Raw genomic sequence first — 57,671 nt, forward strand, 5'->3', positions numbered from 1 at the left:
CGTTATTATGTTCTGTTTGTCTCTCTTTTTAAATCTTCTACTTTTATTTTATCTGTTATTTCTTTTGGTAGAAAGGCTTTTAGAAAGTCATAGAATATTTCATTGTCTTCAAAGAGTTCTTTGAATATTGAGTCTTTGTTCGACATTGTTCTTCTCCTTTGTTTGTAGGATTGAGGTCATCTATTTAAATTATACCATAATAGTGATGGTTTTAGTTTGGAAAGTAAAATTCACCTTTTGTGAAGTAGAAATAGCTTTATTTAATAGAGTATTTGAGAAGTATTTTGGTTCAATTCCCCTTCCTCGAAGGGGTGGATGCAGCGTTTTATGCTGCAGACGGGGTAGTCACTCTTTAATTTGCTTTTAGCAAATCTGTATTTGTCAACCTAAGAATCACAATTAAATGTTACTGAAATGATAACATATCCTTCTTGATAAATTCTTTATTTTTTCCTGTATTTACTGTATTTATCTTAGCAAAGGCCAGTTCGTTATTAAGCTTGTTTTTCTTCTTTGAACCTTACGAAAAAAGAAATAATAAAAGAAACTGCCATCAGCAAAGCAGGAAAAACTGAAATCATAAAACGTGCAGCTAAATCAGGATGTTCCCCTGGATTATTACCATCAACAAAACCGAATATCAGTGTAACTAACAATAGTACTAAACTTTTTGCTAACCCTGAAAAATGTATAATAAACTGAAAACCACTAAAATAGATCCCTTCACGCCTAAGGTTTGAAGCTTTTGCGTCCGCATCTATCACTTTTGCATATATCAAATCAATATTGGCAGTAACTCCTGCAATCCCAACGCCTATAAGAACACCTGCAATCATAGAAAAAACTAAAGATTTAGCGGAGAAGATTGGTATAACTGCGATTCCTAAAAATAACAAAGAAGTACGCCACGCTGTCAAAGCCCCAAGCTTATCTATTACTTTAACCCACAAATACATAGCTGGAATAGCTGTTATAAATACAGCGCCTGTTAAATAAGCCGCATTAGCCTCGCTTAAACCTAAGGTATATTTGATGAAATAAGGAATACTTAACAGTAGTATCGCAAGCGAAGCTTGATAAAAAAAGTTAGTTAAACTAACTGCCCAAAAATTTTTGTTTGCCATTACGGCCTTTAAAGATTCTTTTAAAGTTGGAGCTTCACTTTCTATATATTCAGGTCTTTCGTGAATACTAAAAACTGCAATTAGATAAAAAAACATACCTATTAGTATCATGAAAGTAGCTGTTATGGAATATCCATATCTTTCAATTAAGATAGGAGCTAATGTTACTCCCACAATTAATCCGACAAATTGAAAAGCTTGTCTTAAAGCATTTGATCTTGTCCTTATTTTACTATCTATAAAAAGTTCCGGAAATAGTGAATGATAATTAACCGAAGCAATAGTAGATAAGGTTTCAGTAAACATAGAAAAAATGGCAAAATAAACAACTAATAAAAAAACCTTTCGAACTGATAAAGGAGGCGAGAATAAAAAAATATACGATATACAATATAGCGGTACAGATATTAACATCCAGGGTTTACGCCTACCTATTTTGGTACGAGTACGATCGGAAAAATATCCAAAAAGAGGGTCGTTTATAGCATCCCAAATAGTAGCAAAAACTGTAATCAACGATATCATTGTTAACGAAATACCTAAAACATCGTTATAAAAAAATACTAAATATGCCCCTATCATCTGTCCTGGAATTGTAATGCCTAACATTCCTAAGGCATATGGGAAAGGATGAGTTTTACGATAAGAAATGCTATTTATTGTACTAATTTTATCCCTCCTATGAATTCTTTCTTTGCTCACTTTAGAAATTTTAAAACTTAAGTTTTATTAATATTTTAGTTTTAAATTTTTTAAAAAATACTTCCCTAACTATAATCCTTACTAACTCCGAATTTCTTTAGCTTTTTCGGTACGAATACCGAAGAATACCTCACACCTTGTCTTTACGTTTTAGTGAATTTACCTCTCTGGGGAGAGGAATTACACTTAATTTAACTTTGGCTTAATTACCTACACCATTCGCGAGAGAACCATTTGTAATTATATCCACATGGCTTCTTCAAAACAATGCAACATTATTGGAAATAAAACTTTAAAATTTTCAGCATATTTGCATCCTATTTTTTCTCCATATACATTCGCTTTTAATCCAAAATATTGTTGAATAATTAAAAAGAATTCTTTTGTAATTTGACTTTTATGAATTTTAATAGCTTCCATTTTTTTCTCCCAAAAATCATCAACAGAAACATACTGATTAGGGTACGCGGTAAAGAAAAAAGCAATTAAAGCTTTAGGATTTAAACTATTAGCTGCTGCCTGTGCCGTAGCTAATCCACAAATTTTATGATCTTGATGAGTTTCATAAGGTAAAAATGGATCTACCGTTAAAATTAAATCAGGCTCAACATTTTCAATATTTTTCTTTAAATCATTTCTTACATCGTTTATATCGTATCTCCCACCATCAGGATAGTTTAACCAAATAATTTGATCAACACCCAATAATTCTGCAGCATTTTCTTGTTCCTTCTTTCTTATCTTGGCTGTTTCTTCACGGCTTTTTCCCTTAATCCCCGCACCTCCTTCTGTAACCATGAGATAAGTAACCCTTGAACCTAATGATTTTAATTTTGCAATAGTTCCCCCTGCCCCTATTTCTCCATCATCTGGATGAGGAAGAATACACAACACATTACGTTTATCTTCTATTTTCGGAATAGGGAGCATTTTCTTTAAACTTTGTAGAATTTTTTCCTCCATATAAAATCATCCCCTTTAAAAGATTATTCACCACTTTAGAAATTTCAAAACTTAGATTTTTATAAAATTTAACTTTTTTGTTTTGTGAAGTCAAGGAGAGGCAAGAGGGCTCCGCCCTGAACCCATTTTAAATTCAAATACGTATTTTTAGAAACACTTCATTTATAAAGTCTCTATCTAATGTGCCTAACCATATTCTACTAATCAATCTATTCTATGTTTTTGGGAACAATGTAACCATAAGCAGTTGCATATGTAATGTAATAGACCTTGTCCGGCGACTACAATCTTCCACTATTTTAATGTTTCCAAAATATGAACTTAACTCTCAAATTTAAACAAATCTTTGATTTCTTTGTTAGATAGTTCTGTTATCCAATTTTCCCCACTTGTTATTATGTTTTCAGTTAATTCTTTCTTTTTTTCAAGAATTTCATTAATTTTTTCTTCAAAGGTGTTTAAAGAAATAAATCTGTGCACTATAACATCTTTTGTTTGGCCTATTCTGAATGTTCTATCTGTAGCCTGGTTTTCAACAGCAGGATTCCACCATAGATCATAATGAATTACATGATTAGCTGCCGTAAGGTTTAAGCCAGTTCCGCCTGCTTTTAAAGAGAGTATCATTATTGGATATCTATGCTTGTTTTGGAAATTGTTAACAAGTTCATCGCGTTTTTTTCTGTTTAATTGACCATGAAAAAACAACGGTTCGATTTTAAGTTCTTTAGAAATAATTTCTGATAATATATCTCCCATTTCCTTATAATGTGTAAATAATACGGCCTTTTCGTTTTTTTCTATAATATTTTGTATTAAATCCATAAGTTTCTCAGTTTTTCCTGAATCAAGCGCTTTGGGAATGCCTTTTTTTGTGTAATTTACTGGGTGATTACATATTTGCTTTAGAGAAGTTAGCAGCTTAAATATTAATCCTTTTCTTTTAATGCCGTTTTCTTGCATGGCTTCTAGTTCTTCTTCAATATTTTCTACAACTTCTTTGTATAGCGCTATTTGTGAAGGCTTTAGATAAATGTATTCGTTGTATGTAAATTTTTCAGGTAAATCTTTTATTATATTTTTATCCGTTTTTATTCTTCTTATTAAAAATGGATTAATCATATTTTGAAGTCTTTCTATTGCTTTTGTATCGCCGTTTTTTTCAATGGGATTTGCAAACAAAGTTACAAAACTTTTTTTCTTTCCCAAGTATTCAGGCATCAAAAAATCATAAATACTCCACAGTTCAGTTAGCCTGTTTTCAATGGGTGTTCCAGTCATAGCAATCCTTCTTAAGGCTTTTAAAGATTTTACTGCCTTTGTTTGTTGTGCATCAGGATTTTTAATATTCTGAGCTTCATCAATAACTACCAAAGAAAAATTTTTTTCTTTTAAGAATTTTATGTCGTTCCTTACAATACTGTATGTTGTTATAATGACTTCGGAACTGTCTGGGAATTCTCTATTCATACCATGATAGATACTCACTTTAAGATTCGGAGCGAACTTTTCACATTCCTTAAACCAATTCCCAACGAGAGTTGTTGGACATATAATTAAAACAGGTTCTTTTAGATTATTCTCTTCTTTCATTTTTAATATAACTGAAATAACTTGTACAGTTTTTCCGAGCCCCATATCATCAGCAATACATACGTTGAACCCTTTATTAATATTCGTATAGAGCCACCTGTACCCCGTTTCTTGATAAGGCCTTAGTTCTGCTTTGAGGTATTTTGGTATTCTTACCGGAGATATTTTTCTTAAATCTTTTAAGAATTCTTCAAGGTTGTTATCTAAGATTAACGGCAAGCCGTTAATTCGGCGGGATAGTATAACTTTTAATGCTTCAAAATTCGACGTAATTTTTATTTTTTCTATCTTTTGCATTATAGATTCAAATTCATCGGGAGCTAAAAAAACATAATTTTCTTTAATTTTAACTATTCCTTTTGTTTTTTCTGCTAAAGTCTTAAACTCTTCGAGAGAAATTTCAGATTCTCCAACTACTATTTTGTAATCGAAATCTAGTAGTTGACCTAAAGAAAGGAAAGAAAGATTGTTAGTAGAAGAGCTAGCTTTTACAGCCAATTTCGGTCTTGAGATTTTTTGGAGGCCTTTTGGGGCTAGTATCTCAACGTTTAAAAGTCTGAGTATTGGCATCGCGTTTATCATTATTTCACTTAGTTGCTGTGGAATAACTGTTATTTTTGAACTTTTTTTCTTTAAAAACTGCCCAAAGAATTCAGCGTATTTGGCAATAGTAGCGATTTCTTTCAATACATCTGATTTTCCTTCTTCGTTACTTTCAAAAAAGGTTTTAATGTCTGTATATGTATCAAAAGGTTCGTCTTTTCTATATATATCAAGAGAGAGGTTGAAAAACATCTCTCCAATTTCTTCCAAGCTTATTACCAATTGATGTTTGCTTTGTCTTAAAAACAAAGGTTCGAGGTAATTTTTAATGCTTTCATATGTTCTTTTTTCTTCAAACTTTTCTGCTGTATAAACTTTGGATTTAAAAAACACTTCAGTTATCTTATTTTCTTTTTCTACCGTATAATATTTTGCTATTATGTATTTTATGTACTGTGAAATAAGGTATTCAACTACTTTATCTTTTTTCATATATTGATCTTTTTCGTTTACTACAATTCCAGTTGGAACGATTGATTTGAGATAATCAAGATATTCTTTTACATAATCGTTAAAATCAAGTGCTAAATAGTCAATAACAAAATTGTTTTCGTCGATTTTTTTAGGAAAAGGTATGTAGGCTTTTAAGTCTATGAGATTATGTGCAAAAGAAATTATTTTTTTTAAAAATAAAGATTGTTCACTATCACCATCATTTTGGATAAGAGAAATGCTTTCAAATAAATCAAAGAAATCTTGACTTGTACTTTCAAAATGATTGTTGACTTTTTTTAATTTGGCTTCTTTTATTTCTTCTCCTTTTAAAATTACTTTGGGAGTTATGGGAGAGTATAAGAAGTTTATATCAGAATCTTTGAAATAAGGGTTGACTTCCTCTGTTATATTTTCAGTATTTTCTAACAATATTCTAGGCAATTTATTGTACATATTTAACAGAAGAGTTTTGAAGTCGTATCCATCGTAGAAATATGCTTCATCTGGTAATAGTTTTATTACCTTTTCAATTTCGTATTGTTCGTAAGATACTTCCGGTTGTTTTTTAGGGATTGATTTTTCTTCGATCTCATTTGTAAAAAGTGGGTCTGTGTTTTTCCCTGTTTCTTCAGCAATTTCCATTAATTCTTTTTTTTGCATACCACGCATTTCAAAAATTAGAAACGGATCTTTATCTATTTCATCGGCTATAATATAATAAACCGCGGCCAAATGTTTACAAGGGTTTGCCCAATCAGGGCAGGAACAATGAGCGTCTATATCGTCCCAACTTTTTGGAAATAATTCAACGCCCTCTTCTTGAGCGATAACAAGAAGTTCGTGAGGAAGGTTACCACTTAATAACATCGCTGATAGGTCAAGCCTTTCGTTCAAAATCTTTTTAATCTTTTCCTTTTCTTCATTTGTGAAAAGAGGTAATGAAATTTTTTCTCTGTAAGGATTTGGTCTTGTTCCCTGTACCCTTGCTGCTATCTTAAAGTTTTTTTGAATCTTTATTTCTAAAACAGAGCCGTTTTTTGCATACCTCCTCCCACGTGGTAGTCTGTTTGTATCCACATCTATCTTCTCAAGAGCTTCTACCCATTTTTGACCCCACCAGCTTTTACCAAAAACATATTTTCTTCCCATATCTTACTCCTTTTTTTTAAATCTTCATTCTAGAAAAAAATTTAATCATACTTCAAAATATTGAGGATTTGTTGGTATAAAAAAGAACTCTTCGGGTGTTTCTTTATTTACTAAAAGTCTTATGGGTTTACCTTCGTATTCGCATTCTACTAAATCATGAGTTGAATCGTATATATAGCTTTCAATGATCTTTGCTTTAAAACCCTTTTCTTTAACTTCTATTTCTTCTGGTCTAAAACATAGTTTGTATTTTTCACCTTTGATTTCAACGTCTAGGGTATTTAACCCCAATCTGGAAGTTAGCTCCATAGATTTTAAGTTAGCTGGATTTTTGTAAACGTCGAACGTCTCGCCAAATTGTAATATTTCTCCATCATTGATTATTGCTAAATAGTCACTGACTGATAAGGCATCCTCAGGATCGCTAAAAACAATTACTGTAGTTTTTCCTAACTCGTGAATGAATTTCTTTAGTAAAGCTCTCATCTCAACGTGAATTTTTCTATCCAGTTGACTCAACGGTTCATCAAGTAATAACAACTTACAATCATGTAATTTTTCTCTACCAAAAGCAATTAATTGTTTGATTCCTTCGGGTAATTCATCAGGTCTTAATTCTAAGTAATTAGGCAGACCATTAAGCTCTTTTGCAGCTTTTATCGCTTCTGAATATACTTCTTTCTTCTTTTTGCCACTGATGTACAACGGAAAGCCTAGGTTTAATTTTGTATCTAAATGTGGAAAAAGCGCATAATTTTGAAAAACAAACCCTACTTTTCTTTCTCTAGGTGAGTACTTTTCGATTCGCTCATTATCAAATGTTATAGTTCCAGAATCCGTTTTGTTTAAACCTGCTAAAGTTCTTAAAAGAACTGTTTTCCCTGATCCTGAAGGGCCTAAAATTGCCAAAACATTTCCAGCGGATAATTCAAAAGAGATATCTTTTAATTTAAATTCTCCAACATGGGAGTTTAAATTTTCAACCTTCAAAGAAACATTGTTAGCTATCGATACCATCTTTTTTCACCCCCTTTTTAAAAAGTTTTTACAATCTTAAGCTTACACAAAAATTATAGCATATTTGTTTTCAATTTGACTTTCAAATTATATTGTATTAAAATATGTACATAATAAGAATGATAGTAATGGGAGGAAAAGATGGAGGATAATAATTTCAAAAGTGGTTTTGTGGCTTTAGCCGGAAAGCCCAATGTTGGGAAATCCACCTTGATAAATGCTTTAATGGGTCAAAAGGTAGTTATAGTTTCAGAAAAGCCCCAAACTACGAGAAATAGAATAAATTGTATTTTAACTGAAGCGAATTATCAAATTGTTTTTGTGGATACCCCAGGGATACACAAACCGTTAAAAAAAATTGGAGAATATATGGTTAATATTGCTGTTAACGCTTTAAAAGGCGTTGATGTAATTCTCTTTATGATAGATGCCACAGAAGGTGTTAGAAATTCAGACTTAAGAGTAGCTGAAATAGTTAACAAATCAAAAATTCCTACTATTTTATTAATTAACAAAATAGACCTTCTAAAAAATAGATCAAAAGTAAAAGAAATGGCAGAAATTATAAAAGGAGAATGTTCAAACATTGTTGAAACTTTGGAAATCTCTGCAGTAACTGGCGAAAATCTTTCAAAACTTAAAGAATGTATAATAAATCTCTTACCCACTGGCCCACAATATTATCCAGAGGATATGATTACTGATAAACCTTCAAGGTTTATAATCGCTGAATTGATAAGAGAAAAAATATTCCTTCTAACAAAAGAAGAAATTCCACATTCAAGTGGTGTGGTTGTTGAAGAATTAAAGGAAAGAGAGAACGGAATGTTGTATGTAAGAGCAGAGATATATGTCGAGAAGAAAAGTCAAAAACCAATTATAATTGGAAAAAATGGTAGTATGATAAAAAATATCGGCCAACAAGCCAGAAAGGATATAGAAGAACTCTTTGAAAAAAAGGTTTTTTTAGACCTGTATGTAAAAGTTCGCGATAAATGGCGCGATGACAAAAATATTCTAAATAATATTATGGAATATAAAATGGAAGAAGTAAAAGACAAATAATATGAGTATATATTTTAGTCTAATCTGAAAGCTTTGTCTGCTTCTATAATCTCATTTGCAACGTCTACTATTTTTTTATTTGAGTTTCTGCTCTTCTTTTGAAGAAATTTCATAGCTTCGCTTTCACTTAACTGTAATCGTTCCATAACTATTCCTTTCGCTCTTTCTATTATTTTTCGAGATTCTAAAGCTTCTTTTGTGGTTTCTAGCTCGCTTTTAAGCTCTTTTATATCTTTGAATCTAGAAAGGGCTATTTCTATTGCTGCTTTTAAATCAGATTCGTCTATTGGTTTAATCAGATATCCTAACACTCCTATATCTTTTGCTTTGCTTATTAATTCTTCATCATCATATCCGCTAACGATAATTGAGGGGACAAACTTTGTTTGAGAAATATATCTTAATGCCTCCAAACCATCCATTACAGGTAAATTTATATCAGCTATTATTAAATCGGGGCTTTTTTCTAAAACAATTTTTACCAGCTCTTTGCCGTTAGTAGCCTCTCCTACGACTTCATAACCTAAATTTTCTAAATTATTTTTCATCCCCATTAAAATAATATATTCATCTTCAGCGATAACAATCTTTAATTTTTTCATCGAATAACCCCCCCAATATTTTTCAAACTTTTTCAATTTTTTCTTCAAAAATATTTTCTTTATCTTTCTTAAAAGGTATCTCTATGAATACTTTTGCTCCCTCATCATTTTCAGTCTTTATTTTTCCACCTAATTGTTTGGTAACTATTGAATATACGATTGACAATCCCAATCCATTATTTGTTGTGAGGTGAAAATTTTCTGGAAATCCTTTACCATTATCTGAGATTACTAATTGTATCTTTTCGTTATTATATTTACAAAAAACTGAAATTTTTCCTTTATTTTTTTCAGAAAAAGCATACTTTAAGCTGTTGGTAACTATTTCATTCACAACAAGTGCGATAGCAGATGCCTTACTATATGAAACAAAGACATTATCTAAATTATATTCAAACTCAGTTTTATCCTTTGTTCCTTTCATAAATTTTATAATCTGAATTATCATTTCTTTTAAGTTAATTATACTTCTTCCTAACTTATCTTTTGATAGTAAATCATGAACAGCGGCTATACTTTTTATTTTAGAAATCAAATCATCAAGCATTTCGTCAATATTTTTTTGAGAATCTTTTTTGAAAGACATTTTATAGAGTGACATTAAACTAATAATTGATTGTAAATTATTTTTTATTCTATGATGACTTTCTTGTAGGAGAACAGAATTTCCCATTAGTCGAGTATCATGAATAGCTAAAGCGGCTTGATGAGCAATAGTTTCTAAATATTTTATCTCCTCTTCGCTATATAGATAAAAATCTTTATAATAAATTTGTATTATACCGCTTAATCTTGATCTAATGTACAAAGGCACACAAATAAAGCTAAAAATATCTTTATTAATTTTGAAAAACTTTTCAAAACCTCTGTCTCTTTTAGTAAAATAGTAAACTTCCGAATCACTTATCAAGTTTAAGATTTCTTCTTCATTTGATACAAAATAAATATTTTTATCTTTTTTGTAAAAAGATTTTCCTATTATTGTATTTGTCTCTTCATCTAATAAAGATATACTACAAGCATCAGCTTTCATTGCTTTAGCAGCATTTTTTGCAAGTAAATTTAAAATGTCATCTAATTCGTATTCTGAAGATAAATATTCAGCTGCTTCGAATACTGACTCTATTAATTGTCTTTCTTCCCTATTTTCAGTATTATCATCGAAGCTTATTCCCATTATCTTATTGATAAGCTTTTTAGGATTATTTTTTACTTCATCTGAACTTAAAATTTCTGTTATTTCTCCATCATTCAATATTGCCATTCTATCCGCAATTTTTAAGGCATCTTCCCACTGCTTGGTTATGTAAATTACGCTTTTTCCTTCTTTTTTATGCTTTCTTATCATCGAATGTAAATTCATCAAAGAATTTAAAGAAATATTTTCAGCCGGTTCGTATAAAATTACTACATCAGGGTTCACTGAAAAAGCCCTAACAAATGCTAAATTTTTTTTTTCTTCTAAAGTAAGATTCTTTACTTTTGTATTTGGATCCAATTTCAGATTGAAACTTTTTAGGATTTTTTTTTGTCTGCTCATTATTATCTTTCCAGTGATAAAAAAATTGAAATTTTCTGTAAAAAGAAATATGCAAAAAAAGATTTTGAGAAACAGTTAAATTTCCAAATAATCTCAATTTTTGATCAACTATTTCAATCTTATTTTTTTTAAAATCAAGTAAGTTAAAATGTAGGATTTGCCCAATATGAATCAATTTACCACTTGCTGGCAAGTTACCAATTAATCCATCTATAATCGCATTCTTACCTGAACCATCCTGTCCAACAATGGTTATTACTTCTTCTTTATGCAATATTACACAGAATTTTTTTAAAACCTCTACTCCTTGATCTTTTACATAAAAGTTTTGAATTTCTAAAATTTTTTCTAACATTGCTTTTACTCCTTTATTTTCAATTTTTCATTTTTTATTATAACATTTTTAATTTATAAGAAAAAACAATTATTTGCTTTCTAATTGTAATTATTTTCCTTAAATTCATTCTAATTAAATATAATTAGATTTGACACTAAGATAAGAAAGTTATAAAATTATACCAACATGAAATTTTACGCCCATGAATGGTGTAGATATATAATTTAAAAATAAAAAGGTCATGAATGCCTTCGTATATTGAAAAATATACGAAGGCATTTTTTGTTTAAAGGAGTTTTTTCATAATCATTTTTTAAATTTTGGAAATAATTTATTGCATAATCAAAAAGATAAAATTAATGAAAGAACTTTTAAGAGAATTCCCACCATCAAAATAATTTTTAAAACATGCTAATTAAATATGTTATTTAATGTATCAATATTTTAAAGAGAGGTGATAATTATGTCTTAAAAAATGTAGAAATGAATCAAATTGATAGGTTTTTTGTTCAAAATTATTTTATGAGGAGGTAATCAAAGTGAAAAAAGGTCTATTAGTTGTAATTCTAACTGCATTGTTTAGTTTAGTAGCTTTTAGTGAAGTAGAACTAAAAACAGTTGCTTTCACTTGTCAAGATTTAGGAAATCCTTTTTTTAAACTAATGGGAGATGCTGTAACTCAAGCAGCAAAAGATATCGGAGGTGAAAACGTTCGGGTGTTAGTTGCTTCTGCTGACAATGATTTAAACAAACAATTTACGCAGATAGATGATTTTATAATTGCAGGAGCTCAAATAATAGTTTTAAACGCAGCAGATAGTGCGGGAATTGCGCCGGCAGTAAGAAGGGCGAAAGAAGCAGGTGTAATTGTTATAGCATCTGATGTAAGTGCTGAAGGTGGGGTGAATTATACATTAACTAGTAATAACTACCAAGCTGGCTATATTGTAGCAGAATACATAGCTGAAAAACTTGAAGGCAAGGGAAATGTTGTTGCCATTATAGGGGATCCTGTTTCAGCTTCTTTAGATAGAAAAAAAGGATTTGATGATGTTATGTCTAAATATCCCGACTTAAATGTTTTATCTGACTCACAAAATGGTAAAGGCAGAAGAGAATTGAGCATGATCCTTATGTCTGATCTATTAACTGCTTTTCCACACATTGATGCAGTATGGGCAGTTAATGATCCTACTGCAATTGGTGCAGAACTTGCTATAAAGCAGTCTGGAAGAGCTAATGAAATCTTTGTGGTTGGAGTTGACGGATCTCCTGAAGTTGTTGCAGCCATGAAAGAAGGAGGAAGTATTATTGAAGCTACAGCTGCTCAGGACCCATGGTATATGGCTTATCACGCTGTTGAAGTTGGATGGCAAATATTAAACGGCAACATACCAGAAGAAAAAATTGAATTAGTCCCCGTTCAACTTGTTACCAAAGAAGATGTTTTGAGTGGAAAATATACTGGTTGGCCTGTTCCTGAACAATACAAATAATTATAGGTGCAATATCCAGGAGTGTGTAAACACAACTCCTGGATATCTAAGTCAAAATAAATAAACGTGTTTTTTGGGTTACATTTAAGTTTAGAATAATTAAAAATATTTTATAAAAAGAGGAAATTCCAAAAAATAAAATTATAGAAAATTATAACCTTATACAAGATAAGAAACTAAAAAAGTCAGAGAAATTGGAGTAATTGATAAGATTTGGAATCAAAAAAATTATTTTTTACATTTCAAATTTTTTTGGAATTTCTAAAAGGTAATAGTAAAATCAGGAGGAAAATAAAAATGGAACAGAATAAAGTCTTAATTGAGATAAGGAAAGTATCCAAACAATTTCCTGGAGTGAGAGCTTTAAAATCTGTTTCTTTCAATATAATGGAAGGAGAGATTCATTGTATTGTTGGAGAAAATGGAGCAGGAAAATCAACACTTATGAAAATTCTTGGTGGGGTTGAAACAATGACTTCAGGGGAAATTTTAGTAGGTAAAAAGTCTGTGAAATTTAACAATGTTGGAGAAGCACTGAAAAGTGGAATAGTACTTATTAGCCAAGAATTAAATATTGCTGCTAATATGAAAGCGTATGAAAATATTTTTATGGGAAATGAATTAAATGAACACGGGATTCTTTCTATTAAAGAAATGAAAGAAGTTTCGAATAACTTGTTGAGAAGTTTGGGTGCCGAATTTCCAGTAGAAGTGTATGCTGAAGAACTAAGTGTCGCTGAGCAACAGCAAATTGAAATTGCAAGAGCTTTGCATTATAATAGCAAAATACTAATAATGGATGAACCAACAGCATCTCTATCGGAAAAGGAAACAGAAAAGCTTTTTAATGTAATGAAAGAATTGAAGAAAAAAAACATTACTATTATTTTTATAAGTCATAGACTTTCAGAAGTTATGAAAATAGCAGATTCTGTAACAGTCTTAAGAGATGGAGAGTATATAGGGACATTGCAAAAAGATAAACTGGAAGAAGAACAGATAGTTAAATGGATGGTTGGAAGAACTTTAAAAGATTATTATTATCATAAATATAATGATAAATTACCAGATAAAGAATATATTACATTTAAAAATTACTCCGATAATAAAAAGGTATTTGACGTTTCTTTTTCTGCTAAAAAGGGAGAAATATTAGGCATTGCAGGATTGGTTGGAGCAGGGCGTACTGAGCTTTTTAACTTAATATTTGGGATTAATAAAAAAACTAGTGGCAAGTTATTTTTAAATGGCAAAGAATTATTTATAAAAAATCCGTATAATGCAATTGAAAATGGTTTGGGGTATATTCCAGAGGACAGAAAAAAACAAGGTTTGTTTTTAGAATTATCTGTTGCATTTAACTTAACGATTAATATCATGGATACTGAATTAATATCAAAATATAATATTATAAGTAAAAAGAAAATGATTGAAGAAGCAAGTAGAATCGTAAACTTAAGAAATATAAAGACTCCAGATAGTAATAGAGAAGTTAAATATTTATCAGGAGGGAATCAACAAAAAGTATTATTATCTCGATGGTTGGCAACAGAGCCAGATGTTATTTTTTTAGATGAACCCACAAAAGGAATAGATGTCGGAGCCAAGAGTGAAATTTATGAGTTAATTGGTGAATTAAGTATTAAAGGAGTAACAATTATATTTATATCAAGTGAGTTGCCAGAAATTATAGGCCTTTCTCAACGAATTCTTATTATGCATAACGGAAAGATAAGTGGAGAGTTAACAGAGAAAAAAGATTTTACACAAGAAAATATACTTAAATATGCTGCAGGACTTAAATAATCTAAACAAATTCCTGAAAGGAGCCAATTATAATGGAAGAAAAAAATTTAAAAAAGAGTGAAAATAATATAGTTAAAGACCGAGTAAAAACTGTTATGAGGGATTTTGGGATTTTACCAATTTTAATAGTGGTAATAATTATTTTTGCTTTAATGTCTCCTAATTTTGCAACTTTCTCTAATACTATGAATATCTTAAGAGCTACTTCAATTAATTTGGTAGTTGCTGTAGGGATGACTTTTGTTATTTTAACGGGGGGAATTGATTTGTCGGTAGGATCAACGGCGGCTTTAGCAGCAGTTGTTGCTCTTAAGGTTTCATTGACTCCTTCTGCAATTTTATCTGTTCCCACGGCTTTATTAATAGGAGCAGGAGCAGGTTTGATAAACGGACTTTTAGTTGCCTATGTGGGTATTCCTCCGTTTATTGCTACTCTTGGAGCCATGACTTATCTTAGAGGGGCTTCTTTCCTTCTAGCAAATGGTGTTTCTATTATAAATAGCAATCTAAATTTTGCTTGGATAGGGAATGGTTATTTAGGTCCAATACCTTGGTTAGCAGTGATCGCACTTCTTGCAGTTTTTATAGGTGCTTGGATATCAAAAAAAACTGTATATGGTATGAGAATATATGCAGTAGGAGGCAATTTAGAAGCTGCTAAATATACAGGAATAAAGACAAAAAGAATTTTAATGTCTGTTTACATTATAAGTGGTTTAGCTAGCGCTCTTGCTGGTATAATGATCGCGAGTAGAATGTATAGTGCAAATGGTTTAATTGGTCAAGGATATGAATTAGATGCTATTGCAGCAGTTATTATAGGAGGAACAAGTTTTACGGGAGGAAAAGGAACTCTTGTAGGGACACTTTTTGGAGCTATACTTATGGGAGTATTGAATAACTGGATGACATTAATGGGAATTTCCTATTATTGGCAACAAGTCGTTAGAGGCTCAGTAATTGTAATAGCTGTTATAGTTGATACTTTAAGAACAAAATATTCCAGAAGTTGAATATATAATTAAACACAAATTGATTTTGAGAGGTAATATTATGAAAATATCTGGAGTTGGATGTTGGATAGTTGATTATATTTATAAAGATATTAACTTTTTAGATTTTTCAACGAAGAAATACGCTAGTAAAGATGGTAAAAATGGTATTATAATTGGCGAAGCTAATCTTGTTAATGAACTGGAGAATTATTTTAATGAATCTATAAATCACATTATAAATGATATATCAAAAGGTCAAAAACCTATCAAAAGATTAGGCGGAGTAGCAATTATTGCAACAATAGGGGCTTCACAATTACTATACGATTTTAAAGATATAGATTTTTATTATTATGCTAATATTCCCGATACTACTATAGGAAAATACGTGTATGACACATTAAAAAATACCCCCCTTTCTTTGGAGCACATTCAAATTAAAAAAGGACAAGATACCTTAACTTATATACTTTGTGAAAAAGAAAAAAATGGAGAATCTTCTCGTACTTTCATCGGTTCTCCTCACATCCATCCTTCAACAGCTTTAAAAGTACAACAGCTTAGCAATGATTTTTTTTTGAGTGATATTAATTATTTTGGTCATATAGCTTGGGAATATATAGTAAATAATGACTTTTCTTATATTTTAAAAAAATGTAAAAAAAATAAAAATATTACAATTGTTAGTACTGCAAGTGATGCGTCAATGAGAAATAAAAAAAGATGGATTTTGGGTGATTCTGATGATGTATACAATTTTATTGATTTTATCATTATGAATAAATCGGAAGCGCTTCATTATAGTGGAGGGAATGATTTATATGATGCTTTAAAATTTTTTAAGTCTTTTCCAATAGAAGGAATACTAATTACTGACGGTACAAACCCAACATATATTTACAGTAGAGGAAATATGTCTTTTCCATTTGAAGGATTTATTCCTATAGCTGAGGATATCATTAACGATAAAGAGAGAGGCATACTTTCAAAAGGAGATACTGTAGGATGTGGAGATAATTTTGTAAGTGGTGTAATTGCTTCAATTGCTTTACAATTGACGAACAATAACAAGCAAATAGATTTAAAAGAAGCCGGTATATTAGGAAATATAAATGGAGCTCTTGCTTCAACAATTCACGGAGGATTTTATGAAGAAAATATACAAGGAGAAAGAAAAAAGATTGTTGAAAATTATTACTACAAATATAAAATTAAAAATGAATAAAAGGAGAAGATTTTATGGCTATTGTTAATTTAAGAGAAGTATTAACAGACGCAAATAAAAGGAATTATGCAGTGGGATGTTTTAATACAATAAATTATGAATCAGTACGAGGAGTTCTTGAAGCAGCAGAAGAAACTAGATCTCCAGTAATAATTGGTATTGCCGAATCTCAACTTGTTGATGTGGACCTTTTTTCCATTATGAATATTATGACTTATGAAGCAAAAAGATTTTCAATCCCCATAGTTATTCATCTTGACCATGGGACTACTTTTGAAACAATAAGAAGAGCTATAGAATTGGGGTGTAGCTCTGTTATGTATGATGGTTCTTCTTTGCCTTTAGAAGAAAATATAAAAAATACCAAAAAAATTGTTGAATACGCAGCGTCCTTAAATGTGTTTGTAGAAGCCGAAGTTGGCGAAATGGGGAGTGAAACTAAAGAGATTTCACTTGAAAGAGCAGAAGAAACAGATTTATTATTGGCATTAGAATTTGTAAAACATGTTACTGTAGACGCTTTGGCAGTATCTTTTGGTACAAGGCACGGTATAACCAGCGAAACCCCAAAGCTGAATATAAAATTATTGGAAGAAATTCATAAAAAATTGAACATTCCTTTAGTAATGCACGGAGGATCAGGGCTAAGACAAGAAGATTATAAATGTGTTATAAAAAATGGGATTAGAAAAATCAATTATTTTAGTTATGGATATTTAGAAGTTGCAAACAAAATACGAAACTTAATAAACAAAAGTCCTTCTATTTTGTATGATAAAATTTCCTATTTTTCAAAAGAAGCATTTAAAGAAGTTTACAAAGAAGTAATGAAAATGTTTGAATGTGCAGGGAAGGCTTGATAATAATGAATACTTTAGGAATAGATTTTGGTACAACTTCATATAGTGCTTGTTTCTTTAGTAACGAAACAAGAAATTTTTTATTTAAAAATAGAAAAAATGATAGTCTTATTATTGATGGACTAAATAATGAATTTAAAATAACAAAAGTAAGATCCGAATTTAAAAGTTTTATTAATGATTTAGGTGAAGTTTTTAATTTAAATGAAGTTGAGGCAATTACTATAACGGGTAATATGCATAGCTTTTTCTTAGTAAAAAATGATACTCCTATTACGAATATAATCACTTGGCAAGATCAAAGATCTTTAGAAAAATATAAAGATAATGAATCATATATTGAATATATAAACAAGAATTATCGAGAACTTTTTTCAAAATTTCAACATTATCTTACTTCAGGATATGCAGTCACTACCTTGTTGCCTTTATCTCAAATCATAGATTTTAAAGGTTGTTCTTTGCATTTCGCACCTGAATTTCTTTTAAAAGAACTATTAGGTGATAAGCCATATAGTGAAATACCAACTGACCATTCTTTGGCTCATAGTAGTGGTTTTTATGATTTGGAGACTAAAGATTGGAATTATAGATTAATTGAAGAGTTAGGTTATAAAGATCTTTTGCTTCCTAGAATTGAAGACGCTGGTAGCTTTATTGGATATGTAGGAAACCATATTCCACAATTATCGGGAGTTCCAATTTATTTGGGAATGGGAGATAATCAAGCATCTGTGCTAGGCTCTATTTTTGAAAAGAAAATTAATGATGAATTTGCAAATATTTTTGATGAGTCAAAAATATTAGTCATGAATATAGGCACAAGTGGACAAATATCTTCTGTTACGTGTAAGACAAATAATGTTTCGGAATTTTTAGAATATAGACCTTTTGTTGATGATTATTTATTATTGGTAGGGGCAAGTTTGTCGGCAGGTAAAACTATCGAGATTATTAAAAATTTCACAAAGGAAATATTAAGAAAAATAACTAAAAAAAGCTATGATGATAATAAAATTTATGAAATTATCAAAAATTCTGTTTTGCCCTATTCAACATTAAAATTTCGTACTACGTTAAATGGAACGCGTTATGACCCTTATTTAAGAGGTTTTATTGACAATATAGGTTTAACTAATTTTACTTACGAAAATTTGATAACTGCTGCAGCATATGGAATAATAGAAGAGTTATATTTTTATTATCAAAAAATGGATTTTGATTGTGAAACTATAATTGGTATTGGAACTGGATTACAGAAAAACCCCTTTTTCCAAAATATTATAAAAAAAGTGTTTAAAAGAGATTTTTTTTTGAGTAAATTAAAAGAAACTACTAGTTTTGGAGCGGCCATATGTGCATTAAATGCTAGATTATATGGAAAGGAGGTTTTAGATCATGATTTTAAATAAAGGTGAAATTATTAAACAATTAAATAAACCTCTTTTAATTAAAGAGAATAGAGTTCGCAGGTTATATAAAGGAGGTGCTTTAATTGATAGATTTAGAAGACATATGGTGGCGAAAGATGATTTTTTACCAGAAGATTGGATAGGTTCAACTACTTTAGCTATAAATAGGGATCCTATTCCTGAGGAAGGAATAGGAAAATTAATAATTAAAGATCCTAAAATTAGTTCCGATATGGAAATATCTTTTAAAAAAATTTTGGAGATTCCTGAATATGCTGAAACATTATTTGGGGATGGAATTGAAAGAGGAAAAACACCCGGCATATTGGTTAAGTTATTAGATTCAATTACCAGGCTTCCTTTACAAACTCATCCTAATAAAAAATTTACCTCTAAATATTTTCACGATAATCATGGAAAGTGTGAAAGTTGGATAGTTTTAGAGGGAAGAAAAATAAATAATGAAGACCCTTATGTTTTGTATGGTTTTAAAGAACACGTCACTAAAGAATTGTTCATAAAAGCATACAATGAGCAAAAAATAAAATTAATGGAATCTTTTATGAATAAAATTTATGTTAAACCTGGAGATATATTTTATATTGAGCCAAATATTATTCATGCAATTGGACCAGGAGTATTTTTATTGGAAATTCAAGAACCTACAGATTATGTATTTCAATTTGATAAAAAAGGAGAATATTGGGAACTTAATGATTATGAAGTACATATGGGTCTTGGTGAAGAAGTGATGCTTAATACAATTGAGTATGAGTTGAAAGGATCTAAATTGGTAAATAAAAACTTTTCACATATAGACATTTATAAGAATTATAATGATATAATTCCTTTATTTAAAAAGGAACAAAATGAATACTTTGGATGTGATTTAATAACATCTGAAAAAAGTATTCAAAGAGTGCATAAGGAAATAAGAATAGGAGTTGTAATAGAAGGATCTTTAAATTTAAATTTAAATGGCTCAATTTTACAAGTACAGAAAGGTGATACCTATATGTTGCCAGCACCTTCTGGAACTGCATTTCACATTTGTAATTATAATAATATAAAAGGCAAAGATTATTTTTCCATTTTAGAAGCTTTTCCAATTTAATATAAATTTTTTTTAATGATTGGTATTAAAGTTAATGATTTAAACATAATATCTCACTTTAAAAGGATACTCTTTAAAAATAGATCATAGGAAAATTTAAAGTGATAAAATCTAAAAAATCATAATGAAATTCTTAAAATCAAAAGGGATATGAGAAAAATTTCGTGTAATCAAGTGGTGGATTAAGTAACTTGGAATTAGGATATAGGGAAAATATGTTTTATCATGAAATATAAAAAAAGTTCAATTACCTATTTTTAAAAGTCTAAATCATTTAACTAAAAAATAAGAAGATAAATAGTATAAATAAATATAATAGTAACATTTTTAAACAGTATAAACTTACTCATTGGTACTTAAGTTCAAAAAAATATTTAAATAAAGGAATCATTTGTACAGCAAAATTCTTTAAAAGGTAGTTTTAGAATTTCTAAAGTGAGTAAAACAATTAAAAGAGGAGGATAAAAAATGGGAATAAAAGATCTTAGAATATCACACATTTTAAATTCAAAAAGTGGTAAATCTGTTATTATTCCGATAGATCATGGATTAGTAATGGGAAATATTGAAGGACTTCAAGATCCCATAGATATATTAGAAAAGCTTATTAAACTAGGAATAGATGGAACTCTGATGAGCCCTGGTATAACTAAAATAACCAATGAATATTTCTGTTCAAAAGATGCCCCAGGGAGGATATTAACTATAGACCTTCCCTTATCATCAACAATCCCTGGTGAAAGTGGAAGAATAATTGGGCATGAAGTAATTTCAGATATAGAATTTGCCATAAGGAATGCTCTAGATTTAGTTAAAGTATTACTACCCTGGGGAGAAAAAGAAAATGTTCAAATGGAAAGTATAAAAGTTGTGTCAAAAGTCGCTACTGAATGTGACAAATGGAATATTCCATTGATGGTAGAGCCAGTTTTTTGGGGTAGTCATACGTCGAAAGATAAAAAAAATGACCCAAAATTAATTGAACATGCTGCTAGAATGGCACTTGAACTAGGGGCTGATATTTTAAAAATTCCATACACAGGGAATGTATCAGAATTTAAACAATTAATTAAGCATTTGAAAGTACCTGTATTTGTACTAGGTGGGCCAAAGATGGATAATATAAAAGATATATTAAATGCTGCTAAAGAATCCATAGAAGCAGGTGCAAAAGGAATAGTATTTGGAAGAAACGTATGGCAAAACCCTAAGATGGAATCTCTTATAAAAGGTCTTAAAGAAATTGTTCACGAAAACGCTTCGGTTGATGAAGCCATTAAGAAGTATGACTTATTTTAAAAGCATTATCAATGATATTGATTTTGCATTCATAAAAGGAGAAGCGTAGAATGGATAGAGTAGGTATTACAATTGGTGGAATTATTGTATATGATTACATAAAAATTATTGATAACTATCCTAAAGTTGGTCAATTAGCAAACATATTATCAATGGGCTATTCAGTTGGAGGAGCTGTACCTAATACTTTAATAGACTTAGCAAAAATAGACAAATCTTTGTCCCTTCAGGCTATAGGAATGATTGGGGATGATGAATCAGGTAAGTATGTTTTAAAATTTTTAAAAGATAACGGTATAAATACAGAAATGGTATATACACAAAATAAAATTGGAACTTCTTTTACTGATGACATGATTATTGAGTCGACAGGTGAAAGAACTTTTTTCCATTATCGTGGAGCCAATTCATTACTTGATTTCTCTCATTTCGATTTCGAAAAAATAAAATCAAAGATATTACATATAGGGTATCCTTTATTATTAGATAGACTTGATTCTTTCGATCCTGAATACGGAACAGTATTGGCAAAAACGTTTGCGATGGCTCAAAAAAAGGGAATAAAAACATCTTTAGATTTAGTAAGTGAAAATTCTGATAGATTTTCCAAAATTATTCCACCTTCTTTAAAATACACTGATTATTGTACTATAAACGAAATCGAAGCTTCTTTAACAACTAATATTCCTATAAGAGACGCTGGCGACAATTTGATGATTAATAATATTAAACCTATATGTATCAAATTAAAAGAAATGGGAGTAAGAAAGTGGGTGATAATTCATTTCCCAGAAGGAGCTTTTGGGATAGATGAGAATAATAATTTTTATGAGCAACCATCGTTTGAACTACCAAAAGGATACATAAAAGGAGCAGTTGGTGCAGGTGATGCCTTTTGTGCGGGGGTTTTATATTCAATCCATCAAGGATGGAATATGACTCAAGCTCTAAAGGTAGGCACAGTAACAGCAACTTGTTGTCTTTCAAAAAGTGGAACAACTGAAGGAATAGAAAATATAGAAAGCATGATGAAATCATTTGATAATTTTCCATTAAGAAAATTATGAGTTATTAATAACACTTATCTAATTTTAGTTCTGTTCCTAGCTAAATAAATTTTAGCTAGGATTTTTTATTAGATTGCTTTTTCAAGGCTTTTATTATGTTTTTTGAAATTTATGACGTATTAGATCATAATTGATTGTCATTGAAAGAGTGAACTGGAAGGACATGATATCATTTCAAAGGCATCTAATTATGATCTAACCAATTGTTTTCACGGACAATAAATATACTAACACCATTTCCCTCCGTGGTCACAGACGAGAAATTGGCTTAAATTCCCCTCTTGAGAGGGGTGTCAGACTGAAAGTCTGACAGGGTGTGGTACATATAATTTGCTAAAAGCAAATTAAAGAGTGACTACCCCGTCTGCAGTATAAAACGCTGCATCCACCCCTTCGTAGAAGGGGAATTGCCTTAAATTCCAATCTTGAGAGGTTTATTGGTTTTTATTCCCCTTTTTGAAAGGGAATTTTGGACTTAAGTCAAGATAGTAGACAGAAAAAAGTAGTGAAATGTCCCTATATCTTTCTCCAAACAGTTGATTTACCATGCCCAAAATTGTCTATTAAACCCTCTTTTTTGAGGTCGTTCATCACTTTTCTAATTGTGGAGTCAGAGGCAACTGGGAATTTGTCTCTTAAGGTATTTATAGTGAAGTCCCCCTCAATATTTTGGATAATTTCTTTCCTTATATCGTAATAAATACCTCCCTTAAAATCCTTAGAAGAAGTGAATTGCATGGTTTCTTCCTCAACTATGTTGGGTATAGATTCTTTTTCGTGAGAAACAACTGCTTGAAAAAATCTAAGGGTCCATTCGTTTGCTATCTTTCTGTTTCCAGCGAAGATAATTTGAAAGTTTGGATGAAACGCGAAAATTTCTGCTACTACTTTTGAAATATACGAAGGGGAATAAACTTTTAATTTATCCGGATTCAAAAAATCAGAGTAGTTGGCTTCGATAACAAGTGCTGAATGCTTATATTTTTCTAATTCACCAAGTTTCAAATGAAAAATAGGCAAATTTTTAATGTCTGAAATTATATTTTCAAAGCTCTTCCTTTCAACCACCGCAATTATTACATCATTAAGTATTAGAGCATAATCACCAGCTTTAAGTTGAGTTTTTTCAACAGTGCAATTTGTAAATTTCCAAGGGTATTTTTCGTTTTTATCTATTAATATGTGGAGATAGTTGTTGCCTTTTGCTGTCAATTTAACACGAGGTTTGTGCTCTTTCATGCCTTGTTCGGTACGCCAAAATATTTGTTCGTATTCGCCAGCTTTGTTTTTGTATTGTTTTTTTAAAAAGAGAAAGTCACATCTTTTATTAACATTTCTATCAAGGACCACAGAAAGTCTTTTACCATAACGGTTAATAGAAATAATGGGTATTCTTTCTACCTCTGAATAAATGTTGGCAGATTCTTCTTTATCTCTGAGGCAAAATATATGTTTACCTGCTCCAGGCCACTTGTCTTGCACAAATAATGCCAACAATATTTTATTATTTTTTCTTATAGACACTCTATATGGGAAATTTTCTTTATCTGTTGATTCAAGGATCCACAATAGAGAGCTCATAATTTTTTCTCCTTTTAAAAAGTAAGCAAGCTCTTAGAACTTTTCTTATCTTTATTTTACTATATTATGTCGTTTTTCACAAAACTTGATTGATTATTTTTTTAAAACGGCCACACCCCCTGTTATTGGAGAATAAATAAAGAAATCTTACTTTTTCACAAAAATGGTTTTGGAATTAAAACAATTATTATCATCTTAAGAAAATTATGAGTTATTATTAAAACTTATCTAATTTTAGTTGTATTGTATTCCTAGCTAAATAAATTTTAGCTAGGATTTTTTATTAGATTATAAATTAGTTCCGAATATTAGATTACTTTTTAAGGCTTTTATTGTGTTTTTTGAAATTTATGAAAGATAGTTTTGTAAATTATGTGGTACCATTTACAATACATCTAATTGTTGAATTTACTGTTTTTATTTTCCATGAATTAATAGAGGTTGTCGGAAATGAAGAAATTACAATAATCAAGAAGGTGGAGCTAATGCAATCAATTTATATTAAAGAACCTCATAGTATTGGAATAATTGAAAGTGACATTCCTCAGCCAAAAGAAGATGAATCGTTGGTAAAAGTTTTGGGATGTGGAGTTTGTGGGACGGATTTAAAGATTTTTAAAGGAGAAACACTTGCAACTTATCCTCTTATACCCGGTCATGAGATTGTAGGAGAGATAGTGAGTTCTCAAACATTAGAAAAAGGAACAAAAATCACAATAGACCCTAATATTCCATGTGGTTCTTGTCAGTATTGTAGAGAGGGAAAAATACATTTGTGTGAAAATTTAAGAGCCGTTGGAGTTAATAGATCCGGTGGATTTTCAGAGTTATTGGTAGTTCCTAATAGACAAATTTATGTTTTAAATAAAGATATAGATGTTAGAAGTGCAATATTTTCAGAGCCTCTTTCTTGTATTATTCATGGATTGGACCTCTCAAATTTCAAATATACTGATGACATTGCGATAGTTGGTGGAGGAGCTATTGGAATAATATTTTCGATGTTATTAAGCAGATTATCAATAGGTAATACATTAATTTTTGAAATTTCTCAAAAAAAGATTGAGTTTATCGAAAATGAACTAAAATTAGAAGTTACACATCCTGATAATTTTTCTAATAAACAAAAATTTGACATTGTATTTGAGTGTTCAGGCAGTATCCCCGGATTAGAGACCGCTTTTTCCTTAGTAAAAAAAGGTGGTAAAATTATAGACTTTGGTGTAACTCCAAAAGGCATGAATGCAAAAGAAACCGAGCCTTTCAAAATCTATAGTCAAGAATTATCTATGATTGGATCCTACGTAAATCCATTTACAATGCAAAGAGCGGTAAAAATAATAAATAGCAAAGAATTTGAATTTCAAAAATTATTAACTGATGAAGGAAATCTTTCGGAGATTCAAGGTTATATCACCTCTTCTAAAAAGCCTTTTTTAAAAGCTGCATTTATAAGATAAATAAAAGACCTCTTCTTTTGATTAATCCCATCTTTATAATTAAGATGGGATTTTTATTTTGCTTGAAAGTTTTAACTATCCTTTCTAAATAATAGGACATGTCTTAAATTTATATGTAACATAATCTTATAGTAAAAATAATTTAAGCAATTTACCCCAATAAGAAGGGGTTCTAAGTTGATTTGACAAAAATATCCGATTAGGTTCGATTAAAGGGAAATATTTAGAATTATATATGTTTAAGAAGACATATCTTTAAATATCTTAGTAATTATTCATTTTGAATTTATATTTTATTCATGTATAATAAGAAATAGAAACGTAAACGATTACTGAAATATTACTTTGCGAAACTTGATAATAAGGGTCAAAAAAAAGGACTAGTTGAGAGTTTTAAGATTTGAAAAAGGAATGATTTTTTAATGAAAGGCGTGCTGATATTATGACAAAAAAAATAACAATTAAAGATATAGCAGAGAGAGCTGGAGTTTCAGTAGCTACGGTGTCAAGAGCATTATCAGGAAAACCTGGTGTTAGCGATCAATTAAGAAAAGAAATTCAAATAAAAGCAGAGGAATTAGGATACTTAAAAAATTCTGCAGCAATTTCTTTGAAAACTTCCAAATCTAAAACAATTGGAGTAATAGTTTCCGATATAAGGAATCCATTTTTTTTGGATTTTCTTACAGGAGTAGACAATGTTTTATTTTCAAGAGGATATAAGTTTTTACTGAGTAATTCAGATGAAAATGTGGAAAAAGAAAAAGTATATCTTAATTGGATGGTTGAACATGGTGTAGAAGGTATTCTAGCTTCGCCAGTTTCGGAAAAAGACGGCAAAAGTAGCGTAAATTTGTATCGAAAATTTTATAAATTGGGTATCCCCATTGTTTTATATGATAGAACTTTTCCTAAAGAAACACAGTTTTCTTCTGTAACAATAGATAATAAAGATAGTATAATACAAGCTTTGATTTATTTAAAGAATAAAGGACATGAAAACATAGGTATTTTTTTATCAAAAAGTGGGATTTATACTATCGAGGAAAGATTAAAAGGGTTTATAGAAGGATGTAAACTTTTGAATTTACCTTTCAAAGAAGAATGGATAGGAAGGGATCTCTATCCTGAAGAAATGACATATAACAAGTTAAAAGAATTATTAGATAAAAAGAATTTACCAACAGCGATAATAGCTACTAATAATAAAATAACTAAATTGTTAGTAAGTGCTTCCAGAAAACTTAATATAAATATTCCTAAAGATCTTTCAATAATGGGATATGATGATTTGCCCGAAAATGAAATTATTTCACCACCTATTACATGTATTAAGCAGCCGGTTTTTGAAATTGGTAGGATTGCTTCAACTATGCTTTTAGGGAAAATAAACGATAATTTTTCTGAACCTACTAAAGTAATTTTAAAAGCTGAAATAATTGAGAGGAAATCTATTCAAGATTTAAATAAAAAAGTTTCTCATTTCATCAAAACTTAGGAGGTGCGTGGTATGAAAAAGAGTTTAACTGTTTTATTGACTTTTATGATTCTTTTGAGTTTTTCTTTGGTAGGTTTTGCACAAACAAGCTTTTTTGATATTTCAAAAGCAAACCCACCTAAGGCTATTGAATCAAGTGACATGACAATTTTTTTCATCGTAAAAGCAAGTGAAAATGAATTCTGGCAGATAGTCTTAGATGGAGCTCAAAAAGCGGCGAAACATTTTGGTGTGGAATTTATACATCAGGAAGCAACTTCTGAGTCAGAAGTTTCAAGACAAGTTTCAATATTAGAAACTGCCATAATTACTAAACCTTCAGCAATTGTATTGGCTCCAACCGTAGCAGATGCCTTAGTTCCAGGGATCGAAAGGGCTATGGAAAGTGGGATACCTGTTATTATTATTGACTCTATGGCAAATACGGATAATTATGTTTCTTATCTTGGATCAGACAACTATGTGATTGGCCAGAAATCAGCGGATGAACTTGCAAAGGCCTTAGAAAAGAAAAACGGATCTGCGTCAGGTAAAGTTGCTGCGATTACTTATATGAGTGGAGTTGGCTCATTAGAAGCTCGAATGTCTGGATTTTTGGACAGAGTCAAAGAAGCTTATCCTGATATAGAAGTAGTAGCGGTTAGAGATGCGATGGGTCAAGTAGGTAATACAATAAATATCACAATAGATTTATTGACAGCTCATCCAGATTTGGACGGTTTATATGCTAATAATCAAATGACTGGAGATGACTTAGTTAGAGCTTTGGATATGCTGGGAAGAAAAGATTTAGCAGCTGTAGCTGTTGATTCAAGTGCACAAGAAATTTGGGGCTTAGAAAATGATTATTTAGATGCTGTTTTAGTTCAACAACCTTGGGTGATGGGTTATGCAGGTGTCGCTTATGCTGTGATGGCAAGAAATGGAGTTCCTTTGGCTAAAAATGTTGATACAGGTATTTTGGTAATAACCAAAGAAAGTTTAGCTAGTGGAGAAGCAGATGCTGCGATTAATCCTTTTGAATATTATAAAAATTGGTAAAAGTTCTTAAAAACATCAAAAGGGGAGTTTTAACTCCCCTTTTTGAAAATAAGGGCGAGGTGATTTTTTTGAGTGAAAAAAACTCAAATGAAAGCGTAATAATGAGAAATATAACAAAAACTTTTCCTGGTGTTGTTGCTTTACAAAACGTTAGTTTTGAAGTAAAACAAGGAGAAGTTAGAGGATTAGTTGGAGAAAATGGTGCGGGAAAATCTACTTTGATAAAAATTTTAACGGGGGCATATAGACCTGACGAAGGAGAGATAATTGTTTTCGGAAAAAAGTATTCAAAAATGGATCCTACGCTTTCCGAAAAGCTGGGGATAGCAGCTGTTTATCAAGACTTAATGCTTTCAAATCATTTATCAGTTCAAGAAAATATTTTTTTGGGAAACGAAATAAAAAATTTGGGATTTATAAATAAAAGTGAAATGTATAGAAAGGCTGAAGAATTACTTGATAATTTAGGGTATAAAGGAATTATTAGTCCAAGAAGCAAGTTATCTGAAATCAGTCCCGCCCAAAAAGGAATGGTAGCTATTGCAAAAGCTTTAATGAAAAATGCAAAAATAATGATACTTGATGAACCCACAGCTATTTTGGCAGAAAGAGAAGTAAAAGAATTATTCAGAGTAGTGAAACAGTTGAAACAAAATAATATTACAATCATTTATATTTCTCATCGTTTAGAAGAAGTTTTTGAACTATGTGATACAGCTACAGTATTAAAGGATGGGAAAGTTGTTGGTAGTAAAAATATTAAGGAAACCACAGAAGATGAATTAGTTAACATGATGGTTGGTAGAGAATTAAAAAAACAACATTATATTAATAGAAAGATAGGCGAAGAGATTTTAAAAGTGCAAAATTTAAAAAATGATAAGTTAAAAGGATGCTCTTTTTCTTTAAGAAAAGGAGAAATAGTTGGGTTATACGGTTTGGTAGGATCTGGAAGGACTGAATTAGCAAGAGCTTTATTTGGTGCTGATCCAATTGAAGAGGGAGATATATATATAAAAGGACAAAAAATTGCTAAATTATCTCCTAATAAAGCAATAAAGAAAAGGATTGGCTTGCTTCCAGAGGATAGAAGAGAACAAGGTTTAGCAGTAAAACTAACGGTAAAAGATAATATTAATCTTCCTATATATTCGAGAATAAGTAAACTTGGGATTATTAATTCTAAAAAAGAGAAAGAAAACACGTTCCGTTTTGTGAAGTCTTTGTCAATCAAAACTCCTACGATCTATCAAAAAGTTGAGAATTTAAGCGGAGGGAACCAACAAAAGGTTGTACTTTCTAAATGGTTAGCAAGTGAATCTCAAGTTTTTATTTTAGATGAGCCTACTAATGGGATAGACGTAGGTGCTAAGGAGGAAATATATCAATTAATAAATGAATTAGCTTCAAATGGAAATGCGATATTGCTTATTTCATCTTATATACCTGAATTAATTTCAATATGCGATAGAATACTTATCATGAGAGAAGGAACGATTGCGGGCGAAGTAATAAGAGAAGAATTTTCCGAGGAAGGTATACTTTCAATAGCTATTAAAACAAAAAATAGTAAGGTGGGTGTAGGATCATGAAAGGTCAGAAAGAATTAATAAATTCTTCAAAGAAAAAAATATCTTTTATATGGAACACTCAAACAGTTATCTTGTTAGTTTTAATCGCTATGTGGGTTTTTTTAGCCATTGCAACTGAGAATTTTTTCACATTACCAAATATTCAAAATATTTTAAGGCAAGTCACTATTCAAGGGGTTAATGCAGTAGGAGTTACGTTGGTTATTATTACCGCTGGAATAGATCTTTCTATTGGTTCAGTAGTAGCTCTTGTTAACATACTATTCGCAACACTTTTGGTTGGAGGATCATCTATTTGGATATCAATTTTACTTGTATTGGCATTAGCTACAGGCTTAGGGTTTGTAAATGGGTTTTTTGTTCATCAGTTTAGAGTTCCACCATTTATTGCCACATTAGCAATGATGAGTATCGCAAGAGGAGCAGCTTTGCTTATTTCTGGAGGAAGAAATGTGTTTGGCCTTCCAAGGAGTATAGCGAATTTTTCTTCTGGTACTTTTTTGGGGATACCAAATCTTTTTTGGTTTTTGATTTTAGTTATTGTTTTTATGGAAATATTATTAAGAAGGACCACATTTGGTAGATACGTTTATGCCGTCGGAAGTAACCCCGAAGCTGCAAGGTTATCTGGAGTGAATATAAGGTGGGTTATTATAGGTGTTTATATGATAGCAGGTTTTTTGTGGGGACTTTCTGGAATACTTGAAACTTCAAGAATTTGGATGGGTGTTCCAAGTACGGGAACAGGTTATGAATTAGATGCTATAGCTGCAGCAGTATTAGGAGGAGCAAGTTTAATGGGTGCTCAAGGAAGTGCTATAGGAGCATTTTTAGGTGCGATGGTGATGACTACAATATACAATGGATCGGTTCTTTTAAATATAAATCCCTTTTGGCAAAGAATAATAGTTGGTATTATTTTAATTATAACTGTTTCTATTGATCAGGTGAGAACAAGAAAAAAATAAAATCTTTTATGAGGTGAAAAAATGCTTAAAGGTATCCCTCCTGTAATTTCTCCACAATTAATGAAAGCTCTTTTAGAAATGGGGCATGGTGATGAAATTTTATTAGCTGACGGTAATTATCCCTGTCATTCCAGTGGAATTCAAGTTGTTAGATTAGATGGTCATGGAATTCCAGAAATATTAGATGCTGTTTTAATGTTTTTACCTTTAGATACTTTTGTTGAAAGCAACGTAATTTTTATGGACAATGGATTAAATGAGAAACCAAAAATATGGGAAAAATATGAATATGTTTTAAAAAAATCTGAAGAGGACTACAGAATAGAAAGAATGGAAAGGTTTAAATTTTATGAAAGAGCTAAAAACGTTTTTTGTGTTATAGCTTCAAGTGAAACCGAGCTATATGCTAATATTATTCTTAAAAAGGGAGTTGTGATCTATTGATATACATTGATTCCTTGGAAGAGAAAGCAGTATTATTATTAAAAAATTCACCTATTAGTGGATTAACAACTAATCCTACAATAATAAAGCGAGATAGAAATGCCTGGGGGTTTACTGATACAATAATATATCTACAAAATAATCCAGGTAATCATTTTATTCAAGGAAGTGTGAAGAACAATAATTGGTTTAAAAGATTAGAGGAACTTTTAGAAAAAAAAGAAATAGACTCGAAAAAATTTACAATTAAATTACCCTGGGATCCTTTATTAGCAACATTTTATATAAAACCATTAAAGATCTTAGGGTTTAAAGTTTGTGCCACAGCAGTTTACAACTTACAGCAAGCATATACGGCACTTTGTGCAGGGGTTGACTATATTGCATTTTATTATGACAGGATGAAAAAAAGCAATATAGACATTGAAAAAAAGTTATTAGATATTGTAAATATGTGTAGTAAACATAAACCAGAACTTCGTTTGTTAGGTGCTAGTATAAAAGATATTCAAACTGCAAATGAATTAGTGAAATTAGGTGTCCATGATCTTACTTTACCTTTGAATATAGCAGAAGAATATTTGAAAGTATATTTTCCTCAAAATGATTTAGAAATATTTGAAGATGATTTTAAGTTATAGAGATTAATGGCTTCAGAAATCTTATAATATTTACTATAAAATTCTATTGGAGGTAGTAACATGCAGAAAAGAAAAGTCGGATTAATCACATTTTCAGATGGGAGAGATTTTGTTCATGAAGAAACTTTGGAGATGAACAAAAAATTCGAGGATAGGTTAGCAAAAGCATTAGAAAATACTGGAGAAATTGAAGTTGTTAGAGCTTCAGACATAGTCAATAAACCTTCAAAAGCTAAAAAAGCTGGAAAAGAAATGATGAAAGCAGAAGTTGAGATGACGATTTTTAATTATTCTATATGGTGTTGGCCACATTTAAGTGTGATAGCCTCTCTTTATGCACCGGGACCTTATTTGACTTATGGACAGATAAACCCAAAATATCCAGGAATGGTGGGGTTGTTAGCAGCAGCCGGAGCTTTAGAACAAATTGGAATTTTCCCTGAAAGAGTGTGGGGAGAACCTGAAGATTCCAAAGTAATAGAGAAATTATTGAAATTCGTTCGTGCAGCAAGTGCAGCTCATAGGTTAAAAGGTGAAAGATATGGTATGTTTGGGGGAAGGCCTATGGGTATGTATACAGCATCTGCAAATGGAGATCAATGGATGAAAGAATTTGGTATAGATGTTGAACAAATAGATCAATATGCACTTGTTTTAAAAGCCGAGAAAGTACCTGACGAAAAGAAAAAGAAAGCCAGAGAATGGCTTGAAAAGTTGTCAAATGTACAATATGATGGTAAAAGGCTAACTCCTGCGATTTTAGAAAAACAGATAGGTTTGTATTATGCTGCATTAGAAATAATTAAAGAAGAAGAACTTGACTTTGTCGGCTTCAAAGGTCAACCAGAAATGACAAACAATTACGCAACGATGGATATAGCAGAAGCCTTTCTAAACGATCCTTACGATTTTGATGGACCTAAAGAACCAATAGTTGCTGCTACGGAAACGGATATGGACGGGGCATTAACTATGGAGATATTCAAATATATAGCTCAGACTCCAGTATTATTCGCGGATGTTAGACATTACTTTAAGGAAGAAAATTTACTTGATTTAGCAAATTCTGGACAGCACGCAACATATTTTGCTGGAAAGTCTATTAAAGCTGAAGAAAATTTAAAAAACGTAATTATACATCCGGAAGACTTTTATTTTCCTGCTGGTGGTGGGGCAGTCAAACATTTTGCTGCACCAGGAAGGGTAACTCTTGCTAGATTGGCAAGGCAAGATGGAAATTATGTAATGACGATAGTCCCAGCGGAATTTGTAGAATTGAGTGATGAAGAAAAGAAAAGACTCAGTGAGCAAGTTCAAATTGAATGGCCGCATGCTTATGTAAAGTTAGACACAGATATGGAAACATTTTTAGAATATTATCCATGTAACCATACACATGGAGTTTATGGAGATTATGTTGATGAATTAGTACATTTTTGCAAGATTAAGGGTATTGATTATCAGATTTTGGATTGATAAAGGGAATATCTTTCATAGGAGCGATCGATATGTATTTAATAGGGGTAGATATAGGAACTCAGAGCACTAAAGCAGTAATAACTGATGAAAAAGGGAATGTATTAGCGGAGTCTTCAAAAGAGTATTCTGTTTTAACTCCACATCCTAACTGGGCAGAGCAATGGCCAGATGTATGGTTTAACGCTGTATTAAGCACTTTGAAAGAAGTTGTTGATAAATCAAAAATATATTCAAAAGAAATTGCTGGTATTGCAATAAGTGGACTATATGGTGGCTCTGGTATACCTGTTGACAAGAATTTTAAACCATTAAGACCATGCTTGATTTGGATGGATAGAAGGGCTACAAATGAAACAGATTGGGTTAAAAAGAATGTCTCTAAAGAAACCATTTTTAAAATAACAGGAAACTATGTAGACAGTTACTTTGGATTTACTAAAATAATGTGGATAAAAAATAATGAACCGGATATTTGGGAGAAAACGTATAAATTTGTAACACCAAAAGATTATGTAATATACAAACTAACAAGTGTAAATGCTATAGATTACTCTTCTGCAGGAAATATTGGAGGTATTTTTGATATTAATAAGAAATGCTGGTCTAAAGAAATGAGTGAGATTTTAGGTATTGACATAGATAAACTTCCAGAAAATATAGTAAGATCATCTGATATTGTAGGAAAGTTACAAAAGGAATACGCAGAAATAACAGGCCTTTATGAAGGGACTCCGATTATAGCTGGAGGTATTGATGCTCCTGTTGCCCAGTTGAGTGCAGGTTCAGTTTTTGAAGGAGAACATGTTGCTATGGTGGGGACCTCAACCTGTTGGGGAAACATACATGATGGTAAATATTTAACACCCGAATTAATAAGTTATCCATATGTTGTAGATGATTTATCAAAAATTTATACATTTGGAGGAGGAGCAACCTCGGGCGCTATTTTAAAATGGTTTAGAGAAGAATTTGGAGAGTACGAGAAGGAATTTGAAAGCAAAAGGGGAGTATCTGCTTACACTCTTTTAGAGTTGGAAGCTAAAAACATTGATGCAGGAAGTGAAGGTCTGATAGTACTCCCGTATTTTATGGGAGAAAGATCTCCGATATGGGATTCCAAAGCTAAGGGAACAATAATAGGACTCAGTTTGTATCATAAAAAAAGTCATATCTACAAAGCATTTATGGAGGCGGTGGCTTATTCTTTGAGACACAATATAGAAGAAGCTGAAAGAACTGGAATGAAGTTGAATGATGAATGTTATCTTGTGGGTGGAGCTGCAAAAAGCGATATATGGGCACAAATTTTTGCTGATGTGACAGGATATAAGATGAGAAGAACAAAACAAGAAGTTGAAGCTCCACTAGGAGATGCTTTTTTGGCAGGTTTAGGAACAGGAGTGTTTAAATATTCTGAAGATATAAAAAAATGGGTGGAATATAAAGAAGATATCAAACCAAAACCAGAAAACAAAAAAAATTTATGATAAATACTTTGAACTTTACAAAAAATTATATCAAGATACGAAAGAAATTATGAAATATCTTTAAAAAGAGTAGAATTATAAAACCCCCTTTTGGGGGTTTTTTATTTAATATCTACATTTTTCCACTGTTACTAACTACCTATCTTTTGATAAAAGAATTGAAAATAATGAAATTTCTATATTCTATCAAAAAATTTAAAAATTCATTATTCCACTTTGAAAATAGAAAAGGTTGGAGAATTTTCTGAAGAAAAAATGTTAAAAATATTTATTTTATTTGTTTTTAAAAGAAAATTAATATATCATAGTAATAAATAAAACAAAAATAATTGATTTGATGAGGTGGTATTATATATGTATTACGTAGGTTTTGATATTGGCTCATCAAGTATCAATGCTGCAGTTATAGACAATGAGGGTAACCTTAAATATGTAAAAGAAGGAATTCCACATTTTGGAATCCCTTTAAAAAGATTGCCGGAAATTTGGAAGTTAATCAACACAAAGATTGAAGGAAAGATAATATCTACAGCTTTCACGGGAATAGGTGCCCAATATTTCAATAAAGTTTTCCCCTCATTGTTGTTTGATTATGAAAGTGTAAGTATCCCAAAAGGGGCTTTTTTTCTTGAGCCGAATGCTTCTTATGTCTTTCACATAGGAGCAAAAGATTCTTATTTTTTCCGTCTGGGTCATTTAGATGAAAAAGTGAACCTTTTAGAGTTATCAGCTAATAGTAAATGTGGTGGGGGTTCAGGGATATTAATTGAAAAACAATTAAAGAGATTGTTTTTAAAGAATGATTCAATCTTTTTCAAAAATCAGAATTATCAAAAGAAAATTCAACTAATGAACGAACTTTATCAACAGGCAGAAGAAGAAGTTAAGAAATTCACCGATATTCAAGGGTTCAACGCAAGATGCGGAGTAGTCATACAATCAGACTTAATTCATGAACAGAATGAAGGTGCTGAAAGGCCATTCTTAGTTGCTAAATTGTATTCAACTGTTGCTAGAAATTATAAAAATGATGTTGTAGGATCACGCGAGTTAGATCCTTCTTTACTCTCTATTGCTACAGGCGGAGTATTCACGAGCGATTATATATTAAAAAATTTCAACAAATTGTCAAGTTTAAAAGTAAAGCGACCAAAATATCATAAAGCAGTTGCAGCAATTGGCATAGCTTTAGAGGCTTTAGAAAAGAAAAATGAGTTTGTAATAGATTTTGATCAATTATCAAAGATTTCTAATTTTTCAAAAAGCAAACGTCCGTTCGAAAAACCTCTTTACACGTTTATTGATAAGGTTCATGCATTTGAAAGTGAAATTCCTAAGCTGGAATCTGATAAAGTAAAAGATGTAACTATCGGTGTTGATGGTGGTTCTACAACAACCAAAGCAGCCATTGTAGATGTTGATACGGGAAAGCTTTTAGATAAAATATACATCAGCACGCATGGTGACCCTGAAGGAGCATTGAAAGAAGTATTCAGACATCTTGCAAAAAAATCTGAGTATTACAACGTCATAGGAGTTTGTACAACTGGGTCTGCCAGAAAGTTGTATGAAAGAATTTTGATAAGTCAAAATAAAAAGAAACGTTTAGAAGAAGAAGGATATGTTGTTTTGGATGGAGCGGTAGATGAAGTTACCTGTCATGCCAAAGGTATTAAATTTCATGATAACGAGATCGACACGATTTTTGAAATCGGTGGTCAGGATATGAAGTTTACTTCTTTCAAACTCATAGATAATAAAGCAACAGATGAAATTAGAGAGGCTAGAATGAATTATTCATGTCAAGCAGGGGCAGGACAAACGTTGGAAAATATGGCGCAGATATTGGATTTGGATGTAAAAACAACTTTACAAGAAGCTGCATTGAAAGCAGAGAAGGTTCCTATAATTGATTCCACATGTGGCGTATTTATGGAGATGGAGGAGAATAGACTAATATCCGAAGGTTTTTCCAAAGAAGAAATTGCCGCGGCAATTATAAGATCAACTGCTGCGAGTTATTTCAATAAATTTGTCGGAGGGCCACAACATGTTCAAAACAAATGTTCTTGTCAAGGTGGGCCGGCGTTGGGGAAAGCCTTTCTAGCAGCAATGGCACAGGTTACTGAAAAAGATATATACGCTTATCCTCACAGGGAACTTTTCGGGGCATGGGGTGCAGGACTTTTCTTAAGCGAAGAGATTCTAAAATTAAGAAAAGAAGGAAAAGAAGTACGATCCGCGTTTAGAGGTTTTGAAGTAGTAGATATGGAATTTGAAAAGAAAGAAATGCTGTGTTCAGAATATTTTGGAAAATTATCATGCAAAACCAGAGATTGCAAATTAAAAATATTTAATATATCAAACGAAGAAGTTATAACAGGCGGATTTTGTCCGAGAGGCAACAGTGAAGGCACAGGAAAAGTAAAAGTCGATTATGTTGATATTTACCACCGTTTATTTGAAAAACATTTTGAAGGAATAAAATATCAGGAATTAGACAACTTGGATAATAATGACAAGATAACTGTAGGCATTCATAGGTCTGGTGTAACGTTAGGAGAAATAGGTATTTGGTCTGGAGCGTTGTTAAATAAACTAGGTTTCCTTCCAGTAATTTCACCCGTTTCAGATGAAGAAATCGCCCAAAGAGGGATAAATATAGCCCCAACTGAGTTTTGTATCGCGATGAAACTTGTTGTTGGACATGCAGATTTACTATCAAAAGACAAAAGAATCAACCATCTCTTCAATCCTTCAGTAATAGAAGAAGTTAGAGATAAAAAACCCATGAGAAAGTTTTGTATATATACAGAAGCAGAAGGGTATCTGCTTCAAGACATATTAAATCTTGATGAAAAACGAGAGATTTTACCTATTCTTTATTGGAAAGATAAAGAAAGATCTGCTAAAGCGATATATGAAGAGCTAAAAAGGATTGGATACGATATTTCTAAAGAGGACGTTTTGAAAGCTATTGAATATGCAGATGAAAAAGTTCAAGAGTTCAAGAGCGATCTTTCTAAACAAGGCAAAAGGTTTTTAGAAAAATTAGAAAAAATTGATGAAGAAGGCTATGTTGGATTAGGAAGAGATTATGTTATTCTTGATCCTCAGGCATCTTCTCAATCTGGATCAATGTTTGCAAAACAAAGAGGTATGAACTACATTCCACAAACATTTTTAGAAGAATATTACAAAGATATACCTATCGATCAACTTTCTTACAACGAATATTGGTATCAAAACTCTCATATTCTTCAAGCGTCTATCTTTGTTGCTCAACATCCCAAATTATTTCCAATAAGACAAATGAATTTCGCATGTGGACCAGATTCTGTGAAATTTTACCATGAAGACGAAATATTCAAGAGGGTAGACAAACCATTTTTACATTTGGTTACTGATGCTCAGACTAACAACGCCCCTTTTGTTACAAGAGCAGAAGCACACGAACGTGTAGTCAAAAAAAGTAACCCAAGAACTGATTTACAATTGAAAGATTTTGTATTATTTCCTGATGGTCATAAGGATAAATTAAAATTGGGTCAAAGAATATGGCTTATCCCTTATATGGGTGAAGCCAGTAACTTAGGAAAAGCTATATTAAAGCATTATGGAATAGAGGCAAGGGTTTTGCCAACTGCAACAGTAAAAGCTACAGAAGCGGCTGACAGGTTCATAACAACTGAAGTTTGTTTTCCTTTACGAGGGGTCGTAGGAGATGCTATGGCAACGTTGGAAGAAATTGCTAAAGAAAAAGGTAAAAAGTGGATAAATGATAATATTGTAATCTTCCTGCCTACAACATCAGGTCCATGTAGATTTGGAAAGTATGGAGAGGTATTGAAGATATTTTTGCATAAAGAAGGAATGGATAATATCCCGATTATTAGTCCATCAGTTGATACAGGGTACCTTCAAATAGATGCACCAGAACAATTTAAAACTTTGTATCAGAAAGCTGATGCTTTAATTAATGTATTTCGGGCAATTAAAATGGCAGATTTAACAGATGATCTAATAAGAAGATTTAGACCTTACTGTGATGATTTTTCAAAATTTGACAAAACAACAGACGAGTTATGGAAAGATTTACAGCAGTTGTTAATTCAAAAAGGTGGGGCTATAAAAAATTTGAAAAAGTGGGTTAAAAGTGCAACTCGAACATTTATAGATTTAGCGCCTCAAGCAAATGAACATTCGTTACCTCTAGTACTCTACATTGGAGAGATATATTCTAGACAACATGATCCTTATACTGATTATGTAATTCAAAGGTTAGAAGAAGAAAGGCTAGAAATAATCAGAGGAACCATTGTAGAATGGTTAGAATATGTAATATACATAAACGAAAGAAGAAACCCGAAATTTTTGTATAAGTTTGTTGATAATTATATGGCTTTCACCGATTGGCGATTTGAGAAGATATTTGGAAGTTATTCGAAAGATCATGAAGTTTTACCCAAACCTCATAAAATAATCAATGACATGCAAAAAAACCGAAAATATCACGGGGATATAATAGGTGAATCTCCTTTGGTTATTGGTATATTTCTCAAATTTTTAAATGGTGAATTAACGAACGAAAAAAGACAAGTATCTGGTATATTTCATGTGGGGCCATTTACATGCATGCAGGAAGGTGTTGCAATGGCGAAGATGGATGCTATAGCTGAAAAAGTATCAAAAGAGGATCCGTCTAAAGTAATTCCAATGATTCATGCCTTTTTCGGTGATTCAGCCAATACTAATCTTGAAGCAGAAATCGCAGCTTTTAGAGAGCAATGTTATTTAAAACATAAAATGATTAGGACATAAAATCAAGGGAAAAGAGGCTTTTTAGCCTCTTTTTTCTTTAAGAAAAGAAAAATTTAATAATTTGAATGAAAAATTGAGTATTAAGCTTATAATCGGCTTTAATCTCTTTTAATTATCTTTAATCGATATTAATCGGATTTGCTAAAAATAATTCAAGAGGTTATAATAAGAATACGTATTCATATAATAACAATCATAATTATAATTAATAATTCTATAAAGCGAATGCACAACAAAAAAGGAAGATTAAAAATGAAAACTATGAAAGAAATTGCTAAATTAGCGGGAGTTTCTCAAGCAACTGTTTCAAGAGTTATTAATAACAATCCAAATGTCAATCCGGAGATTAGAAAGAAAGTTTTAGAATACATTAGAAAATATAATTACCAACCTAATAGAATCGCAAGAAGTTTGGTTAATAATAAAAGTTATTTAATAGGAGTAGTGCTTCCTGAAATTTCTAATCCGTATTTCCCAGAGATTTTAGAATCTCTCGAAGAAGAAGCCAACAGACTTCAATACAATATTGTTTTGGCGATAACTAACGGAAGTTTACAAAAAGAAAAAGAGCAAATACAGATGTTGTTAAGTAGAAGAGTAGACGGTTTGATTATTAATCCTACAGATTTAACAAATATAGATCATATTAAAGAAATTCGAAAAATATTACCTGTAGTAATATGCGCACAAGATCTTGATGGGTTTGACTTTGTTTCAGTTGATCATTATTTGGCGGGAAAGATAGTGGCAAAGTATTTAATAAACAAAGGACACGTAAATATAGGATACGTTGGATATTTAAAAGATAAAAAGTTTAAAGGTTTTTATGAAGAAATAAAAATGAACAGCATTGATTTTACTGATGATAATCATTTAGCAACGCCAGAAGATATGCTAAAGTTAACTGAAAACGACTCAAAAAAGCAAGAAGAAAGGCTATTAAATAAAATACAAAAAAAATCTATCACAGCGATCTATACAATCAATGATATTATGGCAACAAAAATAATGAATCTCTTGCAAAAAAATGATCTTAAAGTTCCAAAAAATGTTTCAATAGTTGGATTTGATAATACCATTTTATGTAACCTAACAAATCCACCCTTAACAAGTGTGGCTCAACCTACAATGGAAATTGGTTCAAAATCTATTGATATCCTTACGAAAAAAATAGAAGATAAAAAACTAGAAGTAGAAAATGAAGATAAATTAGAGCAAATTTTCCTACCACCACGTTTGGTAGTTAGAAAATCAACTTGAAAGGGAGGAGAAAAACATGAGGAAATTTTTAGTAGTTGTTTTTGTGTGTATGTTTTTTGTTAGTGGTTTTTCAGTAAAAATCACTATGGCTATGGGAACTACAGGAAAGGTTATGGAGGTTTTGTATGAACAACTAGAACTTTTTAGTAAGGAGTATCCAAATATTCAGGTGGAAGTTATGCATTTACCGGAGAGTTCAACAACTCAACATGATTTGTTAGCAACTTATTTAGCTTCAGGAAATCCTGATCCGGTTGTTTTTTCTATTGATTGCATTTGGCCTGCTGAATTTGAACCATTTTTAGTAGATTTGTCTAAGGATTATGAATACTTTGAATTTGAGGACTTTTTTGAAGGAAGTTCTAGCTCCGTAAAAGTAGGAGATAAAATTGTTGGAGTACCATGGGTTATTGATGCTGGTATGTTGTACTATAGAAAGGATTTGCTAGATAAATATGGATATGATGTACCAGAAACATGGGATGAATTATACCAAACAGCAAAAGATATTTCATCAAAAGAAGGAATTCACGGCTTTGTATGGCAAGGTGCCAGATACGAAGGATTGGTATGTGATGTTTTTGAATTTGTAAGAAGTTTTGGAGGAGAACTAATTGACGGTGAAACAGTTGTTGTTGATGATCCACAATATTTTAATAAAAATGTTGCAGCAATAACCTTTATGAAAAAATTAATAGATGATGGAATTTCTCCTCGCGGAGTTATAACTCATATGGAAGAGGAAGCAAGGAGAATATTTCAGAATGGAGACGCTGTTTTTATGAGAAATTGGTCTTATGCTTGGATATTAGCGAACGATGAAAATTCACCTGTTCAAGGAAAGATAGGAGTAACAACTATCCCTAAAGGGCCAGAACCAGATGGAAGGTCTTCCTCAACATTAGGTGGGTGGAGTTTGGCTATAAATGGGAATGCAAGTGATGAGCAAATTGATGCTGCGAAGAAACTTATAAGATTTTTAACAAGTAAAGAACAACAAGTATATAAATCTATAAATGATGGAACAACACCAGCTCGGAAATCCGCATATTTAGATCCAAGAACTTTAGAAGCATTTCCTTTCTTTGAAGAAATGTATGAGGTTTACTTAGCAGCTGAACCAAGGCCTGTGTCTCCCCTTTATACTGAGATATCGTATGAAATTCAAGTTGCAGTACATCAAGTATTGGCATCTAATAAAAATCCAGAAGTAACACTAAAAGAATTGAGTAACAATTTGAGAAATTTGATGAGTTACTAGTTTAAACATTCTTAGTTTAAGTAAGAAAAGCAAATATCTAAGGAGGAAAAAGAATTATATGACAGCAGTTAAAGTAGGAATTATAGGAGCAGGAAGTGCGGCGTTTTCATTAAGATTAGTTGGTGACTTATGTAAAACAAAAGGTTTATCAGGAAGTTCTGTTACCTTGATGGATATAGACGAGAATAGGTTAATGGCAGTTCACGCACTTGCTAAAAAGTTTGCGGAAGGACTTGGTGCAGATATTAAATTCGAAACTACTACCAATGTTGATGATGCAATAAGAGATGCAAGTTTTGTAGTGAACACAGCATTAGTTGGTGGTCACAGTTATTTTGAAAAAGTAAGACAAATATCTGAAAAGTATGGTTATTACAGAGGGATAGACTCACAAGAGTTTAACATGGTTTCTGATTACTATACCATTACAAATTACAATCAAATAAAATTTATGCATGATGTTGCAAAAAAAATAGAAAAGCTCTCTCCAAAAGCATGGCTTTTGCAAGCCGCTAACCCTGTTTTTGAATTAACCAATCTAATAACAAGAACCGTTCCAATCAATATGGTTGGTATCTGCCATGGTCATCATGGGGTTGATCATATAATTGAAAAATTGGGATTAGACCCTAATAAAGTTGAATGGGAAGTTGCTGGAGTGAACCATGGAATTTGGTTAACCAAATTTATATACCAAGGCAAGGATGCATCCCCATTGATTGATGAACTGTTAGAAAAAGAAGTTGGCAATTTCAAACCAACTGATCCATTTGATGACCAAATATCGCTTGTAGCAAAAGATATGTATGAATTCTATGGTAAAATGCCTATAGGAGACACAGTAAGGAATGGAAGTTGGAAATATCATTTTGATTTAGAAACGAAGAAAAAATGGTTTGGTGAACCATGGGGTGGAGTAGACTCAGAATTAGGATGGAAATGGTATCAAGATAGACAAGCAGAAATTGCGACGGCGATGCAAAAAGTAGCAGACTATTTCCAAAAAAATCCAAACGCAAAATTATTTTCAAAAGATACACTTGATGAGATAATCTCTCAAACCAAGAATGAAGTAAAAGCCGAACTAACACAGGAAATATACAATCTTTTAGATCCTCAAAGAAAAAGTGGTGAGCAACATATTTTGCTAGCAAATGCTCTATTAAACGGCGAAAAAGTTGATTTAGTATTAAATTTACCAAATAATGGGACAATCTCAGGGATTTCAGATGATGTGGCTGTAGAAATACCAGTTTATGCTGATAAAGATGGAATACATCATTATGAAATAAATCCACCACTTCCAGAAAGGATTAAAAAGATGTACTTAGCCCCCAGAATAAATAGGATGGAAATGGCATTGGAGGCTTATTTAACTGGAGATAGAAAAGTACTAGAAGAATTTTTAATAAGAGACCCAAGAACAAAGTCTTACGATCAAGTTGTAAAAGTTTTGAATGAGATACTTGCCTTACCCGAAAACAAAGAAATGCGTGATCATTACAGTAAAAAATAGATACTATAAAAAATTCAGGGGCTAACTTTAGCCCCTTTTTCAATAAATAAAGTTTTTATTGAAAATTTTTGTTAGGCATGCATTATAGCTATCGCTAATTAATTTATCTATCTCTTCTACTCCAAAAGTTCTCATTATAGCTTTTTTATCAAATTTAGAGCTATCTACAAGCATAAAAATTTCATTGCAATTCTTTCCAACTATTTTTTTAATACTTGCACTTTGAGGAAGATTCTCAAAAGCCCCTTCTTCGTAAGAAAATGCACTACAAGAAAAAAATGCTTTTTCTACTCTCATTTCTTTCATCAGATTTTCTGGAATAACTCCTATTGTAACTCCGTTTTTATTATCCAGGGTTCCCCCTGCCACTACAATGTTGTGAGTGGGATTTTCTGAAAGAGCTAAAGCAGTGTAAAGGTTATTAGTTACAATATTTAAAAATTCCTTATTTTGGGCAATTTTTTGAGCTAGTATATAACAAGTACTGCTTGCATCTAAAAACAAAGTCGTATCTTTATTAATAAATTGAAGAGTAAGTTCAGCCATTTTTTCTTTTTTATTTTGATTGATTTTAACTCTCTCAAAAAACCTAGCTTCGGCAAATTGATTCCTTTTTTTTATACCACCGTAAAATTTCTCAATTAATCCTCTTTTATATAATTCTGAAACATCTCTTCGAAGAGTTACCATAGATACATTTAATTCTTGAGCTAAATCTTCCAGATTTGCAGAATTTTCTTTTTCTAAAATTTCTAAAATTCTATCTTGTCTCATAACTTTTGTCATAGAAATCACTCTCCGTGCTGTTTATAATAATATTGAGTTAAAAGAACATTAAAAAATCAAAATCATGCAAAAAATCTATTTAGAGATAATTATTAGAGATTATTTTCAATTAAACAGAAAATACTTTGATTATCTATGTTTTGTATTTTATCTTAAAATTGATATACTATGTTGAAATTATATCATAATAATATCATATTATGATCATATGTTACAAAAATATAATAAAAAGTTAGGAGGATAAAAATGGAATCAAATCAATTAAAAAAAGAAGTAGCAGAGTTTGCAAAACTAGTATGGGATAGGAAATTAACTGACGGAACAGGGGGAAATATGAGCATCAAAAATGGGGACGAAATATATATAACTCCAACAACTACGATAAAACATTTTTTGACAGAAAAGGATATTATTACCATTGACAAAAATGGCAATAAAATAGAAGGAGAAAAGGAACCCTCTTCAGAAAGAAAAATGCATTTAAAGATATATGAAAAAGTTTCTGATGTTAAAGCTATTATTCACGCTCACCCCCCGTATTCAACTTCATTTGCCATAACGTTTAACGAACTACCTATTTATGCCCTTCCAGAATCAGCTTTAGTTTTGGATCCAATAACTTATATAGAATATCAAATGCCTGGAACCCAAGACTTTGCAGACGCTTTTGAAAAGGGATTAGAAAAAGGTTCAAAAGTCTTTGTTCTTCAGAATCATGGTGTAACTGTTGTTGGAAAAGATATGAGTGATGCTTACATGAAATTAGAAACTTTGGAATTCTTGGCACAAGTTTCTTTTATCTCAAAACTGCATGGAAATCTAAATGAAATACCTGTAGATAAAATAAAAGCGTTTAAAGAGTTTGTTAATAAGAAAAATTAGGAGGAATACTTCGTGAATTTAGAACAAATAAAAGAAAAAGTTAAAAATTTTAAAGTTGAAGTTCCATCATGGGGATTTGCTAGGTCAGGTACAAGGTTTCATTCATTTCATATCCCTGGGGAAGCACGAAATGTATATGAAAAAATAGACGATGCTGCCTTAGTGAATAAAGTAACTGATGCTGTATCTGCTGTAGCTATTCACATTCCTTGGGATAAAGTTGACGATTATAAGGCTTTAAAAGAGTATGCAGAAAATAAAGGCTTAAAAATAGGGGCAGTTAATCCCAACTATTTTGAAGATGAAGATTATTTATATGGTTCTTTAAGTAATTCAAATATAAAAATACGGGAAAAGGCTATAGATCAAACCTTTGAATGTATAGAAATTATGAGACAAGTAAACTCAAAAGTACTCTCTATGTGGATACCAGATGGTTCTAATTACCCTGGACAAATAGATTTTAAGCGTTCTTTTGAATTACTAGAGGACTCTTTAAGGCAAATCACCAAAGAATTAGATGATGATATGACGATGCTTCTTGAATACAAGTTTTTTGAACCTGCATTTTATTCAACTCTTTTATGTGATTGGGGAACTTCCTATATGTTGTCTAAAGAATTAGGAGAAAAAGTCAAAGTCTTAGTAGATTTAGGACATCATCCACAAGGAACAAACATAGAATATATTGTTTCGTTAATGTCTTTCAAAAGGAAATTAGGTGGATTTCATTTCAACTCACGAAAATACGCTGATGATGATTTAACCGTTGGTTCTCTCAATCCATATGAATTATTTTTAATATTTGTTGAGTTAAACAAAAATTTTGATCTCTCTTTAGAAAATAAAGAAATAAGTTTAGTTTTAGATCAAAGTCATAACGTAAAACCAAAAATTCCAGCAGTGATTCAATCTATAAACAATCTACAAATAACATACATAAAATCTTTATTAGTTGATTTTGGGAAATTAAATAAGGCACAAGAAGAACATGATGTAATAAAAGCAGAAGAAATTCTAAAATCAGCTTATGAAACAGATGTAAGAGAAATTCTAAGGGAGGTGAGAAAAGAAAAAGGATTACCTGAAGATCCGATAAAACACATAAAGGAGAGTGATGAGTATTGGAAAATAGTGAAGGAAAGGGGAAAGTAGGAAAATCAAAACTAAAAAAGGAGGTTATTAAATTATGAAAAAAGTTACTTTTATATTTCTTTTTGTCATTTTAGTTTCCATGGGATTAGCTCAATATGATATCGTTTTTATTCCAAAACTTGTGGGAATTCCATATTTTAATGCCATGGAGAAAGGTGGAGAACAGGCTGCAAAAGATTTAGGAGTTAATTTTATCTATAGCGGATCAACAACGGATAGCGTTGCTGAACAAATACAGATGGTTGACAATTTTATAACAAGAGGAGTTGATGCTATAGCTGTAGCTCCTAATGATCCTGCTGCAATATCTCCTGTTTTGAAAAAATCAATGACAAATGGAATTCTAACAATGACAAGTGATACTGATGCGAATCAGGACGCAAGGGACTTGTTTATAAATCAGGCTAGACCAAAAGAAATTGGTTATCAAGTGATGGATACAGTCGCAAAAATTTTAGAAGGTGAGGGAAAATTTGCAATAGTTTCTGGAGGTCCAACAGCTTGGAATTTAAATACATGGATTTCATATTTACAAGAAAGATTAGCCGAATATCCAAATATAGAATTAGTAACTATTAGATACGCTGGTGAAGATGTACAAAGGGCTATGGATGTTGGGTTAAGTATAATGCAAGCTTTTCCTGATGTTGAAGTTTTGGTAGGTATGAATTCAACTTCTGGCCCAGGATTGGCTCAAGCAATAAAGGTTGCTGGAAAGACAGGAGAAGTCTATGCAACTGGTATCACAACTCCAAGTATGTTCAGAGAATATATGAAAGAAGGTATAGTTCCTGAATTTATATTATGGGATCCTGTTGAATTAGGCTATTTAACTGTGTGGGCAGCAAAATATTTATTGGATGGAAATACTTTACCTGAAAATCAACCTATTAACGTACCAGGTATTTCTACTAAACCGATTTATTATCCTGATACAAAAGAATTGGTATTGGGACCTCCATTGGTTTTTACTCCAGAAAATATAGATAATTATGATTTCTAGAAATAATTAATGGGGAGCACAGGCTCCCCATTAATGAAAAAGGGAGGAATAATCTTGGCATTACTAGAAATGAAAAATATCAAAAAAAGTTATGGAGGAGTTAAGGCCTTAAAAGGTATTGAATTTTCTTTAGAAAGAAGGGAATGTCATGCTTTAGTTGGAGAAAATGGAGCTGGGAAATCTACATTAATAAAATGTCTTACAGGAGCTACTAAAATGGATTCTGGAAAAATAATATTAGAAGGAAAGGAAATTGTTTTAAATTCTCCTAGGGATGGATTAGAAAATGGGATAAATGCTGTTTATCAAGAACCAATGATTTATCCCCAACTTAGTGTAGTAGAAAATCTTTTTATTGGTAAAGAGTTAAGAAATGTTGATGGTTCAATAAATTGGAAAATTGAAAAAAGAAGAGCTTTAGAACTTTTAAGAAGAGTGGGAATAAAAGAAAACATATTAGACTATCCTATGGAAGAGTTGTCAACAGCTTTTCAGCAATTAGTATTAATAGCAAAGGCACTTTTGTTTACTGCAAAAATAATAATTTTCGATGAACCTACTGCTATACTTACTGAGCAAGAAACTTCTAGACTTTTTAATATAATTATAGATTTAAAAAACCAGGGTTTAGGAATTATTTATATTAGTCATAGGTTGGAAGAGTTAGAAGTTATCGCAGATAGAATAACTATTATGAGAGACGGGGAAGTAAAAGGGACTTTTTTACAGAGAGAAATAAATAGAGATAAAATTATAGAATTAATGGCTGGCAAACATATTTTGGAAAAGAAGAAAAAAGAAAAATCTATAGGGAGGACCGTTTTAGAAGTAAAAAATTATAGTAAAGAGAAATTATTCAAAAATATAACTTTCGACTTAAAAGAAGGTGAAATATTAGGCTTTTCTGGTTTAGTTGGAGCGGGTAGAAGTGAATTAATGCAGGCAATTTTTGGAATTATCCATCCAGAAGAAGGAGAGCTCTTTTTTCAAAATAAACCTACAGAAATACTTGACCCAGAACATGCAGTTAAGATGGGAATAGCTTATTTACCTGAAGATAGAAGCTCTCAAGGACTTTTCTTGAATTTCAGTATTATAGAAAATATTAGAATAAGCATATTAGATCGTTTCAAAAAAAGTTTTGGTTTTATAGACGAAGAAAGTAGCTTTAATTTAGCCAATAATTACTTAAAATTATTAGAAATAAAAGCTCCCTCTGTTTTTACAAAGGTAAAAAATTTAAGCGGAGGTAATCAACAAAAGGTATTACTTTCTAAGTGGTTAGCTGTAAATCCGAGAATTTTGATTCTTGATGAACCAACTAGAGGTGTAGATGTTGCAGTTAAAGCGGAGATTCACGATTTAATTATTAATTTATCGCTCCAAGGTATGCCAATAATTGTCGTATCTTCAGAATTACCTGAAATTTTGAAATTAAGTGATAGAGTAATCGTAATGCATGAAGGAGAGGTCACCGGTGTATTTGAAAAAGAAGAAATAAACGAAAAAAATTTGATCAAAGCTGGAATTGGTGAAAATACATAGGTGGAGAGGTGAAATAATAATGATAAAAATAAAAAGAATTATAAAAACTCGAGAATTTATTATTTTATGTACTATATTATTACTAACTTTTTTTATCAGCTTATATTCAAAATCTTTTCTTCGACTAGAGAATATAAAAAATATTTTTATGCAAGTTTCTAGTGTTGCAATTAGTGCTATAGGTATGACTTTTATTATTATTACTGGTGGAATTGATGTTTCGGCGGGTTCAATTTTTGGTTTAAGTGCCTTAACAATGGCAAAATTAGCAACTTCTGGGATTAACCCAATTGTATCTTTAATTTTAGGAGCTCTTGTTGGTACTTTATTGGGTTTACTTAATGGTATTTTAATTAGCAAAATACATATTTCTCCTATAATTGTAACTTTAGGAACTATGAGTTTATGGAGAACTATGATTTTTTTTATTTCTGGAGGAAGATGGATTCTAGGAATACCTTCTGAGGCTTTATTTTTTGGAACAGGTACTATAGGGGATTTTCCCTTTCCAATATTTTTAATGATTATATTTGTAATATTTTTCTCATATTTTAGCGTCAAAAGACCTTTCGCCAGGTATATTTATGCTTATGGAAATAACCCGGAATTTCTAAGAATATCTGGTATAAATACTAGCAATGTTCTATTGTTTACATATACTTTGGCAGGCTTTATGTATGCAATCTCAGCATTTATAGTTGTTGGTAGGACGGGTATAGTTCAAGCAAATATAGGAACTGGTTATGAACTGCAGGTAATAGCTGCTGTAGTTTTGGGGGGGACAAGTATAACCGGAGGTAAAGGAACAATAATTGGTAGTTTTTTAGGAGCTACTATGATAGCCGTAATTAGCAATGGTTTAATTATGTTGAATGTACCTGCATTATTAGAAAATTTGATCTTAGGAATATTGATATTAGTTTCTGTTATTGCGGATATTTTAAGTAATAGAGGTGAAACCAAATGAAAAATAATATAGGAGTTATAGTTAGAGATAGAAATTTTATTTTATTGATGATTTTTATGGGAATATTTATTTATTTTACTTTTACCACAAGTGATTTTTTCAGTTATTATAATATTGTTAATTTAACAAAATATGGTGTAGAAATAGGATTACTTGCTTTAGCTGAAACTTTAATAATAATATCAGGAAAAGGTGGAATTGATTTATCAATAGGTTCCATTTTAAGTCTAAGTGCGATGACAATTGGGGTTTTATCCGGAAATATTGGTTTAAATATATGGATAGCTGCAATTATTGGTGTGGGCGTGGCAACATTGGCAGGGTTATTTAATGGAATAGCGGTATCTTTAATAAGAATCCCCCCTTTATTAGTAACTTTATCAACAATGTATATATATGATTCTTTAGCATTACTTATATCTATGGATAAATATGGGAATGCTATGCCCGTTTCTAATTTTCCAGAAAGTTATTTTTTCATTGGACAATATGAAATATTAAATATACCAATTCAAATATTTATTATTTTTATTCCTATAGTAATAATTCTTCATCTTCTTTTGTCAAAAACGATTTATGGAAAACATTTGTATGCAATTGGGTTAAATGATAAAGTTGCAAGATTTTCTGGGCTCCCTAATAATAAAGTGAGAATATTAGCATACACTATAGGGGGGTTTTTAGCCGGTATAGCTGCATTAACAATGACTTCTAGAATAGGAAGTGCTCGTCCAGATTTAGGTGCTAACCTAAATTTAAGAGCGATAACTATTGCTGTACTCGGAGGTACTAGTATAACTGGTGGCCAAGGTACAATAATAGGAACCGTTATTGCAATAGTACTAATAACTTTTTTAAATAACGGATTGCAACTCTCCGGAGTAAATCCGATATGGCAAGATGGAATATTAGGTATAATCCTTATTGCAAGTGCAATTATTAATTTTATTGTTTATAGAACAAATAGTTCAAGAAGTTAACTAGTTAAATTTTATTTATATTACATGAATAATATAAAAAAGTTAAAACATCATTCAGCAACAATTATAATACCCACTTCAGAAATAGCAAAAATAGTTGTTAAGCTGTGGTAAAAAAGATTAAATAAAGGGAAAGAAGAACTAAAATGAAGAAGTCCTAAGAGGGATAAAAGCGGTAGACTCACTCTCCAAATGAACAAAGTCGTAAAGATCAGAAGAATCGTAAACGGCATCAACCAAGAAATTAAACCCAGAAAGATTCAAAAGTTCTTTAGCTTTATTTAGTAAAGGGAAAGCATAATTTTTATCGTGGTGGCTAGCAGGAGAAACAACGCTAAACAGGGGGACATTTAAAAAAGAAAGGGTATGAACCTTGTAACCAAGATTAGAAAGAAAGGAGGTATTTTTTTGTATGAAAAAAATCATTAATAATCCTGACAATGTAGTTAACGATCAAGTTGAAGGGTTTATAAAATGTCATCAAGAAATAATTGAGAAAACTACAAATCCAAGGGTATTAAAATATAACAAATCTCCAGTTTCAGGGAAGGTAGGCATTGTAACAGGGGGAGGTTCTGGTCATTTACCAGCGTTTATTGGGTATATAGGAGAAAATATGGTGGATGCTGTTGCCATAGGAGAGATTTTTTCTTCTCCTACTCCTCAAGCTTTTCTTGACGCGATAATTGCTTCAGAATCCGGCAAAGGAGTAGCATGTTTATTTGGTAATTACGCAGGAGATAAAATGAATGTAAAACTTGCAATTAAAATGGCTAGGGCAAAAGGAATAGAAGTAAGAACTGTCGTAGCAAATGATGATGTTTCTTCTGCTCCAAAAGAGAAAAAAGAAAGGCGAAGAGGTGGAGGTGGAGAAATATTAATGTGGAAAATAGCTGGGGCAAAGTCTTCAGAGGGGGGAATATTGGATGAAGTAATAGATGTGGCACAAAAAACAGTTGATAATATGAGAAGTATTGGTGTAGGGTTATTTCCCTGTACAATTCCTGCATTCGGAAAACCCAATTTTGAGATAGAAGAAGGAAAGATGGAAATAGGAATAGGGCATCATGGGGAAAAAGGATTAGAAATAATGGATTTAAAGCCTTCTAAAGTTATTGCAAATATTATGTTAGATAAAATACTCCCTGATTTACCTTTTATTGAAGGAAATGAGGTAGTAGTTATGCTTTCAGGTTTAGGTGCCACACCTGTTGAAGAGTTATATATTTTATATAGCAATATATATAATGAATTAAAGGACAAAAAAATAGTTGTTTATAAATCTTATGTTGGGAATTTTTACACTTCGCTTGATATGGGAGGAGCTTTCTTAACGTTGCTTAAATTGGATGAAGAATTGAAAAGATTAGTCGATGTGAATGCATATAGTGTGGGGCTAAAACAATTTTAAGCCAGGAGGAAATTATGAAAGAATCATTTAAGAATGAAAGAGGAAAAATAATTGTTGAAAATATGGTAAAAATTATTCAAGATAATAAAAATCATTTGAGTGAAATAGATGCTCAGTTAGGTGATGGAGATCATGGTATAAATATGAATAAAGGGTTTTCTATCTGTTATGATAGAATAAAAGATAAACAATTAGGGTTTTCCGAATCTTTAGAGGTTTTAGGAAATGTTTTACTAAATGAAATAGGTGGTTCGATGGGACCGTTGTATGGAGTGTTTTTTCTTGAAATGGCTGAAGTTATAAAAAGTAAAGAAGTTATTGATAAATTTGATTTTTCAAAAATGTTGCATAAAGCTTTAGAAGGGATTAAAGAGCTAACTGATGCTAAAATTGGAGATAAAACATTGTTAGATACCCTGATTCCATCGATAGAGGCTTTTGATAGAACTATAAATAACAATGGAAGTTTTGTGGAAGCTTTGAATGATTTAATAGAATCAGCAGAAAAGGGTAAGGATTCAACAAGAGATCTGATATCCAAATATGGCAGAGGAAATAGATTGGGAGAAGCTTCAAAAAACATTTTAGATGCAGGAGCTGTGTCTTGTTATCTCATATTGAAATCAATGTCAGGTTCTATAAAAAACTTACTTGAAAGTTCCTCTTATTTATAAGAGATCTTAAAAATAACATAGGACTTTAGAAATGAAACATTTCTAAAAATAAATGTTTAAATTTAAAATGGTTAAACTACCCCGTCTGTTACCACACCCTGGCTGTGACAAAGAGCGTCGCATCTACCCCTCTCAAGAGGGGAATTTCTATTACATTTAGCTTCGTAGAAGGGGAATGGCGCAGCCCAGTTCACATAAAAAATTCAAATCTGAAACATATATAAAATAGTAAATTTTAGAATTTTTAAAAACAGTGCAAGGCATAAAAAAAGAAACTAACAATATCATATCCAAAAAATGAAAGAAATTTATCACGAGATTTATTTAAAAACCCATTAAGAATATAAAGGAACACCTTTTTGGGCTCGGAACTCAAAATTAAATAAAGAAGATTTGATGGAACAAATTGAAAACTTTAAAATAATGGGGATCGGTGGTTTTCATATTCATTCACGAACTGGTATGACTGTTGATTATTTAAATGATGAGTTTAATTAAATTATTTAACCAAAGAGCAAAAGAAGAAGATATGCTGTGTTGGTTGTATGATGAAGATCGCTGAACTTAGGGTTTTGCAGGAGGATATGTTACAAAAGATGAACAATATAAGCAGCGTTTCCTTGTTTTTACACCTTTTGAAAAAGATAAATTAAGGCAAGATAAAAAAAGAAGTTACAAAGGGAAAATTGCCTTTGCGCCTTATAAATAGAGTTAGGCAAAATAAGCAAAGGTAAGCACATTATTGATATAACAGCATATGGTAACAGGATAAACGCTTTTGGGACGGTTTATAATTGTGATGACGCGTATTTTTGGTTTGGACCAGATGCCTGGAGAACCACTGGAAACCAATGGTCATACGAGTACAGGCTTAAACCAATGGGAATTCTTATTTCTCCAAAAATTTATTGGATGAAATAAGTATCCAAATTTGAAAAAGGAGGAGGAAGAATAGATGAGAAGATACAAACTTTTTATTGATGGTGAATTTTTAGAATCATCTTCAGGGGAAATGATTCAGGTTATAAACCCTGCAAATGAGGAAGTGATTTCCGAAGTCCCCCAAGCAACTGTGGATGAAACAAGAAAGGCCATCGACGCTGCACATCGGTCTCAAAAAAGATGGGAAAAATTGCCTGCTGTTGAGAGGGGAAAATATCTAAGAAAGATAGCAGAAGGTATTAGAAAAAATGCAAAATTATTAACCGAGACTCTAATGGAAGAGCAAGGCAAGGTTAGAAGTTTAGCTGAAACCGAAATAAACTTTACAGCAGATTATATTGATTATATGGCGGAGTGGGCAAGAAGAATAGAGGGAGAGATTATCCCTAGTGATAAACCCAACGAAAATATTTATTTATACAGAGCACCGATAGGAGTAGTAGCTGGAATACTACCATGGAATTTTCCTTTCTTTCTTATAGCTAGAAAAATGGCTCCAGCTTTGATAACAGGAAATACCGTTGTCATTAAACCTAGCTCTGATACTCCAAACAATGCTTTTGAATTTGCCAAAATAGTTGCTGAAACTGACTTACCAAAAGGTGTATTCAACTTAATTACAGGAAGAGGATCGGTTGTTGGTGAAGAGTTGGCATCCAATCCCAAAGTTAGAATGGTTAGTTTCACTGGAAGCGTTGAAGCTGGCTCAAGAATAATGCAATTAGCTGCAAAAAATATAACGAAGGTTTCTTTAGAGTTGGGAGGAAAGGCTCCGGCTATAGTCATGGATGATGCTAACATAGACGATGCAGTTAAGTATATAAAACAATCAAGAGTTATAAATACGGGACAAGTATGTAACTGTGCAGAAAGAGTTTATGTACATGAAAAAGTTGCGGATGAATTTGTAGAAAAAATGACCAAAGCAATGCAAGATACCAAATACGGAGAACCCTTGAAATCAAATGACATAGAAATGGGTCCTTTGATAAACAAAAATGCCCTTGAATCTGTTAAAGGTTTTGTTGAAAGAGCGATAAAAGAGGGGGCTAAACTGTTAACTGGTGGAGAAGATGACAAATTTGAAAATGGATATTATTATAAAGCAACGATGTTGGCTAATTGTACTCAAGATATGGAAATTATTCAAAAAGAAATTTTTGGTCCCGTTCTTCCAATTGTTACTTTCAAAGACCTTGATCAAGCAATTGAATATGCAAATGATTGTGAATATGGTTTGACATCTTCTATTTATACTCAGAATCTTGATGTTATGATGAGAGCAGCTAATGAAATAAAGTTTGGTGAAACCTACGTGAATAGGGAGAATTTCGAAGCCATGCAAGGATTTCATGCAGGCTGGAGAAAATCTGGAATAGGTGGAGACGATGGTAAACATGGTGTGGAAGAATTTTTAAATACACATGTACTATACATACAATACGACACTAACAAAAAATAATTTTTTAGGAGAATTATATGAAAGTTATAATTCCATATGGAAAAAGTGAAAAAGAGGTAATTTTAGACGATAGGTTAAACATTAGAGTATTGAGGAAATCTAAAATAGAGGGGTTAAAGAATGTAAAGGATGTTATTAAAAAATCATTGGTTTCCCCTATCGGTACTCCTTCTCTTTACTCAATAGCGAAAGGGAAGAAGAATTGTTGTATAGTAATTTCTGATACTACAAGGCCTGTTCCTAATTATCTTCTTTTGCCCCCTATAATTAATACATTGAAATTAGCTGGAATGAAAGAAGAAAGTATAACCATCTTAATTGCTAACGGTTCCCATAACCCCGTTCCCGAAGATTTATTTGAAGAATTAGTAGGGGAAGAAGTACTTAAGTACAAGGTAAATATAATAAATCATGATGCATACGATGAAAATCATTTAAAAAATATCGGCAAAGTTTCTTTGGATTGCCCTGTAATAATAAATAAAAAATATTTAGAATCTGACTTAAAAATATGTACAGGTTTAATAGAACCTCATTTTATGGCAGGATATTCTGGAGGAAGAAAGTCAATATGTCCAGGAATAGTTGGCATTGAGACTTTAAAAGTTTTTCATGGGGTAAAAGCTATGGGAGATCCCAATTCAAAAAGTTGTCAGTTGGAAAATAATCCTGTCGACAAGATTGCTAAAGAAGTTGCGTTAATGACAGGTTGTGATTTTATTTTGAATGTTTCTTTAAATGAAGAAAAAGAAATAACAGGGGTTTTCTCAGGGGACATTTTCAAGGCACATCAATTAGGGTGTAAACAGGTGGTTAATGGTTCCATTGTAGAGATCGAGGAACCAGTTGATATTGTAATTACATCAAACACAGGGTACCCACTTGACCAAAACTTTTATCAAACCGTAAAAGGCTTAGTAGAAGCATCACAAATATTGAAACCTTCTGGCGTAATTATAATGGTTTCAGAGTGTAAAGCAGGTGTTGGTAAAGAAGAATTCAAAGAATTACTTTTGGAATTGAAAAAAGTAGGAATTAATCAATTTTTGAAGAATCACAGTTCTTCAGGAACGTTCCAAAGTGATCAATGGGAAGTGCAGAAATTAATCGAGGTGTTGAAAAAAACGAATAATATATTGTTATTTTCTTCTCTGGAGGAAGAAGATTATAAATATACTTTTGCAAACAATATTAAAACATTGGAAGAAGGTTTAGAAAGAGCTTTAAAACTGAAAAGAGATAATGCTAAGATAGCTGTAATTCCTGAAGGGCCATATGTTGTTGGAATGATAAAAAATCAAAAAGGAGATACATCAAATGGAAATATGCGTACTAATTAAACAAGTTCCATCTACAGACCAAGTTAAAATAGATGAAAAGACAGGTACAATGATAAGAAGTGATTTGGAATCAGAACTCAATCCTTTAGACATGTATGCGGTAGAAGAAGCTGTAAGGATAAAAGAAAAGAATTCAGGGACAAAAATAACAGCGATATCCATGGGACCTGCTTCTGCAGAATACACTATAAAAGAAGCGATATCTATGGGATGTGATGAAGGTGTGCTGTTAACGGACAGAAAGTTTGCTGGTGCTGACACACTAGCAACAGCATACACGATAACTCAATTTCTAAAAACAAAAAAATTTGACATTATATTTGCAGGAGAAAGGGCAACGGACGGAGAAACAGGGCAGGTAGGACCGTCGGTTGGAGCACAGTTAGAGATACCGATACTAACGTACGTAAATAAAATTACAAAAATAACAAACGAAAATATAACCGTTCAAAGAGCTATAGAAGGTGGAAATGAAGTTATACAGACAACACTTCCAGCGTTGATAACCGTGGTAAAAGAGATAAACGAACCAAGATTACCTAATTTGGAAAACAAATTAAGGGCCAAAAAAAGCAAGATAAAGATATTAACCAACGAAGAATTAAAAATAAAAGAAGACAAAATAGGATTAAAAGGATCACCAACAAGGGTTGTAAAAGTATTTTATCCAAAAATATCAAGACAAGGTGAAAAAATAGTTGTAAAAACTTCACAAGAAGGGGTAGAAAAAATACTAATGTATTTAAGAGAAAAAGGCGTGGTATCATGAAAAAGGAATACAAAGGGGTATGGACGATAGCAGAAGTAAAAGAAGGAAAAATCAACAGTGTATCGTATGAATTACTGGCATGGGGAAAAGACTTAGCAGAAAAACTCAACGTAGAACTATCAAGTGTAGTATTATCAGACAAAGTTGAAGAGATTGAATCACTCATACACTACGGGGCAGACAAAATTTACTATATTGAACACAAAAAATTGGCCCATTTTTATCCCGACATACACACAAACATATTAAAAAATATGGTAGAAGAATTAAAACCTGAAATAATACTAGCATCAGCCACCACC

The 57,671-nt window shown here is 31.4% G+C and carries 45 protein-coding genes and 1 pseudogene (1 of these 46 running past the window's edge); 35 read left to right on the plus strand and 11 right to left on the minus strand.

Translation table 11 applies throughout. From position 1 onward, the window contains the following. Positions 1–5 precede the first annotated feature (5 nt). The 5 genes from PW5551_RS08115 to PW5551_RS08135 all read right to left on the minus strand — a co-directional run bounded on the left by PW5551_RS08115 (position 6) and on the right by PW5551_RS08135 (position 7,586). On the minus strand, positions 6–146 hold the full coding sequence (locus tag PW5551_RS08115; RefSeq protein WP_233488492.1) for an Rpn family recombination-promoting nuclease/putative transposase: 141 nt from the start codon (positions 144–146) through the stop codon (positions 6–8). A 348-nt stretch (positions 147–494) separates the two neighbouring features. Further along, positions 495–1,826, minus strand: a complete 1,332-nt coding sequence (locus tag PW5551_RS08120) for an MFS transporter (protein WP_199562260.1) — start codon at positions 1,824–1,826, stop codon at positions 495–497. 240 nt (positions 1,827–2,066) lie between these two features. Continuing rightward, entirely contained in the window at positions 2,067–2,789 is a 723-nt protein-coding gene (locus PW5551_RS08125) for a PIG-L deacetylase family protein (protein ID WP_113075282.1), read from the minus strand. A gap of 321 nt (positions 2,790–3,110) precedes the next feature. Next, on the minus strand, positions 3,111–6,569 hold the full coding sequence (locus PW5551_RS08130) for a DEAD/DEAH box helicase (protein WP_113075283.1): 3,459 nt from the start codon (positions 6,567–6,569) through the stop codon (positions 3,111–3,113). Between the two features lie 45 nt (positions 6,570–6,614). Next, a complete protein-coding gene (locus PW5551_RS08135; protein WP_113075284.1) occupies positions 6,615–7,586 on the minus strand; it encodes an ABC transporter ATP-binding protein in 972 nt (323 codons plus the stop codon). Positions 7,587–7,727: 141 nt separating this feature from the next. On the opposite strand from PW5551_RS08135, the gene era reads away from it, so the two are divergent. Beyond that, positions 7,728–8,651: a GTPase Era gene (gene era / locus PW5551_RS08140; RefSeq protein ID WP_113075285.1), complete on the plus strand. Its 924-nt coding sequence runs from the start codon at positions 7,728–7,730 to the stop codon at positions 8,649–8,651. Between the two features lie 14 nt (positions 8,652–8,665). Here era and PW5551_RS08145 read toward each other — a convergent pair whose 3' ends face one another. Genes PW5551_RS08145 through PW5551_RS08155 form a run of 3 tightly spaced genes read right to left on the minus strand, consistent with a single transcriptional unit; the run spans position 8,666 to position 11,148 of the window. After that, positions 8,666–9,253, minus strand: coding sequence for an ANTAR domain-containing response regulator (locus PW5551_RS08145; RefSeq protein ID WP_113075286.1), 588 nt, complete (start codon positions 9,251–9,253; stop codon positions 8,666–8,668). A gap of 22 nt (positions 9,254–9,275) precedes the next feature. Next, positions 9,276–10,751, minus strand: coding sequence for an ATP-binding protein (locus PW5551_RS08150; RefSeq protein WP_233488493.1), 1,476 nt, complete (start codon positions 10,749–10,751; stop codon positions 9,276–9,278). Further along, positions 10,687–11,148: an ATP-binding cassette domain-containing protein gene (locus tag PW5551_RS08155; RefSeq protein ID WP_113075288.1), complete on the minus strand. Its 462-nt coding sequence runs from the start codon at positions 11,146–11,148 to the stop codon at positions 10,687–10,689. Before PW5551_RS08155 ends, PW5551_RS08150 begins: the two co-directional genes overlap by 65 nt. 521 nt (positions 11,149–11,669) lie before the next feature. Between PW5551_RS08155 and PW5551_RS08160 the strand changes: the two genes are divergently transcribed. The 9 genes from PW5551_RS08160 (at position 11,670) to PW5551_RS08200 (ending at position 22,404) form a co-directional block, all read left to right on the plus strand. After that, on the plus strand, positions 11,670–12,626 hold the full coding sequence (locus PW5551_RS08160; protein ID WP_199562262.1) for an ABC transporter substrate-binding protein: 957 nt from the start codon (positions 11,670–11,672) through the stop codon (positions 12,624–12,626). 297 nt (positions 12,627–12,923) lie between these two features. Further along, a complete protein-coding gene (locus PW5551_RS08165) occupies positions 12,924–14,432 on the plus strand; it encodes a sugar ABC transporter ATP-binding protein (protein ID WP_199562264.1) in 1,509 nt (502 codons plus the stop codon). A 32-nt stretch (positions 14,433–14,464) separates the two neighbouring features. Next, the gene (locus tag PW5551_RS08170) at positions 14,465–15,445 is read left to right on the plus strand and encodes a ribose ABC transporter permease (RefSeq protein WP_113075289.1); all 981 of its coding nucleotides are present in this window, start codon (positions 14,465–14,467) and stop codon (positions 15,443–15,445) included. A gap of 40 nt (positions 15,446–15,485) precedes the next feature. Then, positions 15,486–16,652: a carbohydrate kinase family protein gene (locus PW5551_RS08175; protein ID WP_113075290.1), complete on the plus strand. Its 1,167-nt coding sequence runs from the start codon at positions 15,486–15,488 to the stop codon at positions 16,650–16,652. Positions 16,653–16,666: 14 nt separating this feature from the next. Further along, positions 16,667–17,512, plus strand: coding sequence for a class II fructose-bisphosphate aldolase (locus PW5551_RS08180; protein ID WP_113075291.1), 846 nt, complete (start codon positions 16,667–16,669; stop codon positions 17,510–17,512). A gap of 5 nt (positions 17,513–17,517) precedes the next feature. Further along, positions 17,518–18,924, plus strand: a complete 1,407-nt coding sequence (locus PW5551_RS08185; protein WP_158526168.1) for a sedoheptulokinase — start codon at positions 17,518–17,520, stop codon at positions 18,922–18,924. Continuing rightward, positions 18,911–20,038, plus strand: coding sequence for a class I mannose-6-phosphate isomerase (locus PW5551_RS08190; protein ID WP_113075293.1), 1,128 nt, complete (start codon positions 18,911–18,913; stop codon positions 20,036–20,038). Before PW5551_RS08185 ends, PW5551_RS08190 begins: the two co-directional genes overlap by 14 nt. A 468-nt stretch (positions 20,039–20,506) precedes the next feature. Continuing rightward, positions 20,507–21,337: a class I fructose-bisphosphate aldolase gene (locus tag PW5551_RS08195; RefSeq protein WP_113075294.1), complete on the plus strand. Its 831-nt coding sequence runs from the start codon at positions 20,507–20,509 to the stop codon at positions 21,335–21,337. A 50-nt stretch (positions 21,338–21,387) separates the two neighbouring features. Beyond that, positions 21,388–22,404, plus strand: coding sequence for a carbohydrate kinase family protein (locus PW5551_RS08200; protein WP_113075295.1), 1,017 nt, complete (start codon positions 21,388–21,390; stop codon positions 22,402–22,404). Positions 22,405–22,920: 516 nt separating this feature from the next. Here the strand turns inward: PW5551_RS08200 and PW5551_RS08205 are convergent. Continuing rightward, positions 22,921–23,985 carry an ERCC4 domain-containing protein gene (locus PW5551_RS08205; protein WP_113075296.1) on the minus strand — a complete coding sequence of 355 codons (1,065 nt, stop codon included), beginning with the start codon at positions 23,983–23,985 and terminating at the stop codon, positions 22,921–22,923. 485 nt (positions 23,986–24,470) lie between these two features. On the opposite strand from PW5551_RS08205, the gene PW5551_RS08210 reads away from it, so the two are divergent. From PW5551_RS08210 to aglA, 13 genes and pseudogenes are all read left to right on the plus strand, one after another. Further along, the gene (locus tag PW5551_RS08210) at positions 24,471–25,445 is read left to right on the plus strand and encodes an alcohol dehydrogenase catalytic domain-containing protein (protein ID WP_158526169.1); all 975 of its coding nucleotides are present in this window, start codon (positions 24,471–24,473) and stop codon (positions 25,443–25,445) included. Between the two features lie 442 nt (positions 25,446–25,887). Continuing rightward, a complete protein-coding gene (locus PW5551_RS08215; RefSeq protein WP_113075298.1) occupies positions 25,888–26,943 on the plus strand; it encodes a LacI family DNA-binding transcriptional regulator in 1,056 nt (351 codons plus the stop codon). Positions 26,944–26,955: 12 nt separating this feature from the next. Then, the gene (locus tag PW5551_RS08220) at positions 26,956–27,984 is read left to right on the plus strand and encodes an ABC transporter substrate-binding protein (protein ID WP_113075299.1); all 1,029 of its coding nucleotides are present in this window, start codon (positions 26,956–26,958) and stop codon (positions 27,982–27,984) included. Between the two features lie 68 nt (positions 27,985–28,052). Further along, complete coding sequence (locus PW5551_RS08225) at positions 28,053–29,576, plus strand: sugar ABC transporter ATP-binding protein (RefSeq protein WP_233488494.1); 1,524 nt, start codon at positions 28,053–28,055, stop codon at positions 29,574–29,576. Continuing rightward, positions 29,573–30,544 carry an ABC transporter permease gene (locus PW5551_RS08230; protein WP_113075300.1) on the plus strand — a complete coding sequence of 324 codons (972 nt, stop codon included), beginning with the start codon at positions 29,573–29,575 and terminating at the stop codon, positions 30,542–30,544. The genes PW5551_RS08225 and PW5551_RS08230 overlap by 4 nt, the downstream gene beginning before the upstream one ends. Before the next feature lie 21 nt (positions 30,545–30,565). Then, on the plus strand, positions 30,566–30,988 hold the full coding sequence (locus PW5551_RS08235) for an RbsD/FucU family protein (RefSeq protein ID WP_113075301.1): 423 nt from the start codon (positions 30,566–30,568) through the stop codon (positions 30,986–30,988). Then, entirely contained in the window at positions 30,985–31,629 is a 645-nt protein-coding gene (locus PW5551_RS08240; protein ID WP_113075302.1) for a transaldolase family protein, read from the plus strand. The genes PW5551_RS08235 and PW5551_RS08240 overlap by 4 nt, the downstream gene beginning before the upstream one ends. A 60-nt stretch (positions 31,630–31,689) precedes the next feature. Beyond that, entirely contained in the window at positions 31,690–33,105 is a 1,416-nt protein-coding gene (locus PW5551_RS08245; protein ID WP_113075303.1) for an L-fucose/L-arabinose isomerase family protein, read from the plus strand. A 32-nt stretch (positions 33,106–33,137) separates the two neighbouring features. Continuing rightward, positions 33,138–34,659: pseudogene (locus PW5551_RS08250) on the plus strand (FGGY-family carbohydrate kinase). Between the two features lie 290 nt (positions 34,660–34,949). Continuing rightward, positions 34,950–39,416, plus strand: coding sequence for an acyl-CoA dehydratase activase-related protein (locus tag PW5551_RS08255; protein ID WP_113075304.1), 4,467 nt, complete (start codon positions 34,950–34,952; stop codon positions 39,414–39,416). A 252-nt stretch (positions 39,417–39,668) separates the two neighbouring features. Then, on the plus strand, positions 39,669–40,676 hold the full coding sequence (locus tag PW5551_RS08260) for a LacI family DNA-binding transcriptional regulator (RefSeq protein WP_158526170.1): 1,008 nt from the start codon (positions 39,669–39,671) through the stop codon (positions 40,674–40,676). A 16-nt stretch (positions 40,677–40,692) separates the two neighbouring features. Then, the gene (locus PW5551_RS08265; protein WP_113075306.1) at positions 40,693–41,937 is read left to right on the plus strand and encodes an ABC transporter substrate-binding protein; all 1,245 of its coding nucleotides are present in this window, start codon (positions 40,693–40,695) and stop codon (positions 41,935–41,937) included. Between the two features lie 58 nt (positions 41,938–41,995). Next, positions 41,996–43,453: an alpha-glucosidase AglA gene (gene aglA, locus PW5551_RS08270; RefSeq protein ID WP_113075307.1), complete on the plus strand. Its 1,458-nt coding sequence runs from the start codon at positions 41,996–41,998 to the stop codon at positions 43,451–43,453. Between the two features lie 39 nt (positions 43,454–43,492). On the opposite strand, the gene PW5551_RS08275 is transcribed toward aglA, so the two are convergent. Next, positions 43,493–44,239, minus strand: a complete 747-nt coding sequence (locus PW5551_RS08275) for a DeoR/GlpR family DNA-binding transcription regulator (protein ID WP_113075308.1) — start codon at positions 44,237–44,239, stop codon at positions 43,493–43,495. A 246-nt stretch (positions 44,240–44,485) separates the two neighbouring features. On the opposite strand from PW5551_RS08275, the gene PW5551_RS08280 reads away from it, so the two are divergent. From PW5551_RS08280 to PW5551_RS08305, 6 genes are read left to right on the plus strand one after another with little or no spacing between them, the layout of a single operon-like run. Then, entirely contained in the window at positions 44,486–45,121 is a 636-nt protein-coding gene (locus PW5551_RS08280; RefSeq protein ID WP_113075309.1) for a class II aldolase/adducin family protein, read from the plus strand. A 12-nt stretch (positions 45,122–45,133) separates the two neighbouring features. After that, entirely contained in the window at positions 45,134–46,276 is a 1,143-nt protein-coding gene (rhaI, locus tag PW5551_RS08285) for an L-rhamnose isomerase (protein ID WP_113075310.1), read from the plus strand. A gap of 34 nt (positions 46,277–46,310) precedes the next feature. Next, positions 46,311–47,279 carry an autoinducer 2 ABC transporter substrate-binding protein gene (locus PW5551_RS08290; protein ID WP_113075311.1) on the plus strand — a complete coding sequence of 323 codons (969 nt, stop codon included), beginning with the start codon at positions 46,311–46,313 and terminating at the stop codon, positions 47,277–47,279. Between the two features lie 54 nt (positions 47,280–47,333). After that, positions 47,334–48,824 (plus strand): sugar ABC transporter ATP-binding protein, encoded by a 1,491-nt coding sequence (locus PW5551_RS08295; RefSeq protein WP_158526171.1) that lies wholly within the window; start codon positions 47,334–47,336, stop codon positions 48,822–48,824. Positions 48,825–48,843: 19 nt separating this feature from the next. Continuing rightward, the gene (locus PW5551_RS08300) at positions 48,844–49,791 is read left to right on the plus strand and encodes an ABC transporter permease (RefSeq protein ID WP_113075313.1); all 948 of its coding nucleotides are present in this window, start codon (positions 48,844–48,846) and stop codon (positions 49,789–49,791) included. Then, complete coding sequence (locus PW5551_RS08305) at positions 49,788–50,771, plus strand: ABC transporter permease (RefSeq protein ID WP_113075314.1); 984 nt, start codon at positions 49,788–49,790, stop codon at positions 50,769–50,771. The genes PW5551_RS08300 and PW5551_RS08305 overlap by 4 nt, the downstream gene beginning before the upstream one ends. A gap of 141 nt (positions 50,772–50,912) precedes the next feature. Here the strand turns inward: PW5551_RS08305 and PW5551_RS08310 are convergent, their stop codons facing one another. Continuing rightward, positions 50,913–51,197, minus strand: a complete 285-nt coding sequence (locus PW5551_RS08310; RefSeq protein ID WP_113075315.1) for a hypothetical protein — start codon at positions 51,195–51,197, stop codon at positions 50,913–50,915. Here PW5551_RS08310 and PW5551_RS08315 point away from each other — a divergent pair. The 6 genes from PW5551_RS08315 to PW5551_RS08340 all read left to right on the plus strand — a co-directional run. Next, positions 51,184–52,182: a dihydroxyacetone kinase subunit DhaK gene (locus PW5551_RS08315; protein WP_113075316.1), complete on the plus strand. Its 999-nt coding sequence runs from the start codon at positions 51,184–51,186 to the stop codon at positions 52,180–52,182. The genes PW5551_RS08310 and PW5551_RS08315 overlap by 14 nt on opposite strands. Before the next feature lie 14 nt (positions 52,183–52,196). Continuing rightward, complete coding sequence (gene dhaL, locus PW5551_RS08320) at positions 52,197–52,856, plus strand: dihydroxyacetone kinase subunit DhaL (protein WP_113075317.1); 660 nt, start codon at positions 52,197–52,199, stop codon at positions 52,854–52,856. Between the two features lie 955 nt (positions 52,857–53,811). Next, positions 53,812–55,260, plus strand: coding sequence for an aldehyde dehydrogenase (gene aldA, locus PW5551_RS08325; RefSeq protein WP_113075318.1), 1,449 nt, complete (start codon positions 53,812–53,814; stop codon positions 55,258–55,260). Positions 55,261–55,277: 17 nt separating this feature from the next. After that, positions 55,278–56,600, plus strand: a complete 1,323-nt coding sequence (gene larA, locus PW5551_RS08330) for a nickel-dependent lactate racemase (RefSeq protein WP_113075319.1) — start codon at positions 55,278–55,280, stop codon at positions 56,598–56,600. Beyond that, positions 56,578–57,369 (plus strand): electron transfer flavoprotein subunit beta/FixA family protein, encoded by a 792-nt coding sequence (locus PW5551_RS08335; RefSeq protein ID WP_113075320.1) that lies wholly within the window; start codon positions 56,578–56,580, stop codon positions 57,367–57,369. Before larA ends, PW5551_RS08335 begins: the two co-directional genes overlap by 23 nt. Next, positions 57,366–57,671 carry the 5' end (the start) of an electron transfer flavoprotein subunit alpha/FixB family protein gene (locus PW5551_RS08340; protein ID WP_113075321.1) on the plus strand. It continues 696 nt past the right edge of the window, so only the first 306 of its 1,002 coding nucleotides appear in the window; its start codon is at positions 57,366–57,368; its stop codon lies beyond the right edge, outside the window. Before PW5551_RS08335 ends, PW5551_RS08340 begins: the two co-directional genes overlap by 4 nt.

The sequence above is a fragment of the Petrotoga sp. 9PW.55.5.1 genome (assembly GCF_003265365.1).
Lineage (GTDB): Bacteria > Thermotogota > Thermotogae > Petrotogales > Petrotogaceae > Petrotoga.

Coding starts and splice junctions, on each gene's coding strand:
- PW5551_RS08305 (WP_113075314.1), top strand. CDS start 49,788: ATGAAAAATAATATAGGAGTTATAGTTAGAGATAGAAATTTTATTTTA.
- PW5551_RS08335 (WP_113075320.1), top strand. CDS start 56,578: ATGGAAATATGCGTACTAATTAAACAAGTTCCATCTACAGACCAAGTT.
- PW5551_RS08180 (WP_113075291.1), top strand. CDS start 16,667: ATGGCTATTGTTAATTTAAGAGAAGTATTAACAGACGCAAATAAAAGG.
- PW5551_RS08125 (WP_113075282.1), bottom strand. CDS start 2,789: ATGGAGGAAAAAATTCTACAAAGTTTAAAGAAAATGCTCCCTATTCCG.
- PW5551_RS08115 (WP_233488492.1), bottom strand. CDS start 146: ATGTCGAACAAAGACTCAATATTCAAAGAACTCTTTGAAGACAATGAA.
- PW5551_RS08165 (WP_199562264.1), top strand. CDS start 12,924: ATGGAACAGAATAAAGTCTTAATTGAGATAAGGAAAGTATCCAAACAA.
- PW5551_RS08260 (WP_158526170.1), top strand. CDS start 39,669: ATGAAAACTATGAAAGAAATTGCTAAATTAGCGGGAGTTTCTCAAGCA.
- PW5551_RS08310 (WP_113075315.1), bottom strand. CDS start 51,197: ATGATTTTTTTCATACAAAAAAATACCTCCTTTCTTTCTAATCTTGGT.
- PW5551_RS08280 (WP_113075309.1), top strand. CDS start 44,486: ATGGAATCAAATCAATTAAAAAAAGAAGTAGCAGAGTTTGCAAAACTA.
- PW5551_RS08200 (WP_113075295.1), top strand. CDS start 21,388: ATGGATAGAGTAGGTATTACAATTGGTGGAATTATTGTATATGATTAC.
- PW5551_RS08175 (WP_113075290.1), top strand. CDS start 15,486: ATGAAAATATCTGGAGTTGGATGTTGGATAGTTGATTATATTTATAAA.
- PW5551_RS08155 (WP_113075288.1), bottom strand. CDS start 11,148: ATGTTAGAAAAAATTTTAGAAATTCAAAACTTTTATGTAAAAGATCAA.
- PW5551_RS08205 (WP_113075296.1), bottom strand. CDS start 23,985: ATGAGCTCTCTATTGTGGATCCTTGAATCAACAGATAAAGAAAATTTC.
- PW5551_RS08265 (WP_113075306.1), top strand. CDS start 40,693: ATGAGGAAATTTTTAGTAGTTGTTTTTGTGTGTATGTTTTTTGTTAGT.
- era (WP_113075285.1), top strand. CDS start 7,728: ATGGAGGATAATAATTTCAAAAGTGGTTTTGTGGCTTTAGCCGGAAAG.
- PW5551_RS08230 (WP_113075300.1), top strand. CDS start 29,573: ATGAAAGGTCAGAAAGAATTAATAAATTCTTCAAAGAAAAAAATATCT.
- PW5551_RS08315 (WP_113075316.1), top strand. CDS start 51,184: ATGAAAAAAATCATTAATAATCCTGACAATGTAGTTAACGATCAAGTT.
- PW5551_RS08290 (WP_113075311.1), top strand. CDS start 46,311: ATGAAAAAAGTTACTTTTATATTTCTTTTTGTCATTTTAGTTTCCATG.
- PW5551_RS08170 (WP_113075289.1), top strand. CDS start 14,465: ATGGAAGAAAAAAATTTAAAAAAGAGTGAAAATAATATAGTTAAAGAC.
- aglA (WP_113075307.1), top strand. CDS start 41,996: ATGACAGCAGTTAAAGTAGGAATTATAGGAGCAGGAAGTGCGGCGTTT.
- PW5551_RS08220 (WP_113075299.1), top strand. CDS start 26,956: ATGAAAAAGAGTTTAACTGTTTTATTGACTTTTATGATTCTTTTGAGT.
- aldA (WP_113075318.1), top strand. CDS start 53,812: ATGAGAAGATACAAACTTTTTATTGATGGTGAATTTTTAGAATCATCT.
- PW5551_RS08235 (WP_113075301.1), top strand. CDS start 30,566: ATGCTTAAAGGTATCCCTCCTGTAATTTCTCCACAATTAATGAAAGCT.
- dhaL (WP_113075317.1), top strand. CDS start 52,197: ATGAAAGAATCATTTAAGAATGAAAGAGGAAAAATAATTGTTGAAAAT.
- PW5551_RS08190 (WP_113075293.1), top strand. CDS start 18,911: ATGATTTTAAATAAAGGTGAAATTATTAAACAATTAAATAAACCTCTT.
- PW5551_RS08130 (WP_113075283.1), bottom strand. CDS start 6,569: ATGGGAAGAAAATATGTTTTTGGTAAAAGCTGGTGGGGTCAAAAATGG.
- PW5551_RS08275 (WP_113075308.1), bottom strand. CDS start 44,239: ATGACAAAAGTTATGAGACAAGATAGAATTTTAGAAATTTTAGAAAAA.
- PW5551_RS08135 (WP_113075284.1), bottom strand. CDS start 7,586: ATGGTATCGATAGCTAACAATGTTTCTTTGAAGGTTGAAAATTTAAAC.
- larA (WP_113075319.1), top strand. CDS start 55,278: ATGAAAGTTATAATTCCATATGGAAAAAGTGAAAAAGAGGTAATTTTA.
- PW5551_RS08185 (WP_158526168.1), top strand. CDS start 17,518: ATGAATACTTTAGGAATAGATTTTGGTACAACTTCATATAGTGCTTGT.
- PW5551_RS08215 (WP_113075298.1), top strand. CDS start 25,888: ATGACAAAAAAAATAACAATTAAAGATATAGCAGAGAGAGCTGGAGTT.
- PW5551_RS08145 (WP_113075286.1), bottom strand. CDS start 9,253: ATGAAAAAATTAAAGATTGTTATCGCTGAAGATGAATATATTATTTTA.
- PW5551_RS08245 (WP_113075303.1), top strand. CDS start 31,690: ATGCAGAAAAGAAAAGTCGGATTAATCACATTTTCAGATGGGAGAGAT.
- PW5551_RS08210 (WP_158526169.1), top strand. CDS start 24,471: ATGCAATCAATTTATATTAAAGAACCTCATAGTATTGGAATAATTGAA.
- PW5551_RS08195 (WP_113075294.1), top strand. CDS start 20,507: ATGGGAATAAAAGATCTTAGAATATCACACATTTTAAATTCAAAAAGT.
- PW5551_RS08255 (WP_113075304.1), top strand. CDS start 34,950: ATGTATTACGTAGGTTTTGATATTGGCTCATCAAGTATCAATGCTGCA.
- PW5551_RS08300 (WP_113075313.1), top strand. CDS start 48,844: ATGATAAAAATAAAAAGAATTATAAAAACTCGAGAATTTATTATTTTA.